Source organism: Paenibacillus sp. FSL P2-0089, from assembly GCF_038595095.1.
GTDB classification, from domain to species: Bacteria; Bacillota; Bacilli; order Paenibacillales; family Paenibacillaceae; genus Paenibacillus_AQ; species Paenibacillus_AQ silagei.
Map to the genome: position 1 here is coordinate 1209825 of NZ_CP152006.1, position 57671 is coordinate 1267495.

At 53.0% G+C, this 57671-nt stretch carries 50 protein-coding genes and 1 tRNA gene (1 of these 51 only partly in view); 40 read left to right on the forward strand and 11 right to left on the reverse strand.

All coding sequences use genetic code 11. The annotated features are described in order from the left end of the window. Positions 1-43: 43 nt before the first annotated feature. Both rpmI and rplT read left to right on the forward strand, forming a co-directional pair. Entirely contained in the window at positions 44-244 is a 201-nt protein-coding gene (rpmI, locus tag NST69_RS05090; RefSeq protein WP_036696104.1) for a 50S ribosomal protein L35, read from the forward strand. Positions 245-275: 31 nt separating this feature from the next. Beyond that, positions 276-635 carry a 50S ribosomal protein L20 gene (rplT, locus tag NST69_RS05095; protein WP_036649386.1) on the forward strand — a complete coding sequence of 120 codons (360 nt, stop codon included), beginning with the start codon at positions 276-278 and terminating at the stop codon, positions 633-635. Between the two features lie 85 nt (positions 636-720). On the opposite strand, the gene NST69_RS05100 is transcribed toward rplT, so the two are convergent. Then, on the reverse strand, positions 721-1263 hold the full coding sequence (locus NST69_RS05100; RefSeq protein WP_036696107.1) for an acyl-CoA thioesterase: 543 nt from the start codon (positions 1261-1263) through the stop codon (positions 721-723). Positions 1264-1571: 308 nt separating this feature from the next. Between NST69_RS05100 and NST69_RS05105 the strand changes: the two genes are divergently transcribed. The 5 genes from NST69_RS05105 (at position 1572) to NST69_RS05125 (ending at position 7027) form a co-directional block, all read left to right on the forward strand. Then, complete coding sequence (locus NST69_RS05105; protein WP_340978840.1) at positions 1572-2654, forward strand: BMP family ABC transporter substrate-binding protein; 1083 nt, start codon at positions 1572-1574, stop codon at positions 2652-2654. Between the two features lie 178 nt (positions 2655-2832). Then, positions 2833-4371: an ABC transporter ATP-binding protein gene (locus tag NST69_RS05110; RefSeq protein ID WP_342548673.1), complete on the forward strand. Its 1539-nt coding sequence runs from the start codon at positions 2833-2835 to the stop codon at positions 4369-4371. Beyond that, entirely contained in the window at positions 4364-5440 is a 1077-nt protein-coding gene (locus tag NST69_RS05115; RefSeq protein ID WP_339313108.1) for an ABC transporter permease, read from the forward strand. Before NST69_RS05110 ends, NST69_RS05115 begins: the two co-directional genes overlap by 8 nt. Continuing rightward, on the forward strand, positions 5441-6397 hold the full coding sequence (locus NST69_RS05120; RefSeq protein ID WP_036727665.1) for an ABC transporter permease: 957 nt from the start codon (positions 5441-5443) through the stop codon (positions 6395-6397). A gap of 279 nt (positions 6398-6676) precedes the next feature. Beyond that, entirely contained in the window at positions 6677-7027 is a 351-nt protein-coding gene (locus NST69_RS05125; RefSeq protein ID WP_036727667.1) for a hypothetical protein, read from the forward strand. A 21-nt stretch (positions 7028-7048) separates the two neighbouring features. On the opposite strand, the gene NST69_RS05130 is transcribed toward NST69_RS05125, so the two are convergent. Next, positions 7049-7495, reverse strand: coding sequence for a GNAT family N-acetyltransferase (locus tag NST69_RS05130; RefSeq protein ID WP_036727669.1), 447 nt, complete (start codon positions 7493-7495; stop codon positions 7049-7051). A 621-nt stretch (positions 7496-8116) separates the two neighbouring features. Between NST69_RS05130 and ilvB the strand changes: the two genes are divergently transcribed. The 5 genes from ilvB to NST69_RS05155 all read left to right on the forward strand — a co-directional run bounded on the left by ilvB (position 8117) and on the right by NST69_RS05155 (position 17597). Next, complete coding sequence (gene ilvB / locus NST69_RS05135) at positions 8117-9868, forward strand: biosynthetic-type acetolactate synthase large subunit (protein ID WP_036727670.1); 1752 nt, start codon at positions 8117-8119, stop codon at positions 9866-9868. A gap of 5 nt (positions 9869-9873) precedes the next feature. Then, entirely contained in the window at positions 9874-10353 is a 480-nt protein-coding gene (gene ilvN, locus NST69_RS05140) for an acetolactate synthase small subunit (RefSeq protein WP_036727931.1), read from the forward strand. A 205-nt stretch (positions 10354-10558) separates the two neighbouring features. Next, positions 10559-11551 (forward strand): ketol-acid reductoisomerase, encoded by a 993-nt coding sequence (gene ilvC / locus NST69_RS05145; RefSeq protein WP_036727672.1) that lies wholly within the window; start codon positions 10559-10561, stop codon positions 11549-11551. Between the two features lie 108 nt (positions 11552-11659). After that, positions 11660-13201, forward strand: coding sequence for a 2-isopropylmalate synthase (locus NST69_RS05150; protein ID WP_036727673.1), 1542 nt, complete (start codon positions 11660-11662; stop codon positions 13199-13201). Between the two features lie 460 nt (positions 13202-13661). Next, the gene (locus NST69_RS05155) at positions 13662-17597 is read left to right on the forward strand and encodes a collagen binding domain-containing protein (protein WP_342548674.1); all 3936 of its coding nucleotides are present in this window, start codon (positions 13662-13664) and stop codon (positions 17595-17597) included. Positions 17598-17753: 156 nt separating this feature from the next. Here NST69_RS05155 and NST69_RS05160 read toward each other — a convergent pair whose 3' ends face one another. Next, positions 17754-18902, reverse strand: a complete 1149-nt coding sequence (locus NST69_RS05160; RefSeq protein WP_051478193.1) for a response regulator — start codon at positions 18900-18902, stop codon at positions 17754-17756. 211 nt (positions 18903-19113) lie between these two features. On the opposite strand from NST69_RS05160, the gene NST69_RS05165 reads away from it, so the two are divergent. The 4 genes from NST69_RS05165 (at position 19114) to NST69_RS05180 (ending at position 21793) form a co-directional block, all read left to right on the forward strand. Beyond that, the gene (locus NST69_RS05165; protein WP_036727677.1) at positions 19114-19656 is read left to right on the forward strand and encodes an RNA polymerase sigma factor; all 543 of its coding nucleotides are present in this window, start codon (positions 19114-19116) and stop codon (positions 19654-19656) included. After that, complete coding sequence (locus NST69_RS05170; protein WP_036727679.1) at positions 19653-20123, forward strand: zf-HC2 domain-containing protein; 471 nt, start codon at positions 19653-19655, stop codon at positions 20121-20123. The genes NST69_RS05165 and NST69_RS05170 overlap by 4 nt, the downstream gene beginning before the upstream one ends. Before the next feature lie 61 nt (positions 20124-20184). Then, entirely contained in the window at positions 20185-20682 is a 498-nt protein-coding gene (locus NST69_RS05175) for a hypothetical protein (RefSeq protein ID WP_036727680.1), read from the forward strand. 19 nt (positions 20683-20701) lie between these two features. Beyond that, on the forward strand, positions 20702-21793 hold the full coding sequence (locus NST69_RS05180; RefSeq protein ID WP_340955389.1) for a DUF4097 family beta strand repeat-containing protein: 1092 nt from the start codon (positions 20702-20704) through the stop codon (positions 21791-21793). 117 nt (positions 21794-21910) lie between these two features. Here the strand turns inward: NST69_RS05180 and NST69_RS05185 are convergent, their stop codons facing one another. Then, complete coding sequence (locus NST69_RS05185) at positions 21911-22891, reverse strand: aldo/keto reductase (RefSeq protein ID WP_342548675.1); 981 nt, start codon at positions 22889-22891, stop codon at positions 21911-21913. 227 nt (positions 22892-23118) lie between these two features. Between NST69_RS05185 and leuB the strand changes: the two genes are divergently transcribed. From leuB to NST69_RS05210, 5 genes are all read left to right on the forward strand, one after another. Beyond that, positions 23119-24201 carry a 3-isopropylmalate dehydrogenase gene (leuB, locus tag NST69_RS05190; protein ID WP_036727684.1) on the forward strand — a complete coding sequence of 361 codons (1083 nt, stop codon included), beginning with the start codon at positions 23119-23121 and terminating at the stop codon, positions 24199-24201. A gap of 237 nt (positions 24202-24438) precedes the next feature. Next, positions 24439-24978, forward strand: coding sequence for a peroxiredoxin (locus NST69_RS05195; protein WP_036727686.1), 540 nt, complete (start codon positions 24439-24441; stop codon positions 24976-24978). 223 nt (positions 24979-25201) lie between these two features. After that, positions 25202-25609: a hypothetical protein gene (locus NST69_RS05200; RefSeq protein WP_036727687.1), complete on the forward strand. Its 408-nt coding sequence runs from the start codon at positions 25202-25204 to the stop codon at positions 25607-25609. 334 nt (positions 25610-25943) lie between these two features. Next, positions 25944-27047, forward strand: a complete 1104-nt coding sequence (locus tag NST69_RS05205) for an ATP-binding protein (RefSeq protein ID WP_036727689.1) — start codon at positions 25944-25946, stop codon at positions 27045-27047. A gap of 129 nt (positions 27048-27176) precedes the next feature. Continuing rightward, the gene (locus NST69_RS05210) at positions 27177-28709 is read left to right on the forward strand and encodes a leucyl aminopeptidase (protein ID WP_342548676.1); all 1533 of its coding nucleotides are present in this window, start codon (positions 27177-27179) and stop codon (positions 28707-28709) included. 108 nt (positions 28710-28817) lie between these two features. Here NST69_RS05210 and NST69_RS05215 read toward each other — a convergent pair whose 3' ends face one another. The 4 genes from NST69_RS05215 to NST69_RS05230 all read right to left on the reverse strand — a co-directional run bounded on the left by NST69_RS05215 (position 28818) and on the right by NST69_RS05230 (position 31541). Next, positions 28818-28949: a hypothetical protein gene (locus NST69_RS05215; RefSeq protein WP_256707444.1), complete on the reverse strand. Its 132-nt coding sequence runs from the start codon at positions 28947-28949 to the stop codon at positions 28818-28820. Positions 28950-29061: 112 nt separating this feature from the next. Then, positions 29062-29244, reverse strand: coding sequence for a FeoB-associated Cys-rich membrane protein (locus NST69_RS05220; protein WP_342548677.1), 183 nt, complete (start codon positions 29242-29244; stop codon positions 29062-29064). A 45-nt stretch (positions 29245-29289) separates the two neighbouring features. Then, entirely contained in the window at positions 29290-31302 is a 2013-nt protein-coding gene (gene feoB, locus NST69_RS05225) for a ferrous iron transport protein B (protein ID WP_342548678.1), read from the reverse strand. Beyond that, positions 31299-31541 carry a FeoA family protein gene (locus NST69_RS05230; RefSeq protein ID WP_036696155.1) on the reverse strand — a complete coding sequence of 81 codons (243 nt, stop codon included), beginning with the start codon at positions 31539-31541 and terminating at the stop codon, positions 31299-31301. Before NST69_RS05230 ends, feoB begins: the two co-directional genes overlap by 4 nt. 218 nt (positions 31542-31759) lie before the next feature. On the opposite strand from NST69_RS05230, the gene NST69_RS05235 reads away from it, so the two are divergent. From NST69_RS05235 to NST69_RS05245, 3 genes are all read left to right on the forward strand, one after another. Continuing rightward, complete coding sequence (locus tag NST69_RS05235; RefSeq protein WP_200869575.1) at positions 31760-32719, forward strand: aldolase catalytic domain-containing protein; 960 nt, start codon at positions 31760-31762, stop codon at positions 32717-32719. A gap of 188 nt (positions 32720-32907) precedes the next feature. Beyond that, positions 32908-35031 (forward strand): EAL domain-containing protein, encoded by a 2124-nt coding sequence (locus NST69_RS05240; protein WP_342548679.1) that lies wholly within the window; start codon positions 32908-32910, stop codon positions 35029-35031. An 82-nt stretch (positions 35032-35113) separates the two neighbouring features. Then, positions 35114-35187, forward strand: a tRNA-Gly gene (locus NST69_RS05245). A 936-nt stretch (positions 35188-36123) separates the two neighbouring features. Here the strand turns inward: NST69_RS05245 and NST69_RS05250 are convergent. Continuing rightward, positions 36124-37479, reverse strand: a complete 1356-nt coding sequence (locus tag NST69_RS05250; RefSeq protein WP_342548680.1) for a dipeptidase — start codon at positions 37477-37479, stop codon at positions 36124-36126. Between the two features lie 305 nt (positions 37480-37784). On the opposite strand from NST69_RS05250, the gene NST69_RS05255 reads away from it, so the two are divergent. From NST69_RS05255 to NST69_RS05265, 3 genes are all read left to right on the forward strand, one after another. Further along, positions 37785-38747 (forward strand): RNA methyltransferase, encoded by a 963-nt coding sequence (locus tag NST69_RS05255; RefSeq protein ID WP_342548681.1) that lies wholly within the window; start codon positions 37785-37787, stop codon positions 38745-38747. A 49-nt stretch (positions 38748-38796) separates the two neighbouring features. Then, a complete protein-coding gene (locus tag NST69_RS05260; protein WP_342548682.1) occupies positions 38797-39414 on the forward strand; it encodes an NUDIX hydrolase in 618 nt (205 codons plus the stop codon). A 202-nt stretch (positions 39415-39616) separates the two neighbouring features. Then, a complete protein-coding gene (locus NST69_RS05265; protein ID WP_155991586.1) occupies positions 39617-39772 on the forward strand; it encodes a hypothetical protein in 156 nt (51 codons plus the stop codon). Positions 39773-39875: 103 nt separating this feature from the next. Here the strand turns inward: NST69_RS05265 and NST69_RS05270 are convergent, their stop codons facing one another. Both NST69_RS05270 and abc-f read right to left on the reverse strand, forming a co-directional pair. Further along, positions 39876-40349, reverse strand: coding sequence for an ASCH domain-containing protein (locus NST69_RS05270; protein ID WP_342548683.1), 474 nt, complete (start codon positions 40347-40349; stop codon positions 39876-39878). Positions 40350-40394: 45 nt separating this feature from the next. Beyond that, positions 40395-42419 (reverse strand): ABC-F type ribosomal protection protein, encoded by a 2025-nt coding sequence (abc-f, locus tag NST69_RS05275; RefSeq protein ID WP_342548684.1) that lies wholly within the window; start codon positions 42417-42419, stop codon positions 40395-40397. Between the two features lie 456 nt (positions 42420-42875). On the opposite strand from abc-f, the gene NST69_RS05280 reads away from it, so the two are divergent. The 13 genes from NST69_RS05280 to NST69_RS05340 all read left to right on the forward strand — a co-directional run. Next, a complete protein-coding gene (locus NST69_RS05280; RefSeq protein WP_036696174.1) occupies positions 42876-43253 on the forward strand; it encodes a PH domain-containing protein in 378 nt (125 codons plus the stop codon). A gap of 227 nt (positions 43254-43480) precedes the next feature. Further along, positions 43481-45058, forward strand: a complete 1578-nt coding sequence (gene ggt, locus NST69_RS05285) for a gamma-glutamyltransferase (protein WP_342548685.1) — start codon at positions 43481-43483, stop codon at positions 45056-45058. Positions 45059-45379: 321 nt separating this feature from the next. Then, positions 45380-46891, forward strand: a complete 1512-nt coding sequence (locus NST69_RS05290; protein WP_342548686.1) for an amidase family protein — start codon at positions 45380-45382, stop codon at positions 46889-46891. Positions 46892-47679: 788 nt separating this feature from the next. Next, positions 47680-49254: a PucR family transcriptional regulator ligand-binding domain-containing protein gene (locus NST69_RS05295; RefSeq protein WP_342548688.1), complete on the forward strand. Its 1575-nt coding sequence runs from the start codon at positions 47680-47682 to the stop codon at positions 49252-49254. Between the two features lie 44 nt (positions 49255-49298). After that, complete coding sequence (locus tag NST69_RS05300) at positions 49299-49928, forward strand: NTP transferase domain-containing protein (protein ID WP_342548689.1); 630 nt, start codon at positions 49299-49301, stop codon at positions 49926-49928. Positions 49929-50142: 214 nt separating this feature from the next. Continuing rightward, complete coding sequence (locus NST69_RS05305) at positions 50143-51318, forward strand: BMP family ABC transporter substrate-binding protein (RefSeq protein ID WP_036727709.1); 1176 nt, start codon at positions 50143-50145, stop codon at positions 51316-51318. 107 nt (positions 51319-51425) lie between these two features. Then, positions 51426-52958: an ABC transporter ATP-binding protein gene (locus tag NST69_RS05310; protein WP_036727711.1), complete on the forward strand. Its 1533-nt coding sequence runs from the start codon at positions 51426-51428 to the stop codon at positions 52956-52958. Continuing rightward, positions 52955-54070 (forward strand): ABC transporter permease, encoded by a 1116-nt coding sequence (locus NST69_RS05315; RefSeq protein WP_342548690.1) that lies wholly within the window; start codon positions 52955-52957, stop codon positions 54068-54070. The genes NST69_RS05310 and NST69_RS05315 overlap by 4 nt, the downstream gene beginning before the upstream one ends. Before the next feature lie 30 nt (positions 54071-54100). Next, entirely contained in the window at positions 54101-55030 is a 930-nt protein-coding gene (locus NST69_RS05320) for an ABC transporter permease (RefSeq protein WP_340755980.1), read from the forward strand. 52 nt (positions 55031-55082) lie between these two features. Next, positions 55083-55601: a 2-oxo-4-hydroxy-4-carboxy-5-ureidoimidazoline decarboxylase gene (gene uraD, locus NST69_RS05325; RefSeq protein WP_342548692.1), complete on the forward strand. Its 519-nt coding sequence runs from the start codon at positions 55083-55085 to the stop codon at positions 55599-55601. Positions 55602-55639: 38 nt separating this feature from the next. Further along, the gene (uraH, locus tag NST69_RS05330) at positions 55640-56038 is read left to right on the forward strand and encodes a hydroxyisourate hydrolase (RefSeq protein ID WP_339254416.1); all 399 of its coding nucleotides are present in this window, start codon (positions 55640-55642) and stop codon (positions 56036-56038) included. A 62-nt stretch (positions 56039-56100) separates the two neighbouring features. Then, positions 56101-57498, forward strand: a complete 1398-nt coding sequence (allB, locus tag NST69_RS05335) for an allantoinase AllB (protein ID WP_342548693.1) — start codon at positions 56101-56103, stop codon at positions 57496-57498. Next, positions 57462-57671, forward strand: the beginning of a protein-coding gene (locus NST69_RS05340; protein WP_342548694.1) for a Zn-dependent hydrolase. The gene runs 1185 nt beyond the window's last position; 210 of the gene's 1395 nt are visible here — the first part of the coding sequence; it begins with the start codon at positions 57462-57464; its stop codon lies off the right edge, out of view. Before allB ends, NST69_RS05340 begins: the two co-directional genes overlap by 37 nt.

Sequence of the window (57671 nt, forward strand, 5' to 3'; positions counted from 1 at the left end):
GCATAGCAATTTGGCGCCGCATAATATTCAAGGAGGAAACACCATGCCTAAAATGAAAACACATAGCAGCCTGAAAGGCCGCTTCAAGATCACTGGAACTGGTAAAGTATTGCGTTACAAAGCTCACAAGAACCACTTGCTGTCCCACAAATCGAAACGTGCAAAACGCGTATTGAACGGCAATCCGGTAATGGCCCCTGGGGATGTAAGACGTTTGAAACAAGGACTCGCTAACTTGAAATAGTTAATCACACATTTTTGGGAGGTTTATTAATATGGCAAGAGTTAAAGGCGGATTTGTAGTTCGTCGTAGACATAAAAAAGTATTGAAGCTGGCAAAGGGTTACTTCGGTTCCAAGCACCGCATTTTCAAAACAGCTAAAGAGCAAGTAATGAAATCGATGGTTTACGCATACCGTGACCGCCGTCAGACGAAACGTAACTTCCGCAGACTGTGGATCGTTCGTATCAATGCTGCAGCCCGTTTGAACGGTCTGTCTTACAGCAAGCTTGTATACGGCCTGAAATTGGCTGGTGTAGAAGTGAACCGTAAGATGCTGGCTGATCTGGCAGTGAATGATCTGAACGCCTTCAACTCCCTGGCTGTTGTTGCCAAAGAGAAGATCAACGCGTAAGACGCTATAAACCGAAAAGCACCGCCTGCGGGTTCTCCCGTGTGACGGTGCTTTTTTTGCGCGGTGGGAACCGCCGGATGGACAGCTATTCCCAATATTTCGTTGTGCTAAGCAACGAAGCGAGTTTCTTGCTGCTGGAGCGTCTCAGCTTGCGCAGCGCAGACCGCTCGTCAGCAGACTGGCAGATCAGCTTCTCTTCGTCGGTCTGGGCCACGATGGCCGGAACAGGGGCTGTAGTGCCGTCTTCATTCATAGCTACGAAGGTCAGGAAGGAAGTTGCGGCAACGGCGCGTTCGCCTGTGTAGAGATTCTCGGAGATAATCTTGACGAATACCTCAATGCTGGTGCGGCCCGTCCAGGAGACAAAGGATTCGAAGCAGACGGAATCCGTCGGCCGGATCGGCAGGAGGAAGTCGACAGAGTCAGCGGATGCCGTTACTACGTTGACCCGGCAGTGGCGCATGGCCGAGATGGAGGCGACTTCATCGATGGTGCTCATGAGCTTGCCGCCGAACAGTGTCTTGTGATTGTTCACATCATTCGGGAAGACGCGGCCGGTTTTGAATACGCGGGATTCATGACAGTATTTGAAGTCGGGTGCAGCTTGTGGTGTGTGTTCTTGTTCCATTTTCAGTAACTCCCTTTGCGTACAAGATGTAATCATACATGATAATAGAAAAGCTTTCCCTGTGCAATAATAATGTTAATGCACTTGGAGCCATAAGCTACATTTTGAGGTTTTCTAACATATAACGGACACAGAAATAACAGCCTGTGTCAAGGTAAGCGATTTCTTGTTGAAAAATGCAAATTATTATTGACCTGAGGTCATTAATAGACTGGATTTTAGCTTTTTTTGCAGGTATAATTTGTACTAATGGTATGTCCAAAGCAGAACACAGAAGACATCCAATTTACTAAGGGGGATCACTTTCGATGAAGAAGTTTTACCAACTATCTTTGGTTATGGTTATGGCCTTCACTGTCATTCTGGCAGGTTGCGGTAACAATAACAGCGCTAATTCCGGCTCCAATGCTGGAACAGCAACTACTGCACCAACAGACGCAGCTGCAACAGAAGCACCAGCAGCAACTGACGCTCCTAAGGCTGTCAAACTGGGTCTAGTAACTGACGTAGGCGGAGTAAACGATAAGTCCTTTAACCAGTCTTCCTGGGAAGCACTGGAGGCTATGGAGAAGGAATTCGGCGCTGAGATCAAATACCTGCAGAGTAAATCCAATGCAGACTATGAGCCTAACCTTAACCAGTTCGTTAAAGGCGGCTATGACCTCACTTGGGGAATCGGCTTCGACCTTGGCGATGCTGTACTGAAGGTTGCCAAAGAGAACCCGAATGCTAACCTTGCGATCATCGACAGTGTAGTGGACGCTCCTAACGTTGAATCTGTAACCTTTGCCGAGAATGAAGGCTCCTTCCTGGTGGGTGTTGTTGCTGGTCTGACAACCAAAACCAACAAAGTAGGTTTCATCGGCGGTATGGAAAGCCCGGTTATCAAACGTTTCGAAGTGGGCTTCAAAGCCGGCGTAGAAGCGGTTAACCCTAATGCTACAGTAAAAATCACTTATGCAGGTGCTTATGATAAGCCGGATACCGGTAAATCTTTGGCGGCAACATTGTATAATGATGGCAACGACATCATCTTCCCTGCTGCAGGTGCAACAGGCAACGGTGTATTTAACGAAGCGAAATCCCGCAACAAAGCCGGCGGCAGCAAAGTATGGGTTATCGGCGTTGACAAAGACCAGTCCCTGGAATTTGGCGATGATGTAACGCTGACTTCCATGATCAAACGTGTTGACGAAGCGGTTAAGAAGGTTTCCCAGCAGGTTGTTGACGGTACCTTCAAAGGCGGTACTACAACTGTTCTTAGTCTGAAAGACAACGGTGTAGGCCTTCCTGAAACATCCAAAGCTAACGTTACTGCCGATATTCTGGCTAAGGTTGACGAATACAGCAAACAAATCATTGATGGAACAATCGTTGTTCCTTCCGAGTAATTCATTGCTTCAGCTTAACCCGATTTAACATAACGACGAAGCAGGGCCGGTTCAAGTACTGGCCTTGTTCTCTGTCAGCATCTGTTATAGACAATCACAACTGTACCGTCCTTGTGTGGGGCGGTACAGCCGTGTCTAAAAGGCAATATTATATATATTCTGTGATGAGGGTGATTCCATGAGTGCTGCGGCTCCTGTCGTAGAGTTGAAGCAAATCACAAAACGCTTTCCCGGTATCGTTGCGAACGACTCCATTAGTCTGACGCTGGAAAAAGGGGAGATCCATGCACTGCTTGGTGAGAACGGGGCAGGTAAATCAACCTTGATGAATATCGTATTCGGACTGTACCAGCCCGATGAAGGCAGCATCGAAATCGACGGGAAACCGGTTATTATTGATAACCCCAATAAAGCTATTGAGCTTGGCATTGGTATGGTTCACCAGCATTTCAAGCTTGTTGATCCTTTTACGGTCACCGAGAACATTGTTCTGGGCATGGAGCCGAAGAAAGGTCTTAAAATTGACTATAAATCCGCTGCGGAGCAGGTTAGTAAGCTATCTGAGCAGTACGGGCTCCAAGTCAATCCAAATGCCAAAATTCATGACATTTCGGTAGGCATGCAGCAACGGGTAGAAATTATGAAAACCCTGTACCGCGGAGCGGATATACTTATATTCGATGAGCCTACCGCTGTACTAACGCCGCAGGAAATTACGGAACTGATGGCGATTATGAAGCGGCTCGTTGCAGAAGGTAAATCCATTATTCTGATCACACATAAGCTGAAGGAAATCATGCAGATTTCCGACCGTGTCACCATTATCCGGCGCGGTAAGGTGATTGATACGGTGAAGACCACCGAGACCAATCCTAACGAGCTTGCTGAGAAGATGGTCGGACGCGGAGTAACCTTCAAAGTGGACAAGCAGCCGCCGCATATTGGCGAGAGCATCCTGAAGCTGTCTAATGTCAGCAGCAAGAGCAAGGATGGCGTGCCTGTGCTGAATGGCCTGAGCTTCGAAGTTAAGGCGGGGGAGATTCTCGGAATCGCCGGAGTGGACGGTAACGGCCAGAGTGAGCTGATTCAGGCCATTACCGGGCTGCGCAAGATTGACTCAGGTTCGATCCAGGTCTCCGGTAAGGAGATTGCCAATCTGTCACCGCGCAAGGTATCTGAAATGAATGTCTCCCATATTCCGGAGGACCGTCACAAGCATGGTCTGGTGCTGGACTTCACCGTGAGCGAAAACATGGTTTTGGAGACGTATTATAAGAGTCCATATAACCAGAACGGGTTCTTGAACACAGATGTGATTAACAAGCATGCCGAAGATCTGGTCAGACAATTCGATGTGCGCACACCTTCTATAGAGAATAAAGCCCGCTCCTTATCCGGCGGTAATCAACAAAAAGCGATTATTGCGCGGGAAATAGACAAGAATCCGACTCTTTTGATTGCCGCTCAGCCAACGCGCGGTTTGGATGTCGGAGCCATTGAATTTGTGCAGAAGCAGCTGATTGCGCAGCGTGACCAAGGCAAGGCTGTACTGCTGATTTCATTTGAGCTGGATGAAATTATGAATGTGTCCGACCGGATTGCCGTTATTTATGAAGGGCAGATTGTCGGAGAGGTATTCCCGCAGGATACGAATGACCAGGAGCTGGGTCTGATGATGGCGGGCAGTTTGAAGCGGGGAGGTCATGCGGATGTCTAGACTCCGGAAAATATTCGCAACAGACAGCTACATAATTCCTCTTGTAGCAATTCTGATGGGTTTCCTTGTAGGTGCTATCGTCATGCTGATTGGCGGTTATGATCCTATTGCGGCTTACTCTGCGCTGTTCAAGCGCGTGTTCGGCAGCCCGTATGATTTCGGTGAGGCGATCCGCGAGATGACTCCGCTTATGCTGACGGGTCTGGCTGTAGCCTTTGCCTTCCGCTCAGGGATGTTCAACATTGGTGCGGACGGGCAGGTCATGATCGGGATGACGGCTGCATCTGTTGTCGGCATTAAGCTTGGCGGGGTATTGCCCGGCTTCCTGTTAGTTCCGCTTGCGGTCATTGCAGCTGCTGTATGCGGCGGACTATGGGCCGGTATTGCCGGATATCTGAAGGCCAAGCGCGGTATTAATGAAGTTATCACAACGATCATGTTGAACTGGATTGCGCTCTTCCTGTCGAATTATATTGTCCGGACGTTCCTGCTTCTGCAAGGGCAGAACCGGTCGGAGGATAATCCGGCTTCTCTATCCATGACCTTCCTCTTCTCCACCTTTGATAATGCCCGTTTGCACTGGGGAACCGTGATTGCTCTGGCGGCAGCAACTTTCTTCTATGTCTATCTCTGGAAGACCAAGCAGGGCTACGAAATGCGTGCAGTAGGCTTGAACCCGCATGCTGCCGAATATGCAGGAATGAATGTCGGACGCAATGTGGTGAAGGCAATGTTCATCAGCGGCGTGTTCGCAGGTCTCGCAGGCGCTGGTGAAGTACTGGGTGTATTCCATTATCAATCCGTATTTGCAGCTTCACCTGGTTATGGATTTGACGGTATCGCTGTTGCCCTGCTTGGACTGACCCATCCGCTGGGTGTCATTCTCGCTGCTATTCTATATGGCACGCTGACGTACGGTTCGGCAGGCATGAGCTTCGGTGCGGATGTGCCTCCGGAGCTGATCCGTATTGTAATCGGTTCGATCATATTCTTCATTGCTGCGCAAGGCATTGTACGCTGGGTGCTCAAACCGTTTTACTTCAAGCGCAAGAAAGAGAAGGTGTTATAGATGGACTTCGTAGTCTTAGGCCAACTGCTCAATACGACGCTTGTTTTTTCCACAGCGCTAATATTTGCCTCCCTCGGCGGCATCTTCTCTGAACGATCCGGTGTCGTGAACATCGGACTTGAAGGCTTAATGATGTTTGGCGCCTTTGCAGCTGCAGTAGGTGGCTACTATGCTCAAGATGCAGGCATGGGCGAATGGGCACCTTGGGTCGGGGTGCTTTGTGCCATGGCTGTCGGAGTAATCGGTTCACTGATCCATGCTGTGGCTGCGATTACCTTCAAGGCTGACCAGACGATAAGCGGTACGGTTATTAACTTCCTGGCCGCAGGCAGCACATTGTACATGGTTAAGCTGTTCTTCGAAGGATCAGGCGAAACTCCGCTGATCGACGGATTCAGCAAAGTGGCGATTCCCGGGCTCTCTAAGATTCCGGTTATCGGCGAGGGGATATTTAACTCCTATCCAACCACTTATCTGGCGATTATCTTAGTCATTGTCATTTATTTCATCCTGTTCAAAACTCCGTTTGGACTCCGTCTGCGCGCAGTCGGTGAACATCCGAGTGCGGCTGATACCCTGGGTGTCAATGTCAACAAGATGAGATACATCGGCGTCATGCTGAGCGGACTGCTGGCGGGTATCGGCGGAGCCACCATTACCTTGACTACTACAGGTACGTTTGCGCACAATACGATCTCGGGACAAGGCTTTATTGCCATTGCTGCGATGATCTTCGGGAAGTGGAATCCGCTTGGTGCCTTCGGTGCTGCGGTATTCTTCGGCTTCTCCCAGGCGATCCGCAACTATGTCCAGCTGTTTGAATGGTCCAAGAGCATTCCGCAGGAATTCATCTTCATGATTCCTTATGTGTTAACCATTATCGTTCTGGTGAGTGCTGTGGGCCGTTCCTCGGCACCTAAGGCGCTTGGTGAACCTTACGATCCGAGCAAACGCTAAGGCTATCGGTATACCAATTCCAGAGCTTAACAGAACAGAACAGAGCGCATTTCCGGATTTCCGGGAATGCGCTTTTTTGATAGATAAGAATTTATATGTTTTGGGGTCCCCGCAAAGCACCTGAGTCATCATCGAAGCTAAAGTCCTACTTTGTGGGGGGATTTTGTAATTATTGCAGGCAGCAGCTGCGGATACTTTCAGCCCGGAGGCGGGCAGATGTACAGGCGAATACCGGGTGAGGCGAATAGAGTGTTAAGAAACAACTACAGGAGGGATATTATGGCACACCCGGTTACGAAGCAACAAGTGATCAAGCTGATAGGCAAACATATCGTGGCGGTAAAAAAAGACGGGTCCAAAGTGACGGGTAAACTGATCCGCATCTCAGGCAACCGGTTGATTCTGCAGCGTATCAGTGGTAAAAAAGTACAAACCAAGGCACTGATTCCGCTCGTATTGTTTGATTTGCTGGCCATTGGTACGGCTCCTTACGGTTATGGCGGAGGCTACGGGTATGGCGGTGCTCCTTACGGGGGCGGTTATGGTTATGGCCATGGTCCAGTTCCCGGCCCTTATGGCGGCTACGGCCCAGGTCCTGGTTATGGAATTCCGCCGATCGGATTCTTTTAAGCCATATAACTTGCTGCTTTATCAGCGGAACTGTTTCTCAAGCTCATAGCAGTAGTTTTGCGGTTGATAACGGGCTACGCTGTAGCCCAGTTTTTCATAAAAGTTCAGACCGGCGGTATTTCCGGTATCTACAGAGACCTTTGCTCTGTGGCATGCACGGGATAGTGCAAACCGCTCCGCCCTGTCCATAAGCATATTTCCGTATCGCTTACGCCTTGCATCCGGGGCAATGGCGAGCATATCAATGTATAATAAATCGCCATGCAGCAGAAAATGCACGAATCCCAGCGGATCACTGTCGTAGTCGGGACAAGCAACAAGTGTGACTCCCTGTCCCAGGCGGCGGGGCAGATCCTTCCTGACCTGATTAATGATTGTCTGCGGAAGATGGGATAACGGGACAAGCTGCTTTTCAATTAAGTCATAAATAATCGTGTCATCCTGCCTGGGTCTGCGGTAACGAATCATAAATATTGCCCCCTTTCCACGCATTGTCGTACATCATATGCCCCGGGCGGTGTGGGCGTTCCGGCAAGAATAGAACAAGATTTTATGAACAATTTAATGTATAACCCGCAGATGGGTATTGACTAACCGTGTGAGGAATCATATAATGTGTCTAAACATTTAACGAGCATACATGTATCGGCAATGATGAGGACGAAGTTTTAAGGGCTCTTTTGTTCAGAGAGTGAGAGGAATTGCTGCAACCTCCACCAGAATCCCTTATATACGAGCTCACCTCGGAGCTGTTTCCCTGAAAGGTCCACCAGCAGGAGCGGTGGAATTATTAGGGGGAATCGTTTGGTCCGCGTTAGGGACTTCAGGTTACGAAGATTTGGGCCCTGCCTACATCGATGGATTTTTGTATACCTGATAAGGCATATCATCGTGAGATGTTATGCAAACATGGGTGGTACCACGGAAGCTAAACCTTTCGTCCCTCACGCGCTTCTTCTGCGCGTGGGAGGCGAAAGGTTTTTTTGTTGAAACAGGAAAGATTTAAGCCTGTTCGCTAATATTAAAGGTTGGATACTGACGTCCTGTCATTTGAATAATGCATGTGAACGATCGAAGGGAGGAATACTGATGAGCGCGCAATTACCGGAAGAAGTGCGGTCGATAGAGCAGTTACGTGAGAAATGGAAAAATCCAGAGGTGGTTTCGGGTTCCGAAGTCCTCCTGCGCAGTCTTGTACTGGAAGGTGTAGATACTGTATTTGGATATCCCGGCGGGGCTGTACTCTATATCTATGATGCTCTTTATGGATTCGACGATTTCAATCATATTCTGACACGCCATGAGCAGGGAGCGATCCATGCGGCTGACGGGTACGCAAGAGCGAGCGGTAAAGTGGGTGTATGTATTGCCACTTCAGGCCCCGGGGCAACCAATCTGGTAACCGGAATTGCTACAGCTTTTATGGATTCGGTTCCGCTGGTGGTCATTACCGGTAACGTATTCTCCAGCCTGATTGGCACAGATGCTTTTCAGGAAGCGGATATTACCGGGATAACGATGCCGATTACGAAGCACAGCTATCTGGTGCGGGATGTTGAGGATCTGCCGCGTATTATTCATGAAGCCTTCCATATTGCGAATACGGGACGTAAAGGTCCGGTACTGATCGATATTCCGAAGGATGTATCGGCGGCGATGACATTGTTCACTCCGGCAGAACACCAGGGAGTTAACCTTCGCGGCTACAATCCGCGCACGGTTCCCAATAAGCTGCAGCTCGATAAGCTTGTGAAGGCTATTGAGGCGGCGGAGCGTCCGATTATTATTGCAGGCGGCGGAGTCATCTACTCTGGAGCGCATGAGTCCATGTATGAATTCGTGAAGCGCACGGAGATTCCAATTACTACTACATTGCTGGGACTGGGGTGTTACCCGAGCGGCGAAGAGTTGTGGATGGGAATGCCGGGAATGCACGGCACATACACAGCGAATAATGCCATTCAGCAATGCGATCTGCTGATAAACATCGGTGCCCGGTTCGATGACCGCGTAACCGGCAAGCTGGACGGCTTCGCTCCTAAAGCGAAGATCGTGCATATCGATATTGATCCGGCCGAGATCGGCAAGAATGTAGCAACTGATATTCCTATTGTGGGCGATGTTAAGACGGTTCTGGAAATGCTGATCCCGGATGTGAAGCGTGCCTCGAAGGCTGATGCCTGGAGAACACAGATTGCCCAGTGGAAGCTGGACCAGCCGTACCGGTACAAGGATTCGGAGACGGAGCTGAAGCCGCAGTGGGTCATCCAGATGATCAATGACACCACCAAAGGTGAAGCTATTGTGACGACTGACGTAGGCCAGCATCAGATGTGGGCTGCTCAATATTACAAGTTCAACCATCCGCGTTCATGGATTACTTCGGGGGGCCTTGGAACAATGGGCTTCGGATTCCCGTCAGCGATCGGGGCGCAAATGGCCCATCCGCAGCGGCTCGTAGTCTCCATTAATGGTGATGGCGGCATGCAGATGTGCTCCCAGGAGCTTGCGATCTGTGCGATCAATAAGATTCCGGTCAAGATCGTTGTGATTAACAATCAGGTACTCGGAATGGTCCGTCAGTGGCAGAACCTGATCTATGAGAAGCGTTACAGCTATACCGATCTGGCCGGCAGCCCGGACTTTGTGAAGCTGGCTGAGGCTTACGGTGTGAAGGGCCTGCGGGCAACGAACAAGGAAGAAGCCAGCGCCGCCTGGAAAGAAGCCATGGAAACACCTGGACCTGTCCTGGTAGAATTCGTTGTCCCCAAAGACGAGAATGTCTACCCGATGGTAACCCAAGGGTCTACCATTGATCAAATGCTGATGGGGGATGAATAACAGTGATGAGACATACGATTGCTGTGCTTGTGAATGACCAGCCTGGCGTGCTGCAGCGGGTATCCGGATTATTCGGCCGCCGGGGGTTCAATATTGAGAGTATTACTGTTGGGCAATCCGAAGAGGTCGGATTGTCCCGGATGGTCATTGTAACGTTAGGTGATCAGCATACTCTGGAGCAGATTGAGAAGCAGCTCTACAAGCTGATTGATGTAATTAAGGTAGTTGATCTGGGTTCAAAGCCTATGGTTGCCCGTGAGCTGGCGCTCATTAAGGTCAAGGCTGAGCCCTCTGAGCGGCCTGAGATTATGGGCGTAGTCGAGACCTTCCGTGCCTCGGTAGTAGATATCGGTACGGCAAGCCTGCTGGTGCAGGTAGTCGGAGAAACCACCAAAATTGATGCAATGATTGAGCTGCTTAAGCCTTATGGTATTAAGGAGCTGTCCCGGACAGGAGTAACGGCGATGATCCGCGGGAATGCCTAATCGTCACATTTTACAGCTTTAACGAATTGCTGCTTGCGTGCATTAATTTAATTAAGACATTCATTTAATTAAGATTAGGACAGACTTTGCCCGCTAACGAGCGGGGGCTTGAGGAGCACGCTATAATAGAGTAAGCCTAACAGGAGTGTGCTCTTGAAGCACCCGCTCTTTACGATGGGTCCCAAATTAAAGGAGGATTTTGACAATGGCAGTTACAACGTACTATGAACAGGATGCAGAGCTTAGCGTATTGAAGGGAAAGACAATTGCAGTAATCGGGTACGGTAGCCAAGGACATGCCCAGGCACAGAACCTGCGTGACAGTGGTCTTCAGGTGGTTATCGGTCTGCGTGAAGGTAAATCTTTTGAAACTGCCAAGAATGACGGCTTTGAAGTATTGTCTGTAGCAGAAGCAGTATCCCGTGCAGATGTGGTGCAAATCCTCATGCCGGACGAAACTCAGGCATCTGTATATAAGAATGATATCGAACCGAACCTCAAGAATGGCGCGGCTCTGATGTTCTCCCACGGTTTCAACGTGCATTTTGGACAAATCGTAGCTCCTAAGGATGCGGATGTGCTGTTGGTAGCTCCTAAATCTCCTGGACACATGGTTCGCCGCACTTATGTTGAAGGCTTCGGCGTTCCCGGCCTAATCGCTATTGAACAGGATGCAACCGGCAATGCCAAGGCTATTGGTCTGGCGTATGCCAAAGGCATCGGCTGTACCCGTGCCGGAGTCATCGAAACCTCCTTCCGTGAAGAGACAGAAACGGATCTGTTCGGTGAACAGGCTGTTCTCTGCGGCGGTGTGTCCGAACTGATCAAGGCTGGTTTCGAGACATTGACTGAAGCCGGATATGCGCCTGAGATGGCTTACTTCGAGTGCTTGCATGAGCTGAAGCTGATTGTTGACATGGTATATGAAGGCGGATTGTCCAGCATGCGCGATTCCATCAGTAACACAGCGGAATACGGTGACTATGTAACTGGACCACGCATCATCACTGCTGAGACTAAGAAAGCTATGAAAGAAGTACTGTCTGATATTCAACAGGGTAAATTCGCCCGCGACTTTATCCTTGAGAACCAATCCGGCCGTGCCTTCCTGACCGCTACCCGCCGCAATGAAGCCGCTCATCCGGTAGAAGTGGTTGGCAGCCAGCTGCGTGAAATGATGCACTGGATTAAGAAATAAAATCATATACTTCAGAATACAAGTAACCATAGTGTGATTCTCAGATGCGGCCGTAATTTTGCGGGCCGCATTTGAGGGTTTATGGACAATCTTCAGGAGGTGCTCAGCATGCGGAAAATTCATGTGTTCGACACGACGCTGCGTGACGGGGAGCAGTCGCCGGGTGTGAACCTCAATACACGTGAGAAAGTAGAAATCGCTTACCAGCTGGAGAAGCTGGGAATTGACCGGATGGAGGCAGGCTTTCCAGCCGCTTCGCCAGGAGATCTGGCTGCGGTGAACGCAGTGGCCAGAGCGGTCAAGAACGTCACCGTAATCGGTCTGTCCCGTTCCAGAGAGAGCGATATTGATGCGGTCAAGGAAGCGCTGCAGGGGGCACAGGACCCATGCATTCATATTTTCCTGGCTACATCGCCGATACACCGGCAGCATAAGCTGCGCATGGAGAAGTCACAAGTGCTGGAAACGGCACAATCGGCGATCCGCTATGCCAAGAAGTATTTTCCCAAGCTGGAATTCTCCCTGGAGGACGCCGGCCGTACCGAGCGTGATTTCATGGCTGAAATGGTATCCATGGCGATCCGCGAGGGTGCGAATGTGGTGAATATTCCGGATACGGTCGGTTACCTGAATCCGGCGGAATACGGTGCCATCTTCAAATTCCTGAAGGATACGGTGCCGGATATCGAGCGGGTACAGCTTAGCGCCCATTGTCATAATGATCTGGGGATGGCTACTGCCAATACGCTGGCTGCCATTCAAAATGGCGCAGACCAGATTGAGGGTACGATCAACGGGATCGGGGAACGTGCCGGCAATACAGCGATTGAAGAGGTGGCTCTGGCGCTTGAGACCCGCAGTGAGTATTTCGGCGCGAAGACCTCTCTGGTCCTATCCGAAATCTCCCGTACCAGCCGCCTCGTCAGTAAGCTGACAGGGATGGTTGTGCCGGGGAACAAGGCGATTGTCGGCGCGAATGCCTTCGCCCATGAATCCGGGATTCATCAGGATGGCATGCTGAAGGAGAAGACGACCTACGAGATTATGACACCGGAAACCATCGGCCTCAAAGAAAGCAAGCTGGTGCTCGGCAAGCATTCGGGCCGTCACGCTTTCCGCGATAAGCTGAGTGATCTGGGCTATGACATCTCTGAGGAAGAGGTCAATGCCGCTTTTGCCAAGTTCAAGGATCTCGCAGATAAGAAAAAAGAAGTCTCAGACGAGGATATCCTTGCGCTTCTGGAAGAGAAGCTGATCGATACGCCGGAGACCTTCAGCCTGCAGACGATCTATGTTACGTATGGCAATGAGGCTACTCCAACCGCCAAGGTGATTATTCATGGCCAGGACCCGCAGCCGATTGTGGCGGTTGCCGAAGGCAACGGATCGGTAGATGCGATCTACAATGCCATTGACCAGGCTACAGGGGAAGAAGTCACACTTGGTGATTATTCGATCAAAGCCGTCAGCAGAGGGAAGGATGCTCAGGGTGAGGTGCATGTCGTGCTCTCGCAAGGCGAGGTGGCTGCACAGGGCCGCGGACTTAGCACCGATATTCTGGAAGCAAGTGCCAGAGCCTATCTGGATGCACTGAACAAGTTGATTGAGAAGCGCAAGACCTACACCAAGCGGGAGCATGCCAATCTATAATTTAACTATTTAAAAGAAGCTTCACCGGACCAGTTCATTTTGTCCGGGGAGGCTTCTTTTTTTTGTTCAATAATCTGCTGAAAATTTTTTGACGCTGAGCATTCAGGGGTAGAATCCAGCTTAAAGGGATTTGAAACAAGTTTTAAATGAAAAGAATGAACAAGATGAGTCGGAAAAACGAAAAATAGTTCATAATCCAGAGTGGATTCTTCATATTCTGCGTTTGAAACACATTTTTTGTCATAAGAAATATTTTATTTTTAAGTTATCTATGATTTATCTCATAATCTGTTCAGAAATTGTTCAGAGGCGGGAAGTAAAGTTACGAAAGAACAGTACAAGCGAAATTGGAGGCCCACATACATACTAGCGACAGGGGGACGATCGGGAAGAAGCAGGCGGGAACGGGTAATGGCGAGGCTGGAACAATCATTTTGCTAAAGAGAGAGGTTATAATTATATGAAGAAAAAGACGATAGGCGCCTGGCTGGTTGTTGTAATGCTGATTACACAGTTTGCCAGCGGTTTCGGGTTCATGACGAAGGTTAAGGCGGATGGGACGGAGATAACGGCCCCGTTAATTACGAGTGTATCACTTGCAGTGTATAAAGATAGTAATTATACGGAGACAGTTACAGGAAATGTATATCAGTTGGATTCCTACGCTGAACTGAACTATACCTGGGAACTTGAAGACAGTCATGGTTATTCTGCAGGCTCCACGTATAGATTTAAGCTTCCTTTACAATTTGAGCTTTTTAACGATTTAGAAGGCCAGCTTGATTTTGAGGGAGAGACTGTTGCGAATTACACTGTAAACAAGGATACAAATGAAGTTGTATTTACGTTCAATGAGTTTATCACTAATTATGACAAAGTAGGGGGAACATTTAAGGTTCAATCCTTGCTTAGTTCTAAAAAGATTACTGGCCCAACCAAGCAAATTCTTGAGTTTCCAATAAAAGGCGGCTCTCAATTCATTGAGCTTAACTTTAAGCCTAATGTCACTAAGACGATAGAGAAGAAAGGTTCTCCTCAGCCGTACTACAACCCGAAAAGCATCGATTGGACTATTGACGTGAATAAGTCGTTAGATAGTGTGGGGCATGCAGTAGTTACTGATAAATTGCCTGATGGAGTGTCACTTGATCCAAGTTCAATTGTTGTTCATGAGCTTGAAGTGAAGGTTAACGGTGATGTATCGGAAGGCAGTCTTGTCAGCAGCAGTCAATATGTAACAACAGACTCTACTGCTGATAACTTGAAGCTTAGCTTTGTGAGCAGCCCGATTACTAAGGCTTACCGCATTAGCTTTTCTACCGTAATTAATGCTGCCGGTGCAGATGAAACAGCATATGAGAATACTGCGTTCCTTTCTGGTGATGATGAATATTCCCAAAAGGCAGTAGCTACTGTTACAGTGGGGCGTGGCAAACCTCTGGAGAAGTCCACTACTGATTATGATCGAGCAACTCAAATAATTTCGTGGGCTATTAATTATAACTACAACGTCAAGACCATTCCGGCGTCTAAGGCTGTACTGAACGATTACTTTAACAAATCGCAGGATTTAATCTTGAATTCTGTTAAGGTATATGCGGTTACTATTGATAATAGCGGCAATGGGGTAAAGGGTGCTGCAATTGATCCCAGTCAATATACAGTCACCCAGACCCATACAGATTCTCTAAACGGATTTGATTTGAAATTCAATAACGAAATCAATAGCGCATATCGGATTGAGTATCAGACTAAAGCCAACGATCGTGTTTTTGAAGATGGTCAAATTACCAATACGGTTACCTATGATGGGAAACCGGAAAAAGCTACTCGTGATGTGAAACAACAGATTCTGCACAAGACGTACTCTAATGTGGACTACTCCAAAAAAACAGTGAAGTGGACAATTAACATTAATGATGACAGCCAGAAGATGAAAGATCTGGTTGTAACGGATACCTTCAATAATGCGGGACTTAAGCTTGACCGCAGCTCTCTGAAAATCACGACCAAAAGCGGCGCAGCCCCAACAGTTCACTCAGTAGTCTATAATGAATCTACTCCACCTGCTGCGGCTGATGGATTTGTGATTACATTTAATGGAACAATTAATGAACCTTATACAATTACCTATACTACAAGTTTTAATTATGACTGGCTGGATTCAGGCAAAGACAGATTTGTGAATACAGCAGCATTAAAATGGAAAATAGACGGTAGTAACGATTGGAAAGAAAAAGAAGCTACAGCAACATTTGAACCAAGAGGCGAAGTGAAGAATAATGGTCTGAAATCTGGTTCTTATAATGCCACGACTAAGAAAATTTCCTGGACGGTAGGAGCAAACTATAATTTTAAGACGCTGGATGCCGCCGAACTGGTGGATACCATTACAGATGGTCAAATCGTCGATTTGGCGTCTGTTAAAGTCAACAAATTGGAGTATGGGGCAAATGGAAACCCTTCTGCTGCTGCCAGTGTGAATGATGCTGATTATAAGGTCACTCTGGATGGAAATAAACTGAAGGTTATCTTTAACAAAAAGATTGATTATGCATTTTACGTAACATTTAATACAACATTTGCTAATCAGGCGATAGATTCAGGTTCTGTTAATAATACAGCCGTATTGTATGACGGTCTGGTCAAGCAATCGAAGGATTTAAAAGCCTCTGTAAATATTCCTAACGCCGGAGAATACGTAATTAAAACGGGAGTGCAGGACGGTAACAAAATCAACTGGACGATTTCTATCAACCGTAACCAGTCGCTTATCAAGGAAGCCGTCCTAACAGATGAACCAAGTGACAATCAGATTCTCCTGTCGAATACTTTCCACCTGTTTAAGACTACAGTTGCAGGAAATGGAGAAGTAAAAGAAACAAACGAGGAACTGGTTAGAGATACAGACTATAAGCTGGAAATTACGGCAGATAGTGACGGGAAGGAAAGCTTTAAGCTAAGCTTCCTGAAGGATATTTCAGAAGCATACGTCCTTAAATATCAATCCTTGATTACTGCGGCAAATGGTGAAACGGTCTCCAACAAGGCAAGCTTGAACGGCAAAAATGTAAAAGAGATAACTAAAAACGACAGCGAAGTGATCACCGTCAAGCTCTCCAGCGGTTCAGGTACCGGCAGCGGGATTAGAGGCACATTAACCTTAACGAAAATCGAAGAAGGCAAGAGCAGCAATCTTCTCCAGGGAGCGAGCTTTGATCTGTACCGTGTCGTTGGTGAGGATCGGATCTGGATCAAAGATGGAACTACGAATGAAAAGGGAATAATTGAATTTACGAAACTGATTGGCGGGAATTACGTTGTAATTGAAACAAAAGCTCCTGAGAATTTTGTACTTGATTCAAAGCCGCATGATGTGAAAATTAATTCAACAACAGGATTTAAACTGGAAGTTAGCAACAAACTGAAGCCTGTACCAGCAACACCAACACCGGCACCAACAGCAACACCGACTACAGCACCAACAGCAACACCGACTACGGCGCCAACAGCAACACCGACTACGGCGCCAACAACAGCACCGACTACGGCGCCAACAGCAGCACCGACTACGGCGCCAACAGCAGCACCGACTACAGCACCAACAACAGCACCAACTACAGCGCCAACGACAGCACCGACTACGGCGCCAACAACAGCACCAACTACGGCGCCAACAACAGCACCAACAACAGCACCAACTACGGCGCCAACAACAGAACCAACTACGGCGCCAACAACAGAACCGACTACGGCGCCAACACCAGTACCAACATCACCGCCGGTGTACTATACACCGACACCTGAACCATCAAGCATTCCTGGAGTTATCGGTACACCAACGCCGACACCATCGGCAACGCCAGCGCCAACGGGGACTCCGGCTGCTTCAAGTACACCTGGGGTTACAACAGGACCTGTAGTTACACCGGCAGTTACGCCAGCAGCAACACCGGCCCAGCCTGGAACGGTTAGCACTCCAACGCCGCAAGCCACACAGGTCACTACGATTGAGGAAGTGCCTATCGACGGCGAGATCCCGCTGGGAGGTATTCCTAGCATCGGCGAAGAGCCGGCGCATGGTACGGTAACTATTACACCGGATGGCAAATGGACGTATACTCCTGATCCAGGCTACACCGGCAAGGATAAATTCACGATTGTCGTAACAGATGAAGACGGCAATGAGGAAGAGATTACAATTGAAGTTGGAGTCGATGAAGTGCCTAAGGGCACGGTTACAGAACCAACTGACAAAGGCAACAACAGCGGACTTCCCGGCAAGCTTCCGCAGACCGGAGAAGAAAGTCCTCTCCCGCTGTATCTGACTGGCGGCGGATTGATTATTCTGGGAGCTGTACTGGCCAGAAGATTTAATGCCCGCAAGAAAATGTAGGAGAATGCACCTTAGCAGGTATTAACCAGCTAATATGGCAGCATACACAAAGACACCCGCAGCCTGCTGCGGGTGTCTTTGCTCTTATAAATATAAAGTCGCTGAAATCATACCGTCCCCTGAAAGGTCAGCATTGCCGTTTCTATTTACGGAGAATCACATGCTTCTGAGGTTAAGATGCTTCCATTCCTCATACCAGCGCTTAATACTCGCGGGCGGTTTCACGCCGAGCTCCCGCTTCAGTAAATCCGTCAGAATATGATATTGTTCCTCTACCGCTGAACGCTCTCCAATGCTGTCGTAGACCTTCATCAGCCCGAGATGCCCCTGTTCAAAATAAGGCTGGAGCTGCACCACTCTCTGGTACACGGTCACCGCTTCCGGTATCCGGCCGCTGCTGACATAGAATTCGGCGATATTCATTGCATGATGCAGCCAGATGGTCCGCAGACGCTGCCGTTCCCCTTCCGCCCAGAGGTAATCGTAATCGTTCAGATAATCGCCGGAATAGAATTCGAACAACCGCTGATGTTCCTCATAGTTGTCTTTATTGATGGTATCCAGGGTAAGAATGCCCTTCTCCCATTCGTAGCTGTCTATCAGCAGGCTGCCGGTCTCCAGGGTGTAGCCTTCTCCTCCGCTGGCATTGCTGATCTGCAGATCGATCTCCGCCTGCTTCAGGCATTGCCGAACCTGATAAATCGTTGTATAAAGATGAGTGGAGGCCTTCTTGAGATTGAAATCAGGCCACAGCAGATCGGTTAGGGTATCTTTGCTTACAAACCGGTTGCGGTTATGAAATAAATAAGCGAATAATTCCTGTGCCTTGGAGGTGCGCCAGCGGATATTGGGCAGCGGCTGGCCGCCCCGTTCGAATCTTAAGGACTGGAAGCTGCGGATCATGACCGTCTGTGCAGGCTTGCGCGAATCCTCCTGGGCCTGGCTGAGACGCTCCTCCAGCCGCTCGATGGTCTTCAGCAGACGGCCCCGCTGTACAGGCTTAAGAACATAATCAAGCGCATAAAGCTCGAACGCCTCGATGGCGTAGCTGTTATGTGCAGTCACAAATACGATGCTTGCCTGAGGGCACAGCCTTTGCATGGCTTCCGCAGCCTGGACGCCATTCATCTCAGGCATATCAATGTCGAGGAAAATCACATCAGGGCGTAGCAGCGGCACTGCTTTGACCGCCTCGGAAGGATCAGTATAAGCAGCGATTATATTTATAGTTGTCAGTTCCTCCAGCATCATTTTCAGCTTCATAAGAGCAAGCCGTTCATCATCTACCAGCAAGGCCTGAATCATGTCTATCCCACCACTTCATTAAGGAATGTTGTCTTGTCATAGGCTGTTTAAGGATAATTCGACAAGGATGTGGGTTATCCTCCCTCTGAGCTTGCACTTGAGGCTGATTTTGAATAGAAATGCTGCTATTCTAAAATAATTTAAAAAACTATGCAGGGGAACCTTAAAGCCAGACGTCTAACGTTATGTAGCTGAAGGAGGGAAGAAAGACTTGGAAGAGACGGAGTGGATCAGTGCTGTGCTAAGCGGGGAGCATCAGGCCTTCGGGAATCTGGTGACCCGTTATCAAGGCATGGTATATAGCGTATGCATCAAAATTACAGGAGAAGCCGAGTCTGCTAAGGATATGGCTCAGGAAGTCTTCATCAAAGCCTATAAAGCCCTTCCCACCTTCAGAGGACAATCTTCCTTCTCCACCTGGCTGTACCGGATTGCTTACCGCACCTGTTTGGACTGGAAACGGGCCAATGACCGGGAATGGCGGCACCGGAGTGCAGCAGATTACACTGAGAATGACTGGGTGACTTCACAGACACCTGAACAGGCAGTGCTTCGCAAGGAGGCTTCCCGGGAGTTGGGTGAGAACCTGAATAGTCTGGCGGAACCGTACCGGTCGGTTGTGCAGCTGTACTATTTTCAGCGCCACTCCTATCAGGAGATCGCGGAGCAAAAAGGAATTTCGGTTAAAACGGTTGAATCGCAGCTCTATCGGGCCAGACAGATGATGCGCAAAAGCGGGGAGGAATGGCGATGAATTGTTCAACAGTAAAAGAGTGGATGCCGCATTATATAGATGGACAGTTGTCACCTGAGGCCCAGCAGGCGATCTATCTGCATACCCAGACCTGTCCCGGCTGCGCGGAATGGCTGGAGGAGGCGCGGGAGCTTGCGGCGATGTGGAGTGAGATGGAAGCCGGGCTGGATCTTAGCGGGCAGGAGCCCGTGTTGACGCATGACTTCCCTGATTTGACTGGGGATGTTATGGCAAGGATCGGCCAGCTGGAGAACGGACGCAGAGAACGGATCGTGAAATCCACCATGACCAGACGGCGTACGACCCGGGGAACCTCCTGGATGCATTACGGCGTGGCGGTCGGTCTGACGTTTCTCCTGCTGCAGCTTGGCGTATTTGAGAATTTGGCATATGGCATCACTGAAATCAATGGGCATATGTCCACATCGGTCAGCTCCTGGTTCGGCCCGCAAGGTAACAATAAATAAATCCATAGCGGCTTCGCCGGTTATCTATTTTATTTCAACAAAACTTTTGGGAGGGTAACATATGATTAAGAAAAGACGCTGGCTCACGTTTCTCCTGGCTATGGTTCCAGGACTGGGCCACATGTATCTGGGCTTTAAAAAAATGGGTCTGGAGTATATGATTGGAGCATCGCTCTGTATTATATTCATTCCGTCTATGCCCGCCGTGTTTCCGTTCGCACTTGCTGCGCTCTGGTTCTATCAATTATTCGATGCGCTGCAAAAGGCGGCTTGGATGAAGGTGTCGGCTGCCGAGCATGAGCGGATGATGTTCCATCCGGATAGCTTTGGAGCGCCCTGGACGATGGGAATGTCTGCGCCCCCGATGTATCCGCATGATGATGTGAACCCGGTGTGGGTCGGTATTGGGTGTGTTATCGCAGGCATCCTGCTGCTGCTCATCACTGCATTTCCCGCTCTGTGGGAAATACTGAGCGATATGAATATCGGAGCGATTCTGTTGTCGCTTGCCTTGATCGGGTATGGATTCAGAATGCTGAAGAATAATTCAAAAGTATAGTGAAATGGGGAATTAAACGATGGGGAGATGGAAAATCGGCAGCTTTACCGCCGCAATAGGGTGCATAATAGTAGGCGTTATTGTAGTCATGGCTCAATATGGTGTAATCACGTACGATGTGCTGGGTTATATCTGGCCGGCCCTGCTTATCCTGTTCGGCCTGGAGATGCTGCTTAGGCTCTTCATTAAATCAGATGTCAAAAGCCGCGTAAGCGGCTGGGCCATTCTGCTGATCATTGTGCTTATCGCGGCAAGCGGGGCACAGACGGTGCTGGCCGGAGGCTCGCTGAGCAGTATCTTCGGCAATACCAAGCTGGTGCCGGTGAACGGGAAGGTAGAAGTGCAACAGGATATTAAGAATGTGCGGATTGATCTGCCCCAAGGCAAGGTTAAGCTCCAAGGTGTGGATGGGAGCACACTGACGTATGAAGGAAAGTTGGAGCTGCCGGGCAATACAGACAATGAAGCGGCAAGTGCTCTGGAGCGTAAATGGAAAGTGACGACCGAGGGCGACACGCTTGTGATGGAGCTGGAAGGAGATTCAGGCTGGCTCTCCAATATCCAGATCGGCTTTAATAACAATGCGCCATATCTGAATGTCGGCATTCCGCAGAATCTGGCCGCTCAGGTAGAGACCAGTGACGGTTCCATCGAAGCCGGGGGGCTGGCCGCAGGCATTAATGTGGATACGAGCAACGGAACGATGGATATCCATGATGTCTCCGGAGGGGTGAAGGCTCATAGCAGCAACGGCACGCTGACGGTAAAGAATGTACAGGGCGGAGCAGACCTGGTTAGCTCGAACGGTGCGATTACGCTGGGGAATATTGACGGCGCTGTGTCGGCCAGAAGCAGCAACGGCAAGATTACAGTCAATTCGGCAATCACAGGTGCATGGGAACTGAAATCCAGCAACGGCAAGATTGTCTTGGGTCTTCCGGCGGTAACGGATGCCAAGATTACGGCAGATACCAGTAACGGATCACTTAAAGGCAACGTGGACTGGGGCGGCGACGATGAGGACCATGGAACGGCTGTACTTGGAAAAGGCACCCATGAGGTCACCTTGTCCACCAGCAATGGTTCTATAACAGTGGATACGGCGCAATAAAAGACATAGAAGCATAAAGAGCTGTTCACCGGATACGTTATGCCGGTGAACAGCTCTTTATTGTAAGAGAAGAAATGATATCGGGAGGTTATGCAGGCTGCAGCCAGTTAGTTCTGATTACCATGCATAAGCCTTCGGAGCCGCACCGCCGGGTCCGGGGAAAATCTCGTCCAGACGCTTCAGCACGGACTCGTCCAGAACGACCTCCAGGCTGCGCAGCGCGCTCTCGAACTGCTCCAGCGTACGCGGTCCGATGATTGGGGCTGTTACGGCAGGGTTGGCCAGCAGCCAGGCCAGAGCGATATTATCCTGCGGCTCGCCCAGCTCCAGACTCAGCTCCGCAAAGGCCTCAAGCTGCTTCTTGTGCTGCTCCACACGCTCCGCGTTGCCGCCGCTGCGGCTGCCCTCGATCTTCTTCAGCGCATTGCGTCCCAGCAGCCCTCCGTCAAGCGGACTCCACGGAATAATGCCGAGGCCCAGATGCTGCGCCGCAGGCAGAACCTCAAGCTCCGGCAGACGGCAGGTCAGGCTGTATTTATGCTGCTCGGATACCAGTCCAAGGAACCCGCGGGCCTTCGCTTCCTGCTGGGCAACGGCAATATCCCAGCCGGCGAAGTTGCTGGAGCCGGTGTAGCCGATCTTGCCTTGGCTGACCGCAAGCTCAAAGGCGCCCCACAGCTCGTCCCAGGACACGTTACGGTCGATATGGTGCATCTGGTAGAGTTCGATGTGATCGGTCTGCAGACGCTGCAGGGAGCCCTCCAGATGGCGGCGGATAATGTAGGAGGAGAGGCCGCCTTCATCATTGGGTCCATCCAGCTTGTCACTCATCGCCCCGTAGACCTTGGTCGCCAGGACAACCTTCTCACGGCGTCCGCCGCCCTGCTTGAACCAGCGGCCGATAATAGTCTCGGTCAGACCCGAGTTCTCACCCCATCCATACACATTGGCGGTATCAAAAAACTGGACTCCCGCGTCCAGAGCCGCATCCATAATCCGGAAGGCTTCCTTCTCGTCGGTGATGGGACCGAAGTTCATCGTTCCCAGACAGAGGCGGCTTACCTTCATACCAGACTTGCCAAGCTTCACGTATTGCATCTTGAGATCACTCCTCTTCCATATGATTAGAGATCCGATAATTTCACCTACCCATTAATTGTAATCAATTGGCGGGACAAGGGCAAATTAGGGATTTGTCTCACTTATAGGCTATATCTATGAACGTGATAGAATCTATATCTTTGTCCTTTGTCCTTCGTTATGATACAACAATATACAGAAGAACTATGTCTGCGACCAGCAGGACTACCTAAGGAGTGACAGGAATGAGCGAGGTCAAAAAAATCGCCGTAATTGCCGGGGACGGTATCGGACCTGAAGTTGTGGCGGAAGCGGAAAAGGTATTGAAAAGAACGGAAGAGCTGTTCGGGTATACATTTGAAACAGAGCACGCCCTGTTCGGCGGAATCGCCATTGATGAACGCGGAACTCCGCTGCCTGAGGATACGCTTGCGATCTGCCGCAGCGCCGATGCTGTATTGCTTGGAGCCGTAGGCGGACCGAAATGGGATAACAATCCTAAGGAGCTGCGTCCGGAGACCGGACTGCTCGGTATCCGCAAGGCGCTTGGCCTATTCTCCAATCTGCGTCCGGCGGTGGTCTTCGATTGTCTGAAGGATGCTTCGACGCTGAAGCCGGAGGTCCTGGAAGGCACAGACCTGATGGTCGTGCGTGAATTGACAGGCGGGATCTACTTCGGGGACAAGCTGCGCCGTCAAGGTGAGCATGGGGAAGAAGCGGTAGATACTTGTGTCTACAACGTCACTGAAGTGGAGCGGATTGTACGCCAGGCGTTCGAGATTGCCGGGAAGCGCCGGGGCAAGCTGGCGAGTGTCGACAAAGCCAACGTTCTGGAGACCTCCCGTCTGTGGCGTGAAGTGGTGAACAGACTGGCGCCGGAATATCCGCAGGTTGAAGTTGAGCATGTGCTGGTGGATAACTGTGCGATGCAGCTGCTGCGCCGTCCTTCGAGCTTCGATGTCATCGTGACCGAGAATATGTTCGGTGATATCCTGAGCGATGAAGCAGCGATGCTGACAGGCTCCATTGGTATGCTGGCCTCCGCTTCACTGGGAGAAGGCAGCTACGGACTCTATGAGCCGGTTCACGGCTCCGCGCCTGACATTGCCGGACAGGGGCTGGCGAACCCGATCGCTACGATCCTGTCGCTTGCACTGATGTTCCGTATGACCTTCGGCTACGAGAATGCAGCCGCAGCCATTGAAGCCGCAGTTGCGGAGGTACTGGATGCCGGTCACCGGACGAGCGATATCGCAGTTGATAAGAGCAAGGCGATCAGCACCACAGAGATGGGCGACCTGATTGTAGCCGCTATCCGCAAAGCCTAGTTCTACCACATGTATCCCTTTTGACGCAGAATGAAGAAAAACTTCACAAAATGTTGCTTATTTATAATTATTATAAAAAAGTAATCAATGTAATATTGACTTTGATTTTGTACGATGATAACATTTGGTCTGTACCCGTAAGAATGTAACCATCCAATAAAATCAAGAAAAGCATATTGCATCCGGCAACGGTCCGGTAGCTGTTTTTCTTACATAATCAAAAGGAGGATTTAAGCAATGGCAGAACGTTTGGTAGGTAAACCCGCTCCTGACTTCTTCATGGAGACAGTAACAGGCGACGGTAAGGATTTCGGTAAGGTAAGCTTGTCCGACTATCGCGGCAAATGGCTTGTATTCTTCTTCTATCCGCTTGATTTCACCTTCGTATGTCCAACTGAAATCACAGCCCTGAGTGATGCTGCTGCTGATTTCGCAGAGCTTGATACAGAAATTCTAGGTGTGAGCATCGACTCCATCCATAGCCACAAGGCTTGGTTGTCTACACCTAAGGATATGAACGGTCTTGGCCAGATCAACTTCCCGCTGGCTTCTGATATCACGAAGAAGGTTGCCAGCGATTATGGCGTCCTGATTGAAGAAGAAGGCATTGCGCTGCGCGGACTGTTCATCATCGATCCTGAAGGTGAACTGAAGTATCAGGTTGTTAACCATAACGATGTGGGCCGCAGCGTTGAAGAGACATTGCGTGTGCTGCAGGCTCTCCAATCCGGTGGGCTGTGCGCTATGAACTGGAAGCCAGGCGACAAGAACCTGTAAGCTTCCGGGCCTCATGAACCGCGATCTTTGATATACTAAGAGGACCTCCTTGCGGGAAGCATTATTCCCTTCAAGGAGGTTTTTTGCAAAGATATGGAATGACGTTTGAAAATGGGCATAAAGGTTAATATATAGCTTGTAAGGAGAGGAATCTCTCCCGCTGTTTTGTAATATACTAATAGGAAATCAAATCAACGACAACACTCAAGGAGGGTGAACAAAAATGAGCTTTTGCTGTGGAGCGAGTATGGTTGGAACGAAGGGAACCCTAAAGCATTATCGCACGCAAGTCCATAATGTTCCCCTGCTTTTTTGTCCGGTATGCCACCGGGTAGAGGTACATTACAAAGTCGAGAATGAATATGAAATTCTGGCGGAATATGCCCATGGCGACGGCGTCACGGATGTGGATTTCCAGGATTATGTGATGGAGGAAGAGGAAGCGATCTTCGAGAACGTCATCAATATGGAGAGCGAGGACCCGCTCGCGATCATACGCAGCCAGATCGATATGTCGCTGGACCTGCTGGCGGTTGCCAAACAGATCGGCGACTCCAAATGGGAACGTGAGCTGAAGAAGCGTCTGGCTGTTATGAGCCAGCGGCGTCACCGGCTCCAGCAGAAGGCTTGAATATCTGTCTTGATCCTGCCGCCATCATGTTATAAATCAGTGAGCTCCTGCCGCCTGGCGGGGGCTCTTTTCAATGTATTTGCAGGAAATAAATCATTCCCCTCCCACTTAAATGTGTCTTAAGAATCATTTTAGGAATATTTTTGCCATTCGACAGATTCTCTGATTGCGTTGTCTTCTTCTCTTGGATATGATTGGAATATAGTTGAAACGGTTGGATAATACAATACGATTTTCGAATGTTCTGGCGGCTTCGTCATATACTCAGATACATAGTAATTTGATGTCGCTTAAGCGTCTTCGTCAATTGCAGTAAAAGGGGGAACTTCGTATCGTGATAAGCCAATATCAGGAAAGCTTGCTATTATCGGCAAGAACGTTTCAATCTGGTCCGATGGATACCACATTTGAGGATGTGCTGGAGCACATCGACAGCGGGATTCTGCTTTTTGATGATGAGGGTGTGCTGACTTTCGTCAACAAGCAGATGTACGGCATTCTGGAGCTTAACCGTCACTCTCTTCTGGGCTGCACCTTGCATCATCTGTTATCCCATATTCAGCTCAGCCGCTTCAAGAAGAAACAGGTGCTCAGGAGTTATCGTGAAATGGTGCTCAAAGGTAAGCCAAGCTATGAATTTGTAGATGAATATGGACGGTACTGGCGCGCAACCTTGTCCAGCGGAGAGGAAATGAAGGGCAGCTACCTGTTCACATTCAAAGAGATCTCCGACTACAAGCTGATTGAACAGACGGCCTACCAGAACGACAGCCTGGCCATGCTGGGCCGGTTATCGGCCTCCATCGCCCACGAGATCCGCAATCCTCTGACGGCTATCCGGGGGTTCATCCAATTGCTTCATCCCCATCTGCATCTGCTTGGCAAAGAAGAATATGCGAAGATTATATTAGCGGAGATTGACCGTGCCAATGACATTATTCATGAATTTCTGACTTCCTCCAAGCCTTCTGTGCCGCAGATCAGCATGATTCCTGTCTCTGCCTTGCTGAAGGAAGTGGTCCTGCTTACAGAGAGCGAGGCGCTGATGAAGGGCTGCCAGATCAACTTGCAGGTGCTCCAGGAGGACCTGGTCATCTCAGGGGATATTAAGCAAATGAAGCAGGTTGTGCTAAATATGATCAGAAATGCGATGGAAGCGATCTCGGAGCGGGTGGATGATTCTGTAGGCCGGATTGAGGTAGGCGCACGTAAAGAAGGAACAGAGGTGCGCATCTTCATCTCTGACAACGGTAAGGGAATGGATATCTGCACGCTTGACAGACTGTTCAATCCGTTCTTCACCACGAAGGAGAATGGGACGGGACTCGGACTCTCCGTCAGTGACCGGATCATCAAGAATCATGGCGGCTGCATCTCGGTCAGCAGCCGGCTGAATGAAGGAACCCGGTTCGTCATTTCGCTTCCGCTTACTCACTAATGCTATCTTAAGCCCGTTGTTCTCGGTGGAGTTCATTCGGGTTATAATCAATATGTAAGGGCTGATTCCTGCAATGCACGAACAAGTGCGGGAGATCAGCCTTATCTGCGTTAGTCGGAGGGATGGAGCTTGATCTTTGAATGGAGCAGTGATGCCGGTAAAGCTTCACCGCAAGGAGATGCTGTATGTCTAATCATCTCAGAGGCACAGGCACAGGGAGAAGGACTTCCGGCAGATTGGGCCGCGAGAGTCCGCCTATTGTCCGCAGCGGGCCTGTTCAGCGGCAAACAGGGGCAAGTGTATATCCTGCCCCTAATGGAGCAGCCTGAGCAGCCTGTGGTCATTCTGGCCGGAAGCGGAAAGGGCCAGATGGGGATGCACGAGCTGCGGCAGCTGATGGCGCAGACCGCCAGGGCAGCTTATAGGCTGAAGGCCGCTACGCTGGTTGTGCAGATATTGGCGGTACCGGGCGGGCTGACTGGGGCGCTGAAGGCGGAGCAGGCCGGCCAGGCCATCGCGGAAGGGCTGGTCCTGGGGTCGTACCGCAGAAGACACTATAAGCTGGACCAGGCAGCCTATACGGGTATAGATACGGTACATCTGCGTACGGAAGGCAAGAGCGAAGCAGCAGAAGAGGAAGCCTGGAGACAAGGCATCAAGCGGGGGAAGGCTTTCGGGGAGGCTGCCAACCTTGCCCGTGATCTGACCAACCGTCCGGGGAATCTGCTGACTCCTTCGGGTCTTGCAGTGGCTGCTATCGAAATTGCACAGCGGCACGGGCTTCCGGCTGAAGTACTGGATGAACGGGAGCTTGCGCTTAAGGGAATGGGCGGCTTGCTTGCGATCGGCAGCGGCAGTGTGAATCCTCCCCGCATGATTGTTATCCGCTATCAGGGGACGAATCAATGGGAGAACGCAGTGGGCTTGGTCGGCAAAGGAATCACTTTCGATACCGGGGGCATCTCCCTGAAGCGGGCACCGGGCATGGAGAGCATGTTCAGTGACATGGCCGGGGCCGCAGCCGTTCTGGCGGTTATGGATGCGCTTGGGCATTTGCGTCCCAAGGTCAATGTGGTCATGCTGATTCCGGCGGCAGAGAATATGCCGGCAGCGAATGCTTATAAACCGGGCGATATCATTACTACCCTCAGTGGAAGAACGGTCGAAATCATCAATACTGATGCGGAGGGACGGATCATTCTGGGAGATGCGCTCACCTATGCCCGGGAATGGGGCGCACAGCGGATCATTGACGTAGCCACGCTGACAGGAGCTGTGGTGTCGATTCTGGGAGATGTGGCTACAGGGGCAGTAACGAATGATCAAGCATTCCTGGAAGAGCTTCTGGCAGCCTCAAGGCTGTCAGGGGAGCACATCTGGCCGTTGCCTGTCTATCCTGAATTCCGGGAGATGCTGACAAGCGAGGTTGCGGATCTCCGCAATGCTGCCGGGCGATATGGGGCTGCCAGCACGGCGGGGCTGTTCATCGGAGAATTCGCCGAGGGATTGCCGTGGGTGCATCTGGATATTGCAGGGACTGCCTTTCTGTCTGCGGAACGGGGTGTGAATCCTAAGGGCGCCACCGGCATCATGGTCCGCACCTTGCTGGAATATCTGCTGAGCGCTGCAGCTGAACCAGATTACCGCTCCCCTGAGGCCTAGACCGAATTGTCCAAACAGACACAAAGAGCCGCAGATTCTCAGTTTCCTGAGACCTGCGGCTCTTTGTTCATTTGGAATCCTGCTTCTCATAACTGCGGGAATAGCAGCCTATTTACGGGCCTTCATCTGGGCTGTCAGGGATTGGACGCCATTCATAATCTTATCCCGTGTATTCTTATTCTTCAGCAAGTAGGCGGCTCCCAAGGCTACCGTTGTAAACAAAGTCTTCTTGGTGTTCATGGTTATTCCTCCTTGGCAATAGTCTGGTTGTTAAAAGCTTATAACTAACATACCCGCATGCCAAGGTTTCTAAACGAAAGAATACTAAGTCTGTATCCGCTAGAACTGCATCCTAGCGCTTGCTGCCCAGTGAAGCACTGCCGCAGGACAGAGGTGAATCCATCGCTGCTGCGGGACAGGTCTTGCCCTTGTCACAGCCTGCACAGGCCCCCTGCTTGCCTTTCTGTACATGGCGGTAGATCATCCAGCCGGAATACCCGAATATTAGCGCCACAATCACAATATTAACGATCATTGCCGTCATCGCTTCCTCTCAAAATAACTTGGACTTGCTGCGGGGCTACGACCATCCGAGCAAACGTCCTCCTTGATAGATCACCAGTGACACCGCATAGGCCAATACCAGAGAGTAACCCATGGAGAAGAATGTCCATTTCCAGGACGCAGTCTCTTTCTTGATAACGCCGACAGTGGCCAGGCAAGGAATGTAGAGCAGGATAAAGGCCATGAAGCTGATCGAGCTAAGCGGTGTAAAGACTGAAGCAATCTGGCCTTCCAGTCCCGCTGTATCCGGGGCATGGTAGATGATGTTCATGGTAGAGACCACAACCTCTTTAGCGAGGAAACCGGGCACCAGAGTAGATCCCGCCTGCCATGTTCCGAAGCCGAGCGGCTGCAGCAGCGGGGCAATGAAGCCGCCGAATTTGGCCAGGAAGGAGTGATCCATGTCCACATTGAGACCGCCAGGACCAGCGTAGGACATCAGCCAGATCAGGACCGAGCCGGCCAGGATAATGGTCCCTGCTTTGCGCAGGAAGCCCTTGCCCTTCTCCCAGGTGCTGCGGCTCAGTGTCTTGAGCTGCGGCATCCGGTAAGGAGGCAGCTCGATAATGAAGATAGACGCCTCATTCTTGAACAGGTACTTGGAGAAGAACTTACACAGAACCAGGGCAAATACAACACCCATGACATACATAGAGAGTACAGCTGCAGCTTGCTGGGCAGGGAAGAAGACCGCTGCGAACAGCAGATAGACTGGAAGCCGGGCAGAACAGGACATCAGCGGCATAAGCAGTGTCGTCAGCATCCGGTCCTTGGGCTGTTCAATACTTCGGGCCGCCATAATCGCCGGTACGTTGCAGCCGAAGCCGATAATGAACGGAATGAAGGCCTTGCCGTTCAGTCCCATCCGTTCCATCGTGCTGTCCATCAGCAGGCAGACACGGGCCATATACCCGGAATCCTCCAGGAAGGAGATCATCAGGAACAGGATGAATATCTGTGGAACAAATACGAGCACGCCGCCCACACCGCCGATGAGACCATCAACGATCAGTGCGTGCGTGAATTCCGAAGCCCCGATGGCCCCCAGCAGCGAATTCGTCCAATCGCTGAGCTGACCGCCGATGAAGCCATCCAAGAGATCTGACAACGGCCCGCCAATCCAGTCAAAGGTAGTTTTGAACATGACATACATAAACAGGATGAACAGGGGCAGTCCGAGAAAACGGTGGGTAAGGATGGAATCCAGACGTTCGGTCAGATTATGCGGTTTTTGCAGGGTGGAGTCTATCGCTTCAGCGCACACCTTGCGGATGTAGTCCATGCGGACCGAGCGAATCCACTGGGGAAGAGTGAGTGCAAGCTTCTCCCGCTGCAGCCGGGTCTGAGCGGTATCTGCAATCAGCAGCAAGCCGGAAATATCCGTCCGCTTCTTAAGCAGTTCCAGGATTACCGGGTTCTGCTCCAGCAGTTGGAGAGCAACCCAGCGGAGATTAGGCAGGCCAGAGATCTTTTGCAAATGTGTAACAATGGAGGCTATGGCTTCTTCAGCGAGTTCGCCATAATTCAACTGGAAGGTAACAGGCGGGATATGGGAAGGCTGCTCCAGCACGCTAAGCACCTGACCGGTTCCTTTGCCTGTCCGGGCAATCAGCGGCAGCACGGGAATACCGAGCTGTTCCGAAAGAATGTCGGGGTTCACCTGAATGCCGCGCGCCTTGGCAACATCGGTCATATTCAGTCCGAGGATCGTCGGCTTGCCATACTCCAGCAGTTGCAGGGTAAGCAGCAGGTTTCGTTCCAACTGCGAGGCATCGACAATATTGATAAGTGCTTCAGGGGTTTCTTCGATTAGATATTGTGCGGCTACGCCCTCATCACGGGAGAGGGGGTGAAGGGAGTAGATTCCAGGCAGATCGATGAGCTTCCCGGCTCCGTTCTTCAGACTGCCGATTTTTTTCTCAACCGTAACGCCTGCCCAGTTCCCTACGTATTCGTAGGAGGAAGTCAGGGTATTGAACAGCGAGGTTTTCCCGGTGTTGGGGTTCCCCACAAGTGCGATGGAGCTCATGATACTTTCACCTCTATCATAGATGCTTCCTTCCGCCGGATAGCAAATAGCTGACCGTTACATTCAAGCGTAATCGGACCCATGAACGGCCCTTTGCCCTTAAGACGGATCATTACACCCTCAGATACTCCCAGATCGGCCAGACGGCGGCGCAAAATTGGATTCATGCCTTCAATTCTTTGAATGGAGCCGGTAGTGCCTGGTTGCAAACGCAGCAAGGAGCAGGATGTTAGAGCCATTGTTATCCCTCCGAAAGAGACTGATAATCAATCTCAATGATTTCTTGTAATGTAGCATTTTACTGCCATTTATTCTGTGATTAATGTCATTGTTTCTGTTAGCGAAAATCGATATGAAGATTACTGAAATTTTCTTTACAATATCTTCTTCATTAAAGTATGATTGAACGATAATATAAGCATAGTACTAAAGAGATACCCCGAAGGGAGAACAGATTGTGAAGACTAATCATAGTAAAATTGTCGATTGTACCATCCGTGATGGGGGATTGGTAAATAACTGGGATTTCAGTATTGAATTTGTTCAGAAATTATATGCCGGACTGAATGAAGCCGGTGTTGATTATATGGAAATCGGATATAAGAACTCGCCGAAGCTGCTCAAAGGGGCAGAGGGTGCAGGCCCTTGGCGCTTTTTGAATGATGACTTCCTGCGCAAGGTCATTCCGCAAAAGGGGCATACGAAGCTGTCGGCTCTGGTCGATATCGGCCGGGTGGACGAGAATGATATTCTGCCGCGCAGCGAGAGCATGCTCGATCTGATCCGTGTGGCCTGTTACAGCAAGGATGTGGACAAGGCCCTTCAGCTGGTGCAGACCTTCCATGACCTGGGCTATGAGACGACCATTAATATTATGGCCCTGTCCAATGTGATGGAGAATGAGCTGCTGGAAGCCTTCGAGCAGATCCGTGAGAGCGTAGTTGATGTAGTCTATATCGTGGATTCTTACGGCAGCCTGGATCATAATGACTTTCATTACCTGGTAGAGAAGTTCAAGACACATCTTCCGGAGAAGCGGCTCGGTGTGCATACCCACAACAATCTTCAGCTGGCCTTCTCCAATACGCTGATTGCAGCCGAGAAGGGGGTAGAGCTGCTGGATGCTTCCTGTTATGGAATGGGCCGCGCCGCAGGCAACTGTCCTACAGAGCTGCTGGTTACCCATCTGAAGAATACGAATTATACGCTCCGGCCTGTTCTGGATATCATTGAGAACCTGATGATCCCTCTGCGGGAGAAGGAAGAGTGGGGCTATATCATTCCGTATATGATTACAGGAACGCTGGACGAGCATCCCCGCTCGGCAATGGCGCTGCGATCTTCGGCCGATAAAGATAAGGCGGTTGACTTCTATGACACACTGACAACACCCGAGGTCAATTTCGGGGACAAATAACCGTCTGGAAGGAGAAAGCACTGGCCTCTGTTTGTAGGCAGGTGCTTTTTTTCTGCCGAATCTGCTTCCTTACAATATTAGTAGGTGATCAATGTAACTTTACAGAGCTATCTAGCCGATATTTATACATAGGACATCATACACATCCATCTGACTTTATAGATATTATTTTTAGACGCGAGGGACTTATGAGACAAGAAGAGAGAAAGACGATTCATGCGGCTATTTTGGGGGCTGTGCTATTCCTTCTGATCCAGATTTTTCGTACACCGCTGGGCCGAATCGAGGACAAGGATTTACTGATAGCCTTTTACCTTATTTTGGGCTGCTGTACTGTCGCGTTCGGTTTTGCGATTTTTGCCCAGGGCTGGCTGCTGTTCGCCAATAGTCTATCTAAGGCTAGGCTGTACACCTCTGCATTGTTCCTGGGGGTGAGCATTTTTGATTTCCTGCATGTACTCGGGTTTGTAGGTATTCCCGGAATCATCTCGTATATCAGCCCGGAGCAGTCCTTATGGCTCCTGACGTTCTCCCGGCTGGCCAGTGCACTGGGGATTATGCTTATTTTCAGCAGAGAAGACCAGCTTGTAGGAAACGGCGTCAAGGGGAAGGTGTTTCGGAATGCTTTTGTGGTGATTCTGCTGTCTTTGGCTGTGTTTGGTCTCGGCAACCTGATTGTCTCCGGGCTGGCGGACGAACCATGGGCAGAAACGGCAAGAGACCTGATGAACATGGCGATACTGTTCGTCTATTTGCTTGGTGCTGCGATTATTATCTATCCTGGCAAAAGCGAAAAGTCAGCCTCTCTGCTGATTATTATCCGTTCCCTTGTATTTTTCTCACTGGCTCAGGTCTTCTTCATGAATCTGTTCAGTGTCGGAGAATTGGATTATCTCTTCGGGATGCTCAGCAGCGCAGCGGCCTATTATCTTCTGCTGACCGGGGTCTACAGATTGACGATTGAGGAGCCATTTCAGGAGAATCAGCAGGCGGAAGCGCGGATTAATTATCTGGCGTACCACGATGAGCTGACAGGTCTTCCGAACAGACGCCGCCTGATGCAGCGCATGGAAGAGGTGGTGCTCCAGAGTGAGCAGGACAAAAGCCGCGGCTTCGCCGGGCTGGTCATTATGAACATCAACCATTTCAAGAATATCAATGACTCTCTTGGCCATTATGCAGGAGATCTGCTGCTGCAGCTGGTCGCCCGGCGGATCGGGGATGAGGTTAGAGTCAATGAAGAGCTCTTTAGTATGGGAGCGGACGAGTTTGCTTTTCTGATGACGGAGCGGACGGGTCTGGAGAATTGTCTGGTCCGGGCGGGTGAGCTGCTGCGCCTGTTCGAGACACCGGTAGGCCTGGAGTCGGGCGAATACCATATCTCGCTGAGTCTGGGGGTAAGCATCTACCCCGGGGATGGAGATACGGCAGAGCAGTTGATACAGAATGCAGACACAGCGGTGCACAATGCCAAGGATCAGGGGGTGGAGATCCGCCGCTATATTCCGGCTATGCAGATGAAGGCGAAGGAACGGCTCAAGCTGGAGAACGATCTGCGCCGGGCGCTGGAACGGGGGGAGTTCTATCTGGTCTATCAGCCCCAGGTACTGCTTGAGACAGAAGAGATTGTCGGCATGGAGGCGCTGTTGCGCTGGAACCATCCCAAACGCGGCTTGGTCTCTCCGGTGGATTTCATTCCTATCGCTGAAGAGAGCGGGTTAATTGTCCCCATTGGGGAATGGGTGCTTAAGACGGCCTGTATGCAGAATAAAATGTGGCAGGATGCCGGCTATCATCCGATTTGCGTGTCCATTAACCTCTCGATGCGCCAGTTTCTGCAGCCCAATCTGGCCGGCAAAATTGATGCCATCCTGAAGGATATCGGTCTAGATCCCTGCTACGTGGATTTGGAGATTACCGAGAGTATGACTCTGGACAAGGAGACCGCCTTCGACCAGTTGAACCGCCTAAAAAGACTTGGCGTATGCATCAGCATTGATGATTTCGGCACAGGCTACAGCTCACTGCACTATCTGAAGAATATGCCGATTGACCGCTTGAAGATTGATCGTTCCTTCGTATCCGATGTCATGGAGGACAGCAACAATGCCGCGATTGTCTCTACAATTACCTCGATGGCGCACCATTTGAAGCTCAAGGTCACCGCTGAAGGTGTGGAGAACAAGGAGCAGCTGCACTTTCTGCGCCAGCAGCATTGCCATGAGGCCCAGGGGTATCTGTTCAGCAAGCCGGTGAAGGCGGCCGAATTCGAACAGTCCTTCCTGAAGCCTCTGCTGGAAATGCCATCGTGACCTAACCTCCGTTATCTGAATGTAATAGGGTTGCAATTTATTCGTAGTGATGCTACAATGTTTCTTGTACTCAATTCGAGTTGCGGGTGTAGTTCAATGGTAGAACTTCAGCCTTCCAAGCTGATAGCGTGGGTTCGATTCCCATCACCCGCTCCATATTTAACTTCCGAAATCCTTGTCCGCAAGGGTTTTTTTGTTATTTCGGAGTTGTTGCAGGGAACTAGAATGTGTGGATAATGCTGGTCAGGGAGGATAGGGTACAGGGAAGAAGACGTAGTGGCAGGACGTGAGGGAGTACCTAGTGATAGAAGATACGTGAGTACATAGGGACAGAACATAAGGGATAGTACATACTGGCAGAACAATTACTAAATCTGCTGAAAGTAGGGTGCGGATTCTTTCAAAGGTAAAAGTCCCTCTAATTCGGCCTGAATTGGGCGATAGGTGAAAATGAGAGGGATAAATCCCTCTGATACGGCTGAAAGTTGGCTAAACGGGAAAATGAGAGGGATAAATCCCACTGATGCATCTGAAAGTCAGTTATACGTGAAAATCAAGGGGATAAATCCCACTGATTCCGCCAGCTGTGGCCATACGAGAAATTAGATGGCTGGATTGCAAAGGTGAGTAGTAGCACAAAGACTGCATACGCTCCAGCATATAAAACTTAGACGAAAGTTGACGGTAAGCAGAAATGAGGAGCATTAGTGCACCTGAATTCGCCGAAAGTTGACGGTAAGCAGAAATGAGGAGCATTAGTGCACCTGAATTCGCCGAAAGTTGACGGTAAGCAGAAATGAGGAGCATTAGTGCACCTGAATTCGCCGAAAGTTGACGGTAAGCAGAAATGAGGAGCATTAGTGCACCTGAATTCGCCGAAAGTTGACGGTAAGCAGAAATGAGGAGCATTATTGCACCTGAACTCGCTGAAAGTCGGCAGTAAGAGAGAATGAGCACAGGTGTCACAAGTCACACCGGCTACACCAGCCACAGCTAATCCATCTGTTGAAAAAGGCAGGCCCCCGATCCTTCGGGGGCCTGCCTTTGCTGATAAATGTGTCCCGATGACAGGTAAGCCGTCTGCCTTGGACGTTAGACGGTCTTCAGGAACTCGACAAGGGTCAGCAGGCCTTTGTCGAAGTTCTCCAGGTTGAAATGCTCGTCCGGCGCATGCAGATTCTCGTCATCGAGTCCGAAGCCCATCAAGACGACCGGCGCCTTCAGGATGCGGGCGAAGCTCTCCATGATCGGGATGGAGCCGCCGTCTTTGGTGAAGAGGGCGCGGGTGCCGTAGACCTTGCCGTAAGCATCGGCAGCGGTCTGCAGGATCGGGTGCGACGGATCGATGTTGAAGGCGCGTGCCTTTTCCATCTGCTTCACCTGAACCTTGGCGCCGCTCTGGATATTAGCCTTCAGATGGGCTTCAACGGCATCCAGGATGTGCTGCGGGTCCTGGTCGCCGACCAGGCGGCAGGTAATCTTGGCATGGGCTTCCTTCGGGATTACTGTCTTGCTGCCTTCGCCTTGGAAGCCTCCGTATACGCCGTTCAGCTCCAGCGTTGGACGCGCGCCGACCCGTTCCACGAAGGTGTAGCCTTCTTCGCCGTACAATTGCTCCAGGCCGAGGGCGGTCCGGATTTTGTCTTCATCCACACCTTGCTTGGCGAATTCTTCGCGCAGCAGCGGGGACAGGGCAGGCACACCTTCGTAGAAGCCTTCTACAGATACGCGGCCCTTGTCATCGTGAAGGGTGCTGAGCAGCGAGACCAGCGCATGCAGCGCATTGGGAACGCCGCCGCCGTAGGAGCCGGAGTGCAAATCAGTCAATGCGGTGTTCACTGTGACCTCCATCGAGCAGAGACCACGGAGCCCGGTGCAGATGGCGGGGCGTCCGCGTTCCAGCAGGGAGGTATCCGAGACGAGAACGGCATCTGCCGCAAGCTTGTCCTGGTTGGCTTCCAGGAATGGCGGCAGGTTGACGCTGCCAATCTCTTCTTCCCCTTCGATGCAGAGCTTGATGTTGACTGGCAGCGTGCCCTCTTGCTTGAGGATAGCCTCGATGGCTTTGATATGCATGAATACCTGGCCCTTGTCGTCTGTAGCTCCCCGCGCATACAGCTTGCCGTCACGGATCTCCGGTTCAAACGGAGGCGTAGTCCACAGGTTCAGCGGATCCACCGGCTGTACATCATAATGGCCGTAGACCAGAATGGTCGGCTTGCCGGGAGCGTGAAGGTAGTCTGCATAGATCACCGGATGACCGGCTGTAGGGTGCAGCTCGATATTCTCAAGGCCCGCACGCTTCAGGGTCTCTACCAGCCAGCCGGCTGCGGTATTGATGTCTTCCTTATGGCTGGACAGGGCTGAAATGCTGGGGATAGCCAGCCATTGCTTGAGTTCGGTGAGCTGGGCTTCGCGCTCAGCCTGAAAGTAAGTTTCGTATGACATTGTGGTTATGTACCTCCTTGGAATTCGCTGCTTAATACCACAGCTACCCGTATTATGCGGCGAAAGGCATAACGGAGGGTCTCTGCGGCTCAGGTTCGGCAGTGTAATGCATTCATTATACTGGAGATATCCCCATGGATCAAAAAAGGATTGTCCCGGCCCTTCAACATAGGGTGACTGGAGCTGCGTAGCTTAGGTAACACTTCCTTGCAGGCTGTTGATTACTGGCAGTAACCGTGATAGACTTACTTAGTTTAAGCAAAGGAACCGCCGAGCGCGGCGGAAGCGACAGGAGCGAAATTGTAGTGTCAACGAACATACCTGCAAGTGTTGAACCGATATATATTTATACGTATGCCCATTCGCCGGATGAGACCTCATTGTGCGGGATGGAGCTGCGCTGCCTGTTCGACCGGGAGATCCCTCCGGCTATATTTGCAAGCGGGGTAGAGGCGGATGTCAGCCGCAGCCCTTTTATCAAAGAGCGGATTGATGTGATGTACGAAGGGGACACGCTCCCGGAGATCTACAAGCAGACGGAGCAGGTAGATGTGGAGGGGCAGAGCTTCAAGGTTATTTTTGTGAAGACTAATGATCTGGCTCCTGAGCACAAAATCGAATACGGTGAGCGCAGAGTGATTGAGCGGGAAATCGGCCTGCGGATTGAGGGAGAGGCGGATGTGAACCATCCGGAGCTGGTGTACGGGATTGTAACGCTCGGCGGACGCTGGTACTTCGGCCCTTATCATAAGAACAATGCAACCTGGTTCCGGCAGATGCACAAGCCCCGCAGCTACTCCATAGCGCTCAGCACACGGGTAGCCCGGGCAGCGGTCAATATGGCGGTTCCGCGCATACCCGGTGTGAAGCTGATCGACCCCTGCTGCGGAATTGGCACAGTAATGGTGGAAGCTCTGTCGATGGGAATCGATGTCGTCGGCCGTGATATTAACCCGCTCATTGCAGCCGGTGCGCGGACGAACATTGCTCATTTCGGCTTCGAGAGTGTTGTTACGCTCGGAGATATCGCAGACATAGAGGAGCATTACGATGCGGCCATCGTGGATATGCCTTATAATCTGTATTCACGGATTACCCCCGAAGAGCAGTTTGCGATTCTGAGCCATACGCGGCGGATTGCGGACAGAGTGGTCATTGTAGCGATTGAGGCTGTGGATGAGATGATTGCTGCGGCCGGTTTTACAATTATAGACCGTTGTGTGGCGCGTAAAGGTGCGTTCTCCCGTCATCTGATGCTGTGCAAGTAGACCCCTTGAATTAAGGGCGTAATTAAATCCGAGTGAAGGCGGTGTGCTTATGGAACCGAAATGGTTAACCTGGGCCAAAGAAATTCAAGCGATTGCCCAGACCGGACTGACGTATGCCAAGGATGTATATGATATTGAGCGTTATCAGGCACTGCGCGAGCTGAGCGTGGATATTCTGGCGAATTATACGTATGAGAGCAAGGAGCGTATCCGACTCTCTTTCGCAGGCGAAGGAGGGTATAGCACACCTAAGGTGGATATCCGGGGAGTGATTTTTCAGGAGGATAAAATTCTGCTCGTACACGAGAAGCTCGACGGAAAATGGGCACTGCCCGGAGGGTGGGCGGATATCGGACTGTCACCAAGCGAGGTAGTAGTGAAGGAGATTGCCGAGGAATCCGGCTACCAGGCGGAAGCAGTCCGTCTGCTTGCTGTGCTGGATAAGAAGTTCCATCAGCATCCCCCGGAGCCGTACCATGTCTACAAAATGTTCATCCTCTGCAGAATTACCGGCGGGGAGGCGGCGGGTGGTGTGGAGACGAGCGGTGCGGGATTTTTTGCCGAGGATGCATTGCCCGAATTGTCTGAAGAGCGCAATACGGCGGAGCAGCTGCACACCCTATTCCAATATTTACATCATCCCGAAAAAGAAGTAATATTGGACTAAAGCACTGCATATAATAGATAACCAAGAGTGTATATAAGTTTTATGAATACATTTTTTGGTTAATATTATTTATGTAAGCCTTTACAGTGATGATCCGCTGAGCCTTTATATCTAAAAAATTTATCGAAAACATCTCTTTTTGGGCCTGGCGGTCTACATTTTTTCCTCTGCTTTGACGATAAGAATTTTAGGAGGGGATCGCATGGAACAAGAAGAGCTAAGACTTCCGCTTGCGCAGGAGGGGATGACCCGGCCTACAGAGGGCAATATCGCCACGGGCCTGGTATGGGGTGTCCTGATCAGTATTCCCTTATGGATCTCGTTGATCGGCTGGATGATGGGCATCTGGAATTTCTAGGACCCGTCCGCAGCAATAGCTAAGTCTCACTACTACTAACTGCACATATACAATGAAGGCTGCCTCTTCGAAGTGAAGAAGCAGCCTTTTTATGCGGATTGATTTACGATTCGTTGTTGATATGCGCCAGCTGGAAGGTCTCGCAGACCACCCGCATATCCGGGTCGAAGGACTTACCCTCACGCTCCAGCTCCCTGGTGAAGAACACCTCATGCTCGTAGCGCCAGGATTCAAGGCTGCGGTCATCCTCCCCTTCGGAGTAGGCGAATTCAGCGGTTACCTCAGCGAATGGAACGACCTCCACCTTCGTTGTTTCGATGATCGCGCGCGGCTGCCCTGTGCTGTCCAGCAGGATGGATAACCCGCCTGTAAAAGGCATGGTCAGCCCTTGCGCTTCAATCAACTCATAATTTTGCGCGGTCCCGGTCTTGATTCCTCTAAGAACCAGATCCAGCAGCTCATCTGCCAGCCGGGGATTGTCGCCGAACGCCCAGGCGCTGTCGAATTTGTCTGCCGCTTCCGGATGCTTCGCCAGATAACTCTCCCAATATTTCGCAATTTCCGGGGTTAATGTCATTACGGTCACCTCTACCTTAGATTTAGTATTTAGTCTGTCTACAATTCACATCTCCGCTTCGCTCAACCAGCCGCTATACAGGTCATCGAGCTTCTGCTGCGCAGCATCTCTCATTCCTTGCAGCTCGGCCAGCTTCTCTGCATTGCTCGACAGCTGCGGGTCCAGCATCTCGGCATCGATAAGAGCAAGCTGCGCTTCCGCTGCGGCAATGTCCTGCTCCCACGAAGCCGCCGGACGCGGCTTGCGGTTCGGACTGGCAGGGCCGGAGGGGGATCCCCCTGTATTCTTGCGGCGGGAGGAAGCGGATTCCGTACCCGAACCTGTTGAGGCAGAGGCGGAGGCAGAAGGGGAGCGGTCTACCTGCCCGCTTAAGGAGCGGGGCTTGCCGGTGCCGTTCCCGGAAGATTCCGGCTGTGTGGCCTCTTTCCGCTGGGCGGCTTCGGCCTGCTTTTCCTTATAGTATTCATAGTTGCCCGGGAAGGAGGAGAAGCGTCCGCCGTCAATATGCCAGAGCTTGCCGAAGCAGCGGTTGATGAAATAACGGTCATGGGATACCGCCAGCACGGTGCCGGGGAACTCCTCCAGCGCTTCCTCCAGCGCCTCGCGGGAATCAATATCCAGATGGTTGGTCGGCTCATCCAGAATGAGCAGATTCGGCCTCTTGTGCATCAGGATCGCGAAGCGCAGCCGGGTCCATTCTCCTCCTGACAGGTTGGTGATGCTTTTGAAGACATCGCTGCCGTAGAAAAGGAAGCGGGCCAGCTGTCCGCGGGCTTCGCCTTCTTCAAGTCCGGCCTCCTCGCGGAAATACCGCAGCACGGAGTGGCCGCCCTCCTCCGGCACAGCTTCCTGGGCAAGATAACCGACGACAGCTCGGGAAGCGAGCGTACAGCTCCCGCTGTCCAGTGACTCCTGGCCGAGGATAATCTTCAGCAGGGTGCTTTTGCCTGCTCCGTTGCCGCCGATCAGTGCGGTGGTCTCGCCGTATCTCAGAATATCGCTGGCGGCCGAGAAAAGCCTGCGCTCCCCATAAGACTTGCTGATCCGGTCCAGGATGACGACCTGGTTGCCAGTCCGGTCCTCCTGCTGGAGCTGCAGATCCATGGACTTGCGCTCCAGGATCGGGCGTTTGACCTTGACCATCCGGTCCAGCGCCTTCTGCATGGACGCCGCACGGCGGTGGAAGGAAGGGTTCGGCGGATTGGAGCGGTTGCCCCATTCAATCAGCCTTTTGATACTCTCCTGCATCTGCTTGATCTTCTTCTGCTGCTCCTGATAGTCAGCGAATTGCTGAAGGAGCCGGGCTTCCTTCTCCACCTGATAACCGCTGTAGTTCGTATGGAAGGTGAAAGCCTCCCCGTCTTCAATCTCGATGACCTTCTTCACCACGGCATCCAGGAAGTAACGGTCATGGGAGATCGCCAGCACTGTGCCGTCATAGCTCTGGAGGAACTGCTCCAGCCACTCGATAGCCTCCATGTCCAGATGGTTGGTCGGCTCATCGAGCAGCAGGATGTCGGGACGGCGCAGCAGCAGCTCGGCCAGCCCTACCTTGGTCTTCTCTCCGCCGGAGAGGGAGGAGAAGCGGCGGTCGTACTGCTCCGTTCCAATCCCCAGCCCTGAGGCTACACGCTGGATCGAGGCTTCCAGCTCATAGCCGCCTGCGGCCTCGAACTTCTCCTGCAGGGTGCCGTATTCCTTAAGCAGCCGGTTCCAGGCCTGCCCGTCTTCGCCCGCGCCGGAGGAAGACATCTCCTGCTCCAGCTCCCGCAGGCGGCGCTGCCAGCCGAGCTGCTCGGCGAAGCTGCGCTGCAGGACGGCATAGACCGTGTCGCTCTCGTTCACCTCCTGAATCTGGGCAAGCAGGCCGATGACGCTGCCCCGGCGGATGGAGAGCTGCCCTTGGTCCGGACGTTCTTCTCCGCTCAGCAGGTGGAAGAGGGTGGTTTTGCCGCAGCCGTTGCGGCCGATCAGGCCGATTTTTTCGCCTTGGCGGATATCGAAGGTGACATCGCTCAGAACGAGCTGGGCACCGTGGTATTTTTGGATATTTTGACATGAGATAATCATCGTTAGGCTCCTTTTATTAGAATGCCCTCTGCTCGCCGCTTCTGGTTATCCGAATCCTCCGGTCAAAAGCACATAAAAAGGCCGCAGGGAAATTTCCCTGCGGCCTGAGAATTCTTCGGGTTAAGACATCCGTTGAAGTGTAGGCGAGAAAGGCATTTCACAATGTTGTAGTGTTATTAAGTTCTTATAAATGGACAGACTTCTCCCGTTGTCCGATTTTACATGAACGATGCCCGCCATAATATTAATCAGCCGGCTGATAACACTGTTGGTCCGATTGTGATCCATTCTCCTACACCTCCTTTTTGATAAATTTAAAGCTAGTGTAACCAAAAATCCCGAAATAAGCAAGGGAGAATTGTTCCCGCAGAGACATAAATGCATGGCACTGCAAGTAGTATGGAGTGTGGCGAAGGGGCGTTGACCTTATAACGGCTGCGGGAAAAGAGGAGAGTTATGGCGATTTTTAACGGATTGCTCGGCAATGCAACTCAGGTGGAGCTGGGGGAGGTGCAGCGGGAATACGGACGGATTCTGGCTCCGAATGAAAAGATTGAGCGCGCCTATAAGCTGGTCCGGGACATGTTTATTTTTACAGACAAGCGGCTGATTCTTGTAGACAAGCAGGGGATGACCGGCAAGAAAACCGAATACCACTCTGTTCCTTACAAAAGCATCACTCATTACTCTGTGGAGACGGCGGGGCATTTCGATCTGGATGCGGAGCTGTGCCTGTATATCTCGGGCGCGGGGCTGCCGCTGAAGAAAACCTTCAACAAATCGGTCGATATCTACGAAGTGCAGGCTGTGCTGTCGCAATATATCCTGAAGTGAGGGGGGCGCACAGAGGGCGTACTAAGGCTGTAGCCTGCTGCGCTCCATATAACAGACGGATAGAAGGGATGCCGGGCCTGGGCCTGCTTCCATCCTGAAATTTGTGCATGGCTCACAAAATAAGCGGCAGCAAATGTACAGTCCTGCGGAAGCCGTTGACAGGGGTTCAGGTCCTGCTGTTAAATGACACTAACTTAAGCGGCAGGGAAGGGAGGCGGAGGCGGAACATGAGGAGAGGACCGGTGACCGGAACGAAAACGATGGTGGTCAGCCCGCATTATCTAGCCTCGGCGGCGGGCGCGCAAGTTTTGGCCAAAGGCGGCAACGCCTATGATGCGGCCGTTGCAGTCAGCGCGGCGCTGGCTGTGGTCTATCCGCATATGACCGGGCTCGGCGGCGACGCCTTTTGGCTGGGGTACAGCGCCAGCGAAGGGCGCGTGCGGGCCTACAACGGCAGCGGACGCTCGGGCTACGCCGTCCGCCGGGACTGCTATGCCGGGGAAGAGGCCATTCCCCGGCGGGGTGTGCGCAGCGCCATTACGGTGCCCGGAATGGCGGATAGCTGGGAGGCCGTCCAGCGGGAGTATGGACGGCTGACCCTGGCCGAGGTGCTGGAGCCGGCTATCGGCTACAGCGCCGGGGGCTTTCCGCTGTCGCCGGACCAGCATGGCGGCAGTGTTCTGGCCGGAGCCGCGCTGTCGCCTGAAGCGGCGGCGGTGTATCTTCCCGGCGGCCGGATACCGGCGGCGGGAGAGTGGTTTGTGCAGCGGCAGCTGGCCGGGACGCTGCGGGCGCTTGCGGCGGGAGGCCGGGATGCTTTTTATAAAGGGAGCATTGCGGAAGAGATCAGTAATTATATGCAGGCTTCCGGCGGGTATCTGACCCGCGATGATTTCGCGGACCACCAGGGGAGCTGGGAAGAGCCGCTTCAGACCGGATACCATGGGCATACCGTCTATCAGGTTCCGCCGAACTCGCAGGGCTTCACGGCGCTCATGGCGCTTAATATTCTGGAGCATTCTAACTTCGCGGAGATCAGGCATGGCTCCTATGAGTACTATCATCTGCTGGTGGAGGCGCTGAAACTGAGCTTCTGTGACCGGGACCAGGTGCTCACCGACCCGTCTTTCAGCAGCATTCCGCTGGACCGTCTGCTGAGTAAGCCCTATGCGGCTCAACTCGCGGCGGCAATTTCTCCCCGTAAGGCGCTTGCTCTCAGCAGCGAACCAGTTGGAAGGGATACGGCTTATGCGGCGGTAGTAGATGAAGAGGGTAACGCGGTGTCGTTCATCCAGAGTCTGTATTTCGAATTCGGGTCGGGGGTGGTGGCCGGGAATACGGGGATTCTGCTCCAGAACCGCGGGTCCTTCTTCTCGCTTGATCCCGCCCATGTCAATACGCTGGAGCCCCACAAGCGCACCTTCCACACGCTGATGCCGGCGATGGCCTGCCGGGACGGGAAGCCGGCTTATCTCTATGGCACACAAGGCGGTGAAGGACAACCACAGACGCAGACCCTGCTGCTCACGCGCATGCTTCACTACGGGATGGACCCGCAGACTGCGGTGAGTGAACCCCGCTTCGTCTGGGGCAGAACCTGGGGGGAGCCGACTCAGGAGCTGCGGATCGAGAACCGGGTGGCGGAAGCCGTGCGGGCGGAGCTGGCGGAGGCGGGGCATCTGGTTCGTGAGGCAGAGAGCTATGACGGGGTGATGGGTCACGCCCACGCCATCTCGATTGACGGTAACGGCTACCGCAGCGGGGGGACGGACCCCCGCTCTGATGGAGCGGCTATCGGGTGGTAAGCGATTTGGATTCTTGGCGGGAAGGTCAAGGAGATAGGGAGATAGTGAGGTAAGGGGGATGGGAGATAGTGAGGTAAGGGGAATGGGAGAGTGGGAGATAGGGAGGTAAGGGGATAAGGAGATAGGAAGACAAGGAGATGGGGAAATAGGGAAATAGGGAGACAAGGAGATAGGGAGATAAGGGGAATGGGAGAGTGGGAGATAGGGAGACAAGGAGACAAGGAGACAAGGAGACAAGGAGATAGGGAGCTAAGGAGGTAAGGAGGTAAGAGGCAGGGTGAGAGTAACCCGGTTTGTCCGGGAGGGAGAGGGTGGAGCAGCATGGTTCTTGATAATCGGCACGGCGCATTCAGGGTCCCGGAGCTGGAGATTCCCGGCAGCGGGCACGGGGTATTGCACGGCCTGACCTTCACGGTAAAAGATGTCTTCGCAGTGGCCGGGCACCGCTCTTCCGCCGGTAACCCGGACTGGCTGCGCAGCCATGGACCTTCGGACTCCCATGCAGCTGCGGTACGCAAGCTGCTGGAAGCCGGAGCTACGCTGCGGGGGGCAGCCCATACGGATGAGCTGATGTATAGCCTTGGCGGAGAGAACTATCATTACGGTACGCCGGTGAATCCGTACGGGGAGAACCGGATTCCCGGCGGCTCGTCCAGCGGGTCGGCGGTGGCGGTGGCCTCGGGGAGCGTGGATTTTGCCCTCGGAACGGATACAGGCGGCTCTATCCGGGTTCCATCCGCTTATTGCGGTGTATTCGGTTATCGTCCGACTCACGGTGCGGTATCCCTGGAGGGGGTTATTCCGCTGGCCCCGGCTTTTGATACGGTGGGCTGGATCGCTGGAAGCACGGAGCTGCTGCTGAAGACGGGGCGCGTTCTGCTTGGGGCTGTGGACAGCGGCGGAGATGCCCGGTGCGAGGAAAATAGGAAGAAGTCGGGCGATCTACTCGGGTCTGCGGACAGAAGCGGTGATGCCTGTAGCGAGGGGGATAGGAAGAAGGCGGGCGTTCTGCTCAGGTCTGCGAACAGCGATGGTGATGCCCAAGGCGAAGAGAGTAGGAAGAAGGCGGGCGATCTGTCCGGGTCTGTGGACAGCGGCGTAGTTGCCTGTGACGGGGAAAATAGGAAGAAGTCGGGCGATTTGCTCGGGTCTGCGGACAGCGGCGTAGGTGCCCAGAGCATGGAGAATAGTATGGAGCAGAGCGGCGGTGAGGCGGTTGACGAGTCTGCTGGTGATCTTCGAATGTCCCGGATGTTCATTCTCCCGGAAGGCTGGGCGCTTGTGGAGCAGGACTGTGCAGACTACCTGAGGCGGGGGCTGGACAAGCTTCAGGCAGGCGCTTCGCTACAGGCTGCTGAAGCCGTGGTTGCCCCTGAAGGCTTGAAGACGTGGATGGATGCCTTCCGCGAGCTGCAGGGTGCCGAGATCTGGGCAACCCATGGGGAGTGGATCGGGCGGGAGCAGCCGGTCTTCGGGCCGGATATTGCCGCCCGGTTCGCTTGGGCGGCGGGGCTGGCCGGAGCGGATCACAGCCCGGCCGCTATGCTGCGCAGCCGGATCACTCAGCGGCTGCGGGCGCTGCTCGGGAAGGACGGCTGTCTCGTCCTTCCGACCGTGCCGGGTCCGGCCCCGCTGCGCGGCGCCGGACCCGGGCAGCTGGAGCGGAGCCGCAGCAGCGCCATGATGCTCAGCTGCCTGGCCGGACTGGCCGGGCTGCCGCAGGTTACGCTGCCGGTGCCCGGCCCCGGCGGACTGCCGCTGGGACTGTCCGTCATCGGCGGGCACGGACAAGATCTGAGACTCCTGTCCTGGATACAGGAGGTATGGAAGTAGGAAGTCATAGCCCTGGTTCTCTGAACGTAGAGAACCAGGGCTTTTTGCTGATCGTTAGGAGATCCGCTAGTTGCGCGAGGTGCGTGGGCCAAATGTATGCGGAAAACCGAATACAATACCCAGCAGCGAGGTGAGCGGACCAAATGTATGCGAAAAACAGCATACATCCGGCCGGTGCGAGGGTGAGTGGTCCGGATGTATGTGAAAAACAGCATACATTTGACCGGTGCGAGGGTGAGCGGTCCGGATGTATGTGGAAAACAGCATACAATGGGCCGATGCGAGGGGCGCGGACCAAATGTATGCGAAAAACAGCATACATCCGGGCGGTGCGGGGGTGAGTGGTCCGGATGTATGCGAAAAACAGCATACATTTGGCCGGTGCGGGGGTGAGTGGTCCGGATGTATGTGGAAAACAGCATACATTTGGCCGGTGCGGGGGTGAGTGGTCCGGATGTATGTGGAAAACAGCATACAATGGGCCGATGCGAGGTGAGCGGGCCAAATGTATGTGAAAAACAGCATACATTTGGCCGGTGCGGGGGTGAGTGGTCCGGATGTATGCGAAAAACAGCATACATCCGGCCGGTGCAAAGATACGTGGCAATTATGCAGCTTCTAGGGACCAAATGAGAGTCACTGCCGCCCGATGTGTAATATTACCTAACATAGTTGAGCCTAATTCTAACTTTTCTCTTTCCAACAGCGGTCATTTTATCTATAATGTTACATAAAGTAACATATGACTCGAATAAACCTATTATGAAGGTAGAGAAGGAGGGGTGGCTATGCATCTTACGGTGGAAGAAGCGTTGTCCATTTATCCTTTATCCGAAGCGAAGCTGATTGCCGGGTCCAAGGGGAAGCACAGGATCGTGAAATCGATTAATGTCATGGATGCTCCCGATATCTCGGATTGGGTCAAGGAAGGAGAAATGCTGCTGACCACAGCCTATCTGATCAAGGACAGCCCGGAGGATGCCTCGGCACTGCTGCAGATGCTGAACCGGCGCGGGTCAGCGGGGCTGGGCATTAAGCTGGGCCGGTTCTGGGAGGCTGTGCCGCCACCCTTGATTGCGGAAGCGGAGCAGCTGAATTTCCCGCTGATCGAGCTGCCGTTCCAGTTCACCTTCTCCGACCAGATGAACGGCTTGTTCCGCGCGGAGCTGTCGCGCAGCGTGGACACCCTGCAGAGCATGATGGAGAAGCAGCGGCTGCTGATGCGTCTTGCCTTGCGTTCCGGTCGCAGCCGTCCGCTGCTGGACACCGTCTCTGAGATCATCGGTTATCCGCTGGCTGTAATCAGCAACCGGGGGGCGGTAGTATTCAACAACTCGGGATATACCGAGAGTGAGCAATTGGAAGGGTGGCCCTGGGCGCCCCGCAATCAGCGCTTACGGCTCGGCGGAGGCACCGGCTACCGGCTTCCGCTGCTACAGGCCGGGAAATGTCTGGGTTATCTTCATTATTGCGATATTGATCCCTTGCTGCTGCCGGTGGAGGAAAGTCTGTTCGTCCAGGGGGCAGAGCTGATTTCTTATCATATGCATACCGGACTGGAGGATTATTTCGAGCAGGCCGGACACCGGGAATTCAGCGGGCTGCTGCGGCGGTTCCTGAAGGACGGGCTGAAATACGCTGAGCTGGCGCAGGCAGCGCTCCGGCTGGAGATTACGCTGCTCCAGTCTCCGTATCAACTGCTGCTTACCGATGTGGCTGCTGCGGGAGAAGCCCGGCAGGCAGAGCTGCTGCGGCTGAAGGAGGAGTATTCGGAGCATCCGGTGCTGCATGGCCTGCAGGCGGTTCACTTCCTGGTGGAGGAGGGACTGGTGTCGCTGTATCCGGCCGGGCCGCATCAGCCGGAGGAGTTCCGGGCGCTGATTCAGGAATGCTTCGACAGCCTGAAGTTCGATAAAGGGTATTATCCGCAGGCGGCTGTCAGCAGCGTGAAGCTGAAGCCGGAGGGGCTGAAGGAAGCTTTTGCCGAGATTAAGGAATGTATGGGCATGGCCCGGCAATGGGGCGCACACGGAAATGTGGTGCATTACCGCCAGCTGGAGCTTGATCTGCTGCTGAGCAAGATTCCGGCGGAGATCATGGAGCGTTACTATAACGGCAGCCTGCGGGGGCTGCTTAGCCGGGAACCGGAATATGTTAAGGAGATGCTCCACACGCTGGAGGTCTACCTGGAGAATGACGGCCATGTGAACGAGACGGCCAAGAAGCTGTTCATTCACCGCAATACGGCCACTTACCGGATTGAGAAGCTCAGTGAGCTGCTGGATGTCGATTTCAAAAAAATCAATGATCTCATGAAGCTGAAGCTGGTATTCCTGTTCCGCAGAATGCTGGAGCGCGAATAACAGCCGTCCATCAGCAGATTGCCCAAAAAAAGGAGTGGAGAACAATGAAGGTGGCCGGAATCTTTTTGGCGGCAGGCCGCAGTAATGGAGCAGGGGCCTCTGAAGGTTCTCAGAACAGGGCGGGCGCGGGTTCAGCCGGTGCGGCGATGCTCAGTGAGCTGGAGACCTGCGGGCTCGCGCCGCTGGTTGTAGTGGTGCGTGCGGATGATCCTTTAGGCTGGCTGCCGCCGGCCGGGAAGGCGGAGAATATGCGGCGGATTGAGACTTGCCTGACGGCCCATTTGGGCCTGTCCTTCTCCCTGCGCTGCGGCTTGAATGCTGTAGCTTCGCTTCAGCCGGATGCGGTGGTCATTGCAGCGGCAGATCAGCCGTTTGTGACAGCGGCTCAGATCCGCCGGTTCATCCAGGCGTATGAGCAGCACCCGGAGCTTGATTATGTCACGAGTGCACAGGAAGGGCTGCTGATGCCGCCTACCCTTTTCTCAAGCACGCTGTTCAGCGGACTTCAGGAGTTGGACGATGAAGAGGGGATAGCTGCCATTATGCGGACCAAGGAGTATAAGGGGCTCATCCTGCCGCAAGAGTCTGTTCAGGCCTTCACAGAGACTGGGCTGCCGGAGAGCTTCGGAGAGTACAGCAGAGAATGGAGCGTGCGGAGCGGGAATAGACAGTGAATTCGCTATTTTTTAAAGCTATGTAAGGTAATATCACAGTATTTTAAGTTTAATTTGAGATGACTTCGTGCATGAAGCACAAAATCGGCCCCCTCTTCTTATCCAACCACACAAAGCTATGTTATATAAATTTACGTAAGTGCTGCGCCTCAGTATAGTAGAGATACATTAATGGCTGTAGCCATTAGAAGAGATATCCTGGAGGAGGAGAATTATGAAACAAAGGGGTCAGGCATTCAAATTCAGCATCATCACGATGTTCCTGCTGGCGGTGGTTCTGACGGGGTGCGCGAAGAATAATACGGCGTCTAATACGGGTGCGGCAGCAACGGCAGAGCCTTCGGCGGCCAGTACACCGGCAGGCAGCGAGGCGGCGGCAACGACAGAGCCGGCAGCGAAGAAGCCGACGGTTGCTTTTGTCTATATCGGGCCTCCGGGTGACGGCGGGTATACGTATCAGCATGACCAGGGCCGTCTGTATATGGAGAAGGAGCTTGGGATCAAGGCGGATTTCGTTGAGAATGTACCGGAAAGCGCCGATGCCGAGCGGATCATCACAGAGCTTGCACAGAACCATGACATCGTGTTCACCACAAGCTTCGGCTATATGGATTTCACCTTGAATGTGGCCGGCAAATTTCCTAACGTGAAGTTCCTGCATGCCTCCGGCTACAAGACCGCTGAGAACATGGGAACCTACTTCGGCAAAAACTATCAGGCAAGCTATCTGTCGGGGATCGCGGCAGGCAAAATGACAAAGAAAAACCATCTCGGCTATGTGGGAGCCTTCCCGATCAGCGAGGTGATCTATAATCTGAACGCCTTCACGCTGGGCGCGCAGAGCGTCAACCCGGCGGTTAAGGTGGATGTGGTGTGGACGAATACCTGGTATGACCCTGCCACTGAACGTCAGGCGGCCATCAGCCTGCTCGACAAAGGGGCGGATGTCCTGCTGGCGTATCAGGATTCACCGGCTACCCTTCAGGCTGCGGCGGAACGGGGAGCTTTTGCCGGGGGGAATGACTCGGATATGAGCAAGTATGCACCGGACAACTACTTAACCAACCCTGTATGGAACTGGGGTCCTTATTATGTGAAAGCTGTACAGTCTGTGATGGACGGAACCTGGAAAAGTGAGCAGTATTCCGGCGATATGGCGGACGGCATGGTGGAGCTGGCGCCATTCGGCAACAAGGTTCCCGAGGATGTGAAGAAGCTGGTGGAGGACGCCAAGGCCAAAATCATCAGTGGCGGGCTGGAGGTCTTCACCGGACCCATCTCGGACAACAAGGGTAATGTAACCGTTAAGGACGGTCAGAAGCTGACCCTTGAAGAGGTGCTTGGCATGAACTGGCTGGTCAAGGGTGTCGAGGGCACGATTCCGCAATAACAGCTGCTACACATCTTCATACAGCACAGCCTTACGGGTGGGGCGGGTTCCGGATACCGGAGCCTTCCCCACCTGTACTATAACTACCCGGAAAGGAGCGTAGTATTATGCAGGACCCTTCGGTTGAAATGCGCGGGATAGTGAAGACATTCGGTGCTGTAACGGCCAGCGATCAAGTTGATTTTTCGGCAAATGCGGGGGAGATTCACGCGCTGCTCGGGGAGAACGGGGCGGGGAAAAGCACAGTCATGAGCATGCTGTCAGGAGTGTACCGGGCGGACGCCGGGGAGATTCTCATTCATGGCAAACCGGCCAGAATCCGTTCCCCCAAGGATGCGGCACTGCTCGGTGTAGGCATGGTTTTTCAGAACTTCAGACTGGTGCAGAGCCTTACAGCGGCGGAGAATATCGTGCTTGGCGAAAAGTCGTCTTTCTGGCGCGGCAGCAGATGGATTAGACATAAGCATGAAGAGATAGAGGCGCTTGGAGAACGCTTTGGCTTGAAATTTCCCGTCGACCGGCCCATCTGGCAGCTGTCTGTCGGCGAGCAGCAGCGCGTTGAGATTGTCAAGACGCTGTACCGGGGGGCAGATATCATCATTCTGGATGAGCCGACCTCGGTGCTGACGCCGGGAGAGGCGGAGCAACTGTTCGAGACCCTTCAGGTGATGAAGCAGGCGGGCAAGACAGTGATCATGACTACGCATAAAATGAAGGAGGTCATGGCCTCCTCGGACCGGATCTCCGTGATGCGCAAGGGGAAAATGATTGCTTCGCTGATGACGGGCGAGACGGATGAGCTGGAGCTGGCCCGGCTGATGGTGGGCCGGGAGGTTACGATCAGCCGTCAGGAGCGCGCGGCGACGGCTGGAGAGCCGCTGCTGATCGTCCGCGATCTGGAGGTGGCTGCGGATCATGGCCGCAAGGCGCTGGATGCCCTGTCGCTTACGGTTCATGAAGGCGAAATTGTGGGCGTGGCCGGTGTCGCGGGCAACGGGCAGAAGGAGCTGGCGGAGGTATTGACAGGGCTAAGAGCATGGAGGACGGGCGAGATCCGGTTTGACGGCAGTCCTGTAAAAACAGCTTCGGTAAGAGGAGCGATCGATTCGGGCATCTCGCATGTGCCGGAGAACCGGATGAAGAGCGGTCTGGCCGGACGGCTGGGGTCCGTTGACAACCTGCTGTTCAAGTCTTACCGCAGCGGGGAGCATTCCCGGTTCGGCTTCCTGAAGGCGGCGAGAAACCGCTCCTGGTCGCAGGAGCTGGTCCGCCGCTTCAATGTGAAGACGCCGGAGCTGGATACTCCCGTGCAGCAATTGTCCGGCGGGAACCAGCAGAAGCTGCTGTTCGCCCGCGAGGTCAGCCACCGTCCGAAGCTGATGGTGGCCGTGCATCCAACGCAAGGGCTGGATGTCGGCGCAGCGGCAGGGGTGCATGAGCTGCTGATGGAGCTGCGCAGCTCCGGCAGCGGGGTGCTGCTAATCTCCGAGGATCTGGATGAGCTGCTGCAGTTATCCGACCGTATTCTGGTGATCTATGGCGGGTCAATTATAGGTGAGAGCGATCATGAGCAGGCGGACCGGGAACAAATCGGCCTGATGATGGCCGGTATCCGGAGCAGGGAGGGAAGTGCCGTATGAGTCCGAAGCCTGGAAATGAATCTGCAACGCTTACGCCGCTGGCGGGGCGCAGCGGGAGGTGGTACTCCCTCAGGCTGGAATATGATTCAAGCCGTACCCGTTCACCGTGGTGGACGCCCATCCTGTCCGTTGTTCTGGCACTCTTGCTCTGTGCGGTGTTCATCGCCGCTAATGGAATGAGCCCGCTGGTCGTCTACGAGAAAATGTTCCGGGGAGCCTTCGGTACCTCCTACGGCTTCACTGAAACCATGGTCAAGGCTATTCCGCTGCTGCTCTGCGGTCTTGGCATTGCTGTAGCTTACCGGATCTCTGTGTGGAATATCGGGGCAGAGGGTCAGTTGACAGTAGGCGCTATGGCGGCTACTGCGGTAACGATCTATTTCCCGGACCTGTCTTCCTTCTGGTCCATCACGCTGATGCTGGTTTTCGGTACAGCAGCCGGAGCTTTGTGGGGTCTGATGACGGCAGTGCCGCGAACCCATTTCGGTGTCAATGAGCTGATTACCTCATTGATGCTGAACTACGTGGCCCTGCTGGCTCTGGATTATGTAGTGTTCGGCCCCTGGAAGGACCCGAAGGGCTTCAACTTTCCGGGTTCGCCGATGTTCACGGCCGCCCAGTCCCTGCCGGTGCTTGGCAGCACCCGGCTGCACATCGGGCTGGTCTTCGGCCTTGTGGCTGTGCTGATCTATTATCTGATGATCCGGTTCACCCGCTGGGGCTATGAGCTGCGTCTGATCGGCGCCAATCCCACAGCAGCCCGCTATGCAGGCATCCATATCAAGAAGCATATTATCATCGTCATGCTGATCAGCGGCGGTCTTGCCGGGATTGCCGGCATGGCTGAAGTGTCGGGGGTTACGCATAAGCTGATGCAGGGGATCTCTCCGGGCTATGGCTATACGGCGATTATCGTAGCCTGGCTTGCCAAGCTGAACCCGCTGGGCCTGATTGTGACTTCGATTCTGTTCGGCGGCCTGATTGTGGGCGGCTATAGTGTTCAGACCATCGGACTGCCTTCGTCCATATCGGAAATGCTGCAGGGCGCGATCCTGTTCTTCCTGATTGCCGGCGACATGATTCACCGGTTCCGCATCCGCCGGAGCGCATAACAGCATTCTCTTACAGGAGGGAGTTCACTCATGGATTTCACTACACAGTTATTAATCGCCGCTATCTCCGCCGGAACACCGCTGCTTCTGGCTACGCTGGGAGGCATTCTGACCGAACGGGCCGGGATTATCCAGCTTGGCGCGGAGGGGCTGATGCTGATGGGGGCAGTGACGACTTGTATCGTCTACATCCGCAGCGGGAATCTGATCCTTGCGCTGCTCTCGGCGGTAGCCATTACCGCTCTTCTGGGCATGGTCCATTCGTTCTTGTGTGTCACGCTGAGGGCGAATCAGACGATGTCGGGTCTGGCTATGACGCTGTTCGGCAGCGGCTTAAGCGCTTATGTGGGCAAGTCGATCAGCGGCATTCCGCTTCCCGGCAGTCTGCCCAAGCTGGATCTGGAGATACTGAAGCCGGTGCCGGTGCTCGGGGAGCTTTTTGGAAGGCTGGATCTGCTGACCTGGTTCAGTCTTCTGCTCGTCCTTGTGCTGCATCTGCTGATTCACCATACCTCGTGGGGGCTGCATCTGCGGGCGGTCGGCGACAATCCGGCTACTGCGGACGTCATGGGGATTCGTGTGCAGCTGATCCGTTACTGCTATGTTACTGCAGGAGCGGCGCTGATTGGGCTGGCCGGTGCGGATATGGTGCTGGCGTATGCGCCGACCTGGAATGAAGGACTGACCGCCGGACGGGGCTGGATCGCCGTGGGTCTGGTGATTTTCGCCAGATGGAATCCGCTGCGCGCTCTCTTCTGCGCCTACTTCTTCGGAGCACTCGACTCGCTGGGCTTCCGTATTCAGCTGTTGGGGAGTGCGGTGCCGTCTTATTTTCTGAAAATGATTCCTTACGTCGTAACCATTCTCGTATTGATGTATCTGGGATACCGCAACCGCAACAAGCCCTCCGGTACGCCGGAATCGCTGGGAACACCTTATATTCGCGAACAGCGGTTCTAGGCTGGAAGGGCGCGGGCGGCAATATGCAAATTAGAGGGATGGAGGCTGACCTATGACTATACCGGCGGACCGGTTGACTCTGGAGCAGATGAACTCGATGGAAAAAAATGACTTCGTGGAGCAGCTCGGCGGCATCTTCGAGCATTCCCCTTGGGTAGCTGAGGGGGTGTGCAGCAGGCGTCCGTTCGATTCGGTGCAGGAGCTGCATGCTGCCATGATGGAGATAGCACGGCAGGCGGAGCCGGACCAGGTGCTGGCGCTGCTGAGAGCTCACCCGGATCTGGCGACAAGGCTTGCGGTCAGTCCGCTCTCGGCGGCAGAGCAGCAGGGGGCCGGACTGGACCGGCTGACACCGGAGGAATTCGCGGAGCTCACCGGGCTGAACGCCGCCTATACAGCGAAATTCCGCTTTCCGTTCATCTTCGCCGTACGGGGCAAAACTAAAGAAGAGATCCTTAGCGCCATCGGTGAGCGTGTGGATCGTTCGCTTGAAGAGGAGCAGGAACAGGCGCTGCTGGAGATTAGTGGGATTACTCGTTTTCGGCTGGAGGATCTGCTGGGGGCGGAATAGAGCAGGGCACTGCATATTATAGGAGGAGGGTGACGTAAATGTCTGGAAGGAACGGACGGCTGACAACTCATGTGCTGGATCTGTCACAGGGCAAGCCTGCTGCGGGCCTGTCGCTTCAGCTCTGGCGGCTGAGTACCGGAGGGCCTGTGCTGCTGCGTGAGGCGGTGACGAATGAGGATGGCAGGCTGGACGCTCCGCTGCTGGCGGGAGAAGAAATGCAGGCCGGAAGCTATGAGCTGCTGTTCATGGCAGGGGATTATTTCCGGGGCGCTCAGGCTGGTGCCGGAGAACCGGAGGCTGAGGAGGAGGGAGCAGGCGCTGTAGTCCCGTTCCTGGACCAGATTCCGATCCGCTTCAATATGCCGGACCCATCCGCCCATTACCATGTACCGCTGCTGGTTGCACCAGGAGGATATAGCACTTATCGCGGGAGTTAACGTGGCAATTCAGTGTACCGCTGCATCTAATCTTAAGCCAATAGACCGGAGGTGGGCCTATCATGAAGGAAGAAGGTTATGAGCTTATCATCAGGAACGGACAGGTGGTCCTGCCCGAAGAAGTCCGCAGGCTTGAGATCGGGGTGAAGGATGGCAAAATCGCTGCACTGGGCGAAGCCTTACAGGCATCGCCCGGGACCAGAATTCTGGATGCAGAAGGACAATATGTGCTGCCCGGCATGATCGACATGCATGTTCACTTCAATGAGCCTGCGTTCGGTCACTGGGAGGGGTTCCGCAGCGGGTCGGCTGCTCTTGCGGCCGGCGGCTGCACCTGTTATGCGGATATGCCGCTGAACGGGAATCCGCCGACAGTGAATCTGGAGGCGCTCCGGCTGAAGGCGGAGGCCGCAGCCGGGAACTCGGCGGTGGATTATGTGTTGTGGGGCGGCCTAATGCCCGGGAATCTGGAGGAGCTGGAGGGACTGGCTGCAGCGGGTGTTACCGGGTTCAAGGCGTTCATCTCGAATCCCGGCGGTGAAGGCGAGGGCCGGTTCCGTGAGGTGGACGATGATACCCTGTATCAGGGGATGCTTCGGATCGCCGCAACCGGCGGGATTCTCGCCCTGCATGCGGAGAGCGAAGCGATAACCTCGGCGCTGGGGGCGGCGGCACTCCGTGCCGGGCGCAGCAGCGCGAGGGATTTTGCGGCTTCGCGTCCTCCGCAAGCCGAGCTGGAGGCTGTAGCCAGGGCGCTGCTGTACAGTGAGCGGACCGGCTGTAAGCTGCATTTCGTCCATATCAGCACAGCGGCAGCCCTTGAGCTGATTCATGAGGCCAAGCTGCGCGGTCTGGATGTGACCGCAGAGACCTGTCCTCATTATCTCATCCTGGATGAAGACAGCATGGAGACTCTCGGGGCGCTGGCGAAATGCGCTCCGCCCCTGCGCAGCAGCAGTGAACGGGACCGGCTGTGGGCGGCGCTGGCTGCGGGCCGGGTGGATCTGGTCGCCTCCGATCACTCCCCCTGTCCGCCTGAATTGAAGCTGGCGCCCGGGCTGTCGTTCATGGAAGCCTGGGGCGGGATATCGGGAGCACAGAGCAGTCTGGAATTGATGTTCCATGAAGGCGTTCATGTGCGCGGCCTGCCGGTTACGCAGATCTCAGCGCTGATCTCCGGCCTTCCTGCCCGGCGGTTCGGGCTGGAGGGGCGCAAGGGCTCCATCACGCCGGGGCTGGATGCCGATCTGGTGCTGCTTGATCCAGATGCGGCCTATACCCTGCATGCAGAGGATCTGCTGTACCGCCACCGGCATAGCCCTTATGTCGGAATGACCTTATCCTGCAAGGTAACGGCAACGATCTGCCGGGGCAATGTTGTCTATACTGCCGCGGAAGGCGTTATTGCTGGCGGCGGAGGAGAATGGCTGCGTATCCGGCACAGCCAGCCGGGGATATGAAGCCGCCGGTCCCGCATGTCCCCGCCGGGGAGATGCTGAAGCTGCTGGATGAACTCGCAGCCTACAGCGCTCCGGGTCCTGGAGTTACCCGGCTGCTGTATACGCCGGAGTGGCAAGGGGTTCAGCATTTTTTGCAGGAGAGAATGGCCGGGCTCGGGCTTGAGGTCAGGATG

Bases quoted from the DNA above. Each gene is read 5' to 3' on its own strand.
- rpmI (WP_036696104.1), top strand. From the start codon at position 44: ATGCCTAAAATGAAAACACATAGCAGCCTGAAAGGCCGCTTCAAGATC.
- rplT (WP_036649386.1), top strand. From the start codon at position 276: ATGGCAAGAGTTAAAGGCGGATTTGTAGTTCGTCGTAGACATAAAAAA.
- NST69_RS05100 (WP_036696107.1), bottom strand. From the start codon at position 1,263: ATGGAACAAGAACACACACCACAAGCTGCACCCGACTTCAAATACTGT.
- NST69_RS05105 (WP_340978840.1), top strand. From the start codon at position 1,572: ATGAAGAAGTTTTACCAACTATCTTTGGTTATGGTTATGGCCTTCACT.
- NST69_RS05110 (WP_342548673.1), top strand. From the start codon at position 2,833: ATGAGTGCTGCGGCTCCTGTCGTAGAGTTGAAGCAAATCACAAAACGC.
- NST69_RS05115 (WP_339313108.1), top strand. From the start codon at position 4,364: ATGTCTAGACTCCGGAAAATATTCGCAACAGACAGCTACATAATTCCT.
- NST69_RS05120 (WP_036727665.1), top strand. From the start codon at position 5,441: ATGGACTTCGTAGTCTTAGGCCAACTGCTCAATACGACGCTTGTTTTT.
- NST69_RS05125 (WP_036727667.1), top strand. From the start codon at position 6,677: ATGGCACACCCGGTTACGAAGCAACAAGTGATCAAGCTGATAGGCAAA.
- NST69_RS05130 (WP_036727669.1), bottom strand. From the start codon at position 7,495: ATGATTCGTTACCGCAGACCCAGGCAGGATGACACGATTATTTATGAC.
- ilvB (WP_036727670.1), top strand. From the start codon at position 8,117: ATGAGCGCGCAATTACCGGAAGAAGTGCGGTCGATAGAGCAGTTACGT.
- ilvN (WP_036727931.1), top strand. From the start codon at position 9,874: ATGAGACATACGATTGCTGTGCTTGTGAATGACCAGCCTGGCGTGCTG.
- ilvC (WP_036727672.1), top strand. From the start codon at position 10,559: ATGGCAGTTACAACGTACTATGAACAGGATGCAGAGCTTAGCGTATTG.
- NST69_RS05150 (WP_036727673.1), top strand. From the start codon at position 11,660: ATGCGGAAAATTCATGTGTTCGACACGACGCTGCGTGACGGGGAGCAG.
- NST69_RS05155 (WP_342548674.1), top strand. From the start codon at position 13,662: ATGAAGAAAAAGACGATAGGCGCCTGGCTGGTTGTTGTAATGCTGATT.
- NST69_RS05160 (WP_051478193.1), bottom strand. From the start codon at position 18,902: ATGATTCAGGCCTTGCTGGTAGATGATGAACGGCTTGCTCTTATGAAG.
- NST69_RS05170 (WP_036727679.1), top strand. From the start codon at position 19,653: ATGAATTGTTCAACAGTAAAAGAGTGGATGCCGCATTATATAGATGGA.
- NST69_RS05175 (WP_036727680.1), top strand. From the start codon at position 20,185: ATGATTAAGAAAAGACGCTGGCTCACGTTTCTCCTGGCTATGGTTCCA.
- NST69_RS05180 (WP_340955389.1), top strand. From the start codon at position 20,702: ATGGGGAGATGGAAAATCGGCAGCTTTACCGCCGCAATAGGGTGCATA.
- NST69_RS05185 (WP_342548675.1), bottom strand. From the start codon at position 22,891: ATGCAATACGTGAAGCTTGGCAAGTCTGGTATGAAGGTAAGCCGCCTC.
- leuB (WP_036727684.1), top strand. From the start codon at position 23,119: ATGAGCGAGGTCAAAAAAATCGCCGTAATTGCCGGGGACGGTATCGGA.
- NST69_RS05195 (WP_036727686.1), top strand. From the start codon at position 24,439: ATGGCAGAACGTTTGGTAGGTAAACCCGCTCCTGACTTCTTCATGGAG.
- NST69_RS05200 (WP_036727687.1), top strand. From the start codon at position 25,202: ATGAGCTTTTGCTGTGGAGCGAGTATGGTTGGAACGAAGGGAACCCTA.
- NST69_RS05215 (WP_256707444.1), bottom strand. From the start codon at position 28,949: ATGAACACCAAGAAGACTTTGTTTACAACGGTAGCCTTGGGAGCCGCC.
- NST69_RS05220 (WP_342548677.1), bottom strand. From the start codon at position 29,244: ATGATCGTTAATATTGTGATTGTGGCGCTAATATTCGGGTATTCCGGC.
- feoB (WP_342548678.1), bottom strand. From the start codon at position 31,302: ATGAGCTCCATCGCACTTGTGGGGAACCCCAACACCGGGAAAACCTCG.
- NST69_RS05230 (WP_036696155.1), bottom strand. From the start codon at position 31,541: ATGGCTCTAACATCCTGCTCCTTGCTGCGTTTGCAACCAGGCACTACC.
- NST69_RS05240 (WP_342548679.1), top strand. From the start codon at position 32,908: ATGAGACAAGAAGAGAGAAAGACGATTCATGCGGCTATTTTGGGGGCT.
- NST69_RS05250 (WP_342548680.1), bottom strand. From the start codon at position 37,479: ATGTCATACGAAACTTACTTTCAGGCTGAGCGCGAAGCCCAGCTCACC.
- NST69_RS05260 (WP_342548682.1), top strand. From the start codon at position 38,797: ATGGAACCGAAATGGTTAACCTGGGCCAAAGAAATTCAAGCGATTGCC.
- NST69_RS05265 (WP_155991586.1), top strand. From the start codon at position 39,617: ATGGAACAAGAAGAGCTAAGACTTCCGCTTGCGCAGGAGGGGATGACC.
- NST69_RS05270 (WP_342548683.1), bottom strand. From the start codon at position 40,349: ATGACATTAACCCCGGAAATTGCGAAATATTGGGAGAGTTATCTGGCG.
- abc-f (WP_342548684.1), bottom strand. From the start codon at position 42,419: ATGATTATCTCATGTCAAAATATCCAAAAATACCACGGTGCCCAGCTC.
- NST69_RS05280 (WP_036696174.1), top strand. From the start codon at position 42,876: ATGGCGATTTTTAACGGATTGCTCGGCAATGCAACTCAGGTGGAGCTG.
- ggt (WP_342548685.1), top strand. From the start codon at position 43,481: ATGAGGAGAGGACCGGTGACCGGAACGAAAACGATGGTGGTCAGCCCG.
- NST69_RS05290 (WP_342548686.1), top strand. From the start codon at position 45,380: ATGGTTCTTGATAATCGGCACGGCGCATTCAGGGTCCCGGAGCTGGAG.
- NST69_RS05295 (WP_342548688.1), top strand. From the start codon at position 47,680: ATGCATCTTACGGTGGAAGAAGCGTTGTCCATTTATCCTTTATCCGAA.
- NST69_RS05300 (WP_342548689.1), top strand. From the start codon at position 49,299: ATGAAGGTGGCCGGAATCTTTTTGGCGGCAGGCCGCAGTAATGGAGCA.
- NST69_RS05305 (WP_036727709.1), top strand. From the start codon at position 50,143: ATGAAACAAAGGGGTCAGGCATTCAAATTCAGCATCATCACGATGTTC.
- NST69_RS05310 (WP_036727711.1), top strand. From the start codon at position 51,426: ATGCAGGACCCTTCGGTTGAAATGCGCGGGATAGTGAAGACATTCGGT.
- NST69_RS05315 (WP_342548690.1), top strand. From the start codon at position 52,955: ATGAGTCCGAAGCCTGGAAATGAATCTGCAACGCTTACGCCGCTGGCG.
- NST69_RS05320 (WP_340755980.1), top strand. From the start codon at position 54,101: ATGGATTTCACTACACAGTTATTAATCGCCGCTATCTCCGCCGGAACA.
- uraD (WP_342548692.1), top strand. From the start codon at position 55,083: ATGACTATACCGGCGGACCGGTTGACTCTGGAGCAGATGAACTCGATG.
- uraH (WP_339254416.1), top strand. From the start codon at position 55,640: ATGTCTGGAAGGAACGGACGGCTGACAACTCATGTGCTGGATCTGTCA.
- allB (WP_342548693.1), top strand. From the start codon at position 56,101: ATGAAGGAAGAAGGTTATGAGCTTATCATCAGGAACGGACAGGTGGTC.